The organism is Halarchaeum rubridurum, from assembly GCF_014647115.1.
In the GTDB taxonomy this organism is placed as follows: domain Archaea; phylum Halobacteriota; class Halobacteria; order Halobacteriales; family Halobacteriaceae; genus Halarchaeum; species Halarchaeum rubridurum.
The window spans coordinates 1-49,958 of record NZ_BMOO01000003.1 but is presented as its reverse complement, the minus strand read 5'-3'; the positions used below and the strand labels follow the sequence as shown (position 1 = coordinate 49,958).

Here is a 49,958-nt window from a genome sequence, read left to right as displayed (position 1 = left end):
CGGCCGTGCCACCGAAGGGCAGAGCGCAATCTCTGACCTTCGTCTCTGCCCGGATACGGCTGTATCGGCTGACGACTAACCTCCTTCCTTCCTCCGATGACCCCGCCCTGGGCGAGGATCTTGCAGACAGCATACACATAATGCCACCAGATGATCGTGTTACTGCCCGTCTCGGCTCTACTCAGTTCGAGTTTGCGTACCCTGTCCTTGACGGGAGTCAAGACGTCAAGACCGCGACGCTCGACGTCCTCCCGACCGACGAAGGTACCAGCGAGACAACGGCCGAAACGCAGGTTCTCTCGCACTCGCCGCGAACGTTCACACTTCGCGGGGACTGCTACGAGGACGAGGTTGAACAGCTCTACGACCTCCTCGGCGAAGAGACAGTTCTCCGGCATCCAAAGTGGAGTGGGCGCGTCCTGGTAGAGTCCGTTGATGACTCGCGTGGGAGCGGGGTGGATGAGGACGGCCGCTGGTACACGTTCCGTGTCGACCTGCAAGAAGCATGAGTCGACCGATCTACGGCGCAGCTGACGTCGGCGGTGAGACGGCACCGATCGTGCTCGGCGGCGAGTCCCTCCCCGGGACGCAGTCGCCGTACGGGCTCACACTGACGCAGGATCGCTGGAACACGAGCGCTGAACTCGAAGTCTCCCTCCTCCAAGACACGAAGCCCGAGACCGGATCCCGAATCACGTGCTCGGTCACCGGCGAGCGGATCTTCACCGGGACGATCTCCTCGGCGGAGTCCCGATCCGGCTGGTATCACGTGATCGCACATGATCCGATCTACGAGCTGAAACGGACAACGCTCACCCAGTCGTTCCAGCAGGCGACGCTCGTCGATATCGCGGCGCGTGCGCTTGAGGAAGCCGGCGTCGACGACGTCTCAATCAGTCTTCCCGTGGAGCGGACGTCCGTCGAGTTCACGGGGACGCGTTGCGACCGCGTTCTCGAGAAGGTCGCCACGTGGGGCGGTGGCGTCTGGTACGTCGCCGCGGACGGCACCGTCCACGTCACGACGACCATCGCCGAGATGTCGACAGCGCACGACGAGTCGGCGGTCGTCGACGCGGCGCCGGGCGACCGGTCGATGCCCTACCAGTCCGTGCGCGTGACCGGCGCGTCCCCAGCGTCGCAGAAGGGCGCGGACGCGATGTGCCTCATCTCCTCCGAGTCACTCGTCGCGACCGCTGGCGACGGCACGCCTCGCTTCGACTACCACGATGATGGAATCAGAACACAAGCGATGGCCGAGAACGCAGCACAGTCGATCCTTGAAGAGCTCAAGCGGCAGCGCGCGACCGGGTCGATCACGCTCCCGGGGCGCGCGTCGATCCGACCGTTCGACACGCTCAGTGTGCCGGATGCAATCGACACGCAGACGTACCTCGTCTCGGGGATCACGCATCGGCTCACCAGCCAGGATGGCTTCCGTACGACCGTCACGTGTGGCGGCGTCCTCGCCGAGGGATCGTCGTGACTGACGACGTCCTCGGGGCGCTGGAGCCGAACGAACGCGGCCGCTTGCTCGGCGAACTCCGGGAAGCGCTGAACATCCCACGCGTCGGCCGCGTCCGGAAGGTCTGGACGCATACAGACGAGGCGGATACGTCGAACCACGAGGTGAACGTCGCGGTGCCACCCGGCGGCGACGTCGACGGCGAGCACCGACAGATCCCGATCCAGCAGCCGGCGACCGGCGCCGTCGCGGTCCCGAGCGTCAACGATCTCGTACTCGTCATGGGCTCCGATACGGGTCCGGTGGCGATGCCTGCCGTCTACGGCGACGCTGACGCGGATCGCGCCCCCCTCGGCGAAGAGGGTGACGTCCGCATCCGCCGCGGCGAGCTCTACGCGGAGGTCGCTGGAGACGGATCGTGGGCGCGGCTCGCGAAGAAGCCGGGCGACCTCGACGACCCATCCGCGCGCGTCGAACTCGACGCTGGCGGCGCCGTCCGGATCGAGACGGACGGCGATGTCACGATCTCTGCGGGCGGCCAGGTCGTCATCGACGAGGGTGGAACTGCGGCGCCGGTCGCCCGTCAGAACCATACGCACGACGTCACGCTCTCGGATAGCTCCACGACGACGTCGACGACGCCGAACGAGTCCGGGACGCAGACGGAGGTCGAGTGATGGACGCCGCTGACGCGCTCGGGACGGGGCTCGCGTTCGAGTCCGACTGGGACTTCGAGCTCGTCGCCGGCAGCATCGGCACCGTCTCCGGGATCGACTGCCTCGGCCGTGACCTCGCGTTCGCCCTGGAACGCGACCTCGAAATCGGCCAGCTCGGTACGGTCGACGCGCGCAAGGACGTCGAGATCGACGTCCGCGACCTCGTTTCGGGCGAGGACCGTGTCCAGTCCATTGACCAGCTGGACGTCCGCGAGCCCGCCCCCGACACCGTCGAGATCGACGTCGCGCTCACCGCCACGACCGGCGAGCGCGGCCAGTACGTCTTCACGCAGTAGGTGACACTAGATGCCACAAGCCCCACAGACCCAGCAGCAGGTGTACGAGGCCGTCCGCGACCGTATCCGTGAGTCGGACGCGGACATCACGAACTTCTCCCCGAACTCGCCGGAGCGCGCGCTCACCGACGACGGCTTCGCCGGTGCGTTCCGCGCCCTCGAGCACGCGAAACTCGCCGTCCAGCTCTCCGGCTGGATCGCGTACGCCGGCGGCCCCATCACCGAGGACGACCTCACCGACCTCGGGATCGACCCGGACGTCGTCGACCTCGACCTCCTGAACTCGCTGATGGAGGACGCGGACCTGGACGCGCTCGCCGCTCGCAACTCGGTGACGCGCGACCCCGGGACGTACGCGACGGGCACCATCCAGATCACGACCGCGAGTGAGACGACGACTGTCGACGCGGGCTTCCGCGTCACAACTGACCCGCCGGACGCACTCGCGTTCGAAACGACCGCGGACGTCACGCCCGACGCCGGCGCGACGACCGTCACGGCGCCGATCCAAGCGCTCGCGCGTGGCGCCGACCACAACGTCGGATCGGGGACGATCCAGACGATGCCGAGCCCGCCGCCGGGGGTCGAAGGCGTCACGAACCCGACCGCGACCACGGGCGGGGAGAACCCCGAAACGAACGCGGAGTTCCGCGAGCGCGCCCAGGCGGCCATCGTTCAGAACTCCGGCGGCGGCACGACCGGCGGCATCGAGGGCGGGCTCGCCTCCCGCTTCGACGGCGTTGACCTCGGTGACGTCATCGTCGACGAGCACCGGAACGCATCCCCACCGAACGCCGACGTGATCGTGAACGGGGGGCCGTCGGATAGTGAGGTCCAGGCCGCAATCGACGAGCTCCGGCCAAGTGCGGTTGAGCACACGCTCGTGCGACCGACGCTCGTCACTATCGACGTCGACGTCGACCTCGCTGGGACAGGCGTCGACACGGACGCCGTCGAGGCCGCGGTCACGCAGTACCTCGCCGGACTCGGTCTCGGCGAGGACGTCATCCGCGACAAGCTGATCCAGAACGTGATGAACGCGGACGGCGATATCGATTCGATTGACTCGCTCACCGTCTCCGACTCGAGTGGGACGGTCTCGGATGACCGCGCGGTCGCCGACCAGGCAATCGCCGAGCCCGGGACGGTCACGGCGGTGGTCTAAGTGGTCGACGTCCAGGACGGCGACCTCCCGGGGCGTCTCCCGAGTCCGTTCCTCCTCTCTGGGGAGTCGGACTTCGCGGCCTGGATCACCGCCCACCAGGACGAGCTGGAACGGTACGCCGGCGACCTTGAGGCGGTCGCGAAGAGCCTCAAGATCACGCAGGCGGACGGCCGGGCGCTCGACGAGCTCGGGAAGGGCTTCGGCCAGCTGGGCCGCCGCCGAGGCCGCGACGACGGCCCCTATCGGAGCTATCTCCTCAGTCTCGTGGGTGCGTTCAACGGCCGTGGGACGCCGCCCGGCCTCCGCCTCGCTATCGCGGCCGGCGTCCTCGCCGACCAGGACGACGTCGCGCTCATCGAGGACTTCCAGAGCCTCGAGTACGAAGTCGTCCTCCGCGACTGGCAGGCGCATCGAACAGGCACCGTCCACGCGCTCGCCGACCTCGCGGACCCGAGTGTCGTCGCGCGACGCGACCCGATCCACTACGACCTCCCGACCGCCGCCGTCCAGTACAGCGCCGAGGCAGCCGTCGCGCGTGGCGGAACTGGACTCCCGGATGCAGTGACACACTACGCCGTCGACGATACGGAACCGACGACGGTCGACAGCAGCGGGACGTTCGGCACCAACGCGTTCGACGGCGACTCCTCCTTCAGCTAACCACCCACTCACACACTCATGACCACGATTCCAGACGTCGGTCTCGAAGCGCGCGGCGACCTCGTCCGTAACGCGGTCGCGTACGTCGCGCTCGGGACCGGCCAGAACGAAGCGACAGACGCAACGGCACTTGCGAGCCCGGCCTATGGCGCAGCGGCGTCGAACGCGAACGTCGAGCTCGTCGAGACAACCGACACCGGCGGCTTCGAGGTCGTCATCCGCGTGAAGGGCGGCACCGAAGTCGCGGGCGGCACCGCGATCAGCGAGATGGCCGTCTACGACGGCGACCCCGAGGCTGGCGGGACGCTCCTCACCATCGACGAGTTCGAGCCGGTGACCGTCGAGGCCGGCCACACCGAGGAGTTCACCATCCCGCACGACCCCTCGCGGTGATTCTGAATGGCTGACTACACCCTGATTCAGTCCGGGGACGCGAACGCGGCGGAGAACGTCGGCGCGCTCGCCGGAACGCTCCCCGTCCCTCGCCTCGTCTCCGGGCTCGCGCTCTCCGGCTACGACAGCGCGGGTCCGACCGTGGACATCGCGGCGGGGAAGACGGCGCACGTCCTTGATGCGGCGACCGCGGAGTGGACGGAGGACGACGGCACGCAGCGGAGCGCCGGCCGTGATCACGTCCTCGTCGTCGCGCATCTCGACGCGCGGACGGACGTCGCGCTCACGGACGGTGCGACGAACCATCTCTTCGTCGACGCGAACTGGAGTGAGGACGACCAGCCCGAGCTCGTCGTGAACACGACCGGCGACCCGCCGGCCGCCTCAGCGCTGAAGGTCGCCGAGGTCGACACGGCCGCGGACTCGATAAGCGGCCAGTGGGCGCTCGTCGCCGGCGACGGCACGCTCACCTACCCGGACGAGGCCGCCGCGGACGCGGCGAGCACCAGCCTCCCGTCCGGCACGGTTGTCTACGACCGCGCCGGCGGCCAGCACTTCTACGTCACAGACTAATGGGACTCAAGAAACTCGTCGGCGGGTTCGACTACGTACAGTCCGACCCTCCGACCAACCCCCGAGCAGGTGAATCATGGTTCGACCAATCCGCGGACGAAGGCGTCCGCACAAAGCTCTACGCGGACGTCGGAAGCGGCCTCGAGTGGGTCGCTATCCCGTCGCTCGCGCAGGACGACATCCTCTCCGACGGCCACCCCTTCCCGGGGGCGAACGTTGATGCGAGCGTGTCGTCGCGCTCCAGTCACGACGACCCCGACCCGCAGGGGCATCTTGACGCGGACGTCTCCACACGGGCAGTTCCGGACGACTCGCCAGACCCGTCGGAGTGGACGGCGACGCGAGCGCAGCGTCTCGATAAGGCGATCTCGGCGCTCAACGACCTCGCAGAAAGCGACATCCTCTCCGACGGGCAGGCGTTCCCGGGAGGGAACGTCGACGCGGCCGTCTCGTCGCGCGCCGTCCCCGAGGACTCGGTCGACTGGTCGAGCAAGACACCGCTCGTCGCAGACTCCTCGGCCACCATCAGCGGATCGGGATTCGCGCTCGGTCTCTCCGTGAGCGGCACAACCACAGATGCTGCGGGATACCTCGACTGCGGACTCACAATAGATGGGAGTTACGCGCAATATTTCAGAGACGACATCCCAGCAAACACTCATTCGTCGAGTTCGGCCTCTTTCTGCGTGAGATTTGATGGCGAGCTTGACCCTTACGTGGGGGCGAGCAACATGTCGACTCACAAATACAGTCTGTTCTACGTCCTTGACTAATGAGCCGAAAATACCGCAGGAATGGCGACTGGATTGATGAAGTCATCACGACAGACGTGCAAACCGCGACAATCCACCAGTCGACACCCTTCCGAGTCCTCCATCTCACGACATCGGACGACGGCCAGCTCCCGAACGACGGGAGCGCGACCGAGACGCTCCAGGTCGCGGTCGTGGACGGCCTCCAGGTCGCGCGGGGGACCGACCCCAGCGACGCGGACGTCCTCGATGCCGGCGGCGAGGCGACCGTCACCGTCGACGGCGTGGCGCAGTCCGTCTCCCTCACGGGTGGGACGGGGTCGCTCGACGTGACGACGACCGCGTCGGCGGGCTCGACCATCCGCGTCCAGGCAACCGACCTGGCGGAGCATCCGGCCGAGCAAAGCGACGTCGTCGAAATCGAGGTGGTCAGTGCATGACTCCTGGACAGGGAGGTAGTGGGCCGGGGAACAGCGGGGGCGGCCCGCCGAAGGACGTCCCCGCGCCACCGCACGCTGGTGGGCCGCCGGGGCACGTCGAGCGCGACGGCGACCGCGTCCACGTCGGTCCTGTCGACTCCGATGCGGACTACGTCGCGGACGCCCAGGCGCTCGTTGACGAGGGCGCGCTCGACGGGAAGCCCGGGCTGAAAGTCCTCTACTACCTCCTCCTCGCGATCCTCGACCGTCTCTGAACGGACGGAGCGCTTCGTGGCCGCGCTCTCACGCTGCACGCTTATCAGAGTGGAGTGTGATGGCCAGCTATGGTCGACAGACGAGCGATCTTGAAGAAGATCGCGCCGGTCGTCGGAGCCGCGATAGTCATCGGAGTGCTCTTCCCGAACTCGGGAAGCCTGATCGTGAATCTCGCCACCATCGCCAGCGTTCCACTTCCGGGTGTCGTCGGGAACCTTCCTGACTTCGCCGCCCTCACCCGCCAGCCCGGTTTAACCGGCTTGGCCGGGGTTTTCATCACGTCCTTCGCCGCCGTCGTGACGCTCGGCTGGAGCGTCAAGGCGTTCTACGCACGGGTTCTCGCGTAGGCCGCCGGGGTCTTCTGGAGCGAAAAACCGGCACCGGTCGTGTGGCACCCAGTGCTGGACGCGCTTCCGGGCGGCGGTTATGTAGAGGCTATCGCCGCCTTGCCGCGTAGTTTTATCACCGACGGTGACAGATTGCGGGTATGTCGACTCGTGCTGCGTCCCTCTCCGCGGCGGCGTTGAAGAAGCGCCTCCAAGGGATGGACGACTGGGATTTCGAGCACTTCGTCGCGGACCTCTGGAGCCGGCAGGGGTGGACGACGGAGGTCGAGCAGCAGTCCGCCGACGCCGGCGTCGACGTCCGCGCGACCAAGGAGACGCCCTTCCAGCAGAAGGCGTTGATTCAGGCGAAACGCTACGGCGAGAACACGACCGTCGGCGGGCCGGACATCCAGCAGTACGCGAGCCTGAAACACCAGGAGGACGGCGTCGACCAGGTCGTGATCGTCACGACCGGCGCCGTGACGTCACAGGCCGAAGCGCGCGCCAGCGACCTGAACGTGAAGCTCGTCGATGGCGATGATCTCGTCCAGCTCGTCGACGACCTCGACGCCTACGACCTCGTTGAGCAGTACGCCGACCTCGGCGGCGGGGAGATCGACACCGAGGCAGGTGGGTCGGGGGAGTCCGCCGGTGAGCGGTCGGCGTCCGAGGAGGCACGACGCCGAATCCAGCAGGCCGATCATCCGTCTGACGTCGGCGTCAACTACCCCAAAATCATTGCGGTCTGTGGCGCTGTCGGGTTCATGGGCGCGCTCCTTGGGTCTCTATTTCCTGAAGGCAGCCTCCCCTACCAGATATTCTACGGGGTGGGCACGGTATTCATACTCATCGCGGTCGCAGGCGTCTATCTCGACATGCGGACGCTCCGCATCATGGGTGTCTGGCGGCCGAGCAAGTGGTACTTATACGGCAGTCTGATCATCCTCGGCCTCCCGGTCTACCTCTACCACCGGCGCAGACACGTCCCGCAGAAGACGCCCGCCGGCGAATAGAGACTCGTATGCGTTCTACTTACTCCCGATCTCTGCGTGAGAGCCGTCCAGCCAGAGTGCACGGTTGACGTCGAGGTCGTGGACGTCGCGGGCGTACTCGCCGGCGGCCGCGAGGAGCGCGCAGACCTTCTCGACGTCGGCGAGTTTGACCTCGGTCGTGTCGAAGAGGTCGATCTTCTTCGTCGCTTTCGCGTTCCGCCCATCCGGAAGGATGGGTGACACGCGCGAGAACGACGCGCTGCCGTCGTCGACGTCGATAACCACCCAGTAGCGATGCCTGCCGCCGTAGTGTTTCGTCTTCAGCCGCGCGACGTCGCGGTCGTCGTCACGCACGACGTCCTCGCCCGTGACTCGCGTGTCGAACTCCTCAGACATCGCCACCATCGTCCTCGCGAGGGTCGTCCACGAGTTCGTAGAGTCCGACGCCGAGCAGGTTCGCGGCGTGGTCGTGTTCTTCGAGCCGGGCGAGGCGTTGCTGGACGTACCCGCGGGAGTAGTCGCCGACGTTGTCCTCCTCGAGGCGGCGCTGGGCGTATACCGGCGTGATGCGCCCCTCGTCGAGGTAGTCGAGTAGTTCGCGGTCGAGGTCGCGGAGGTCTGCGTCGGTGAGCATGCCTCCGGGTTCGGTTGTGAGGCTCACAAGGCTATTGATGCGCGCCCGCGTTGTAAGCCTTACTACGGAAGCCCCCGAAGTGAGCTTACGACGTAAGTTTTATAGACACGGGAAGTATACTGTAGAGTAGGCACCGAGGAACGCTACTTCAGAAGTGAAGTGGCCCGGCGTACCAGCGCCGGACCTCGGGTCTGCACCACGCAAACCCATGCACACAACACCACGCAGACCGGATAACGATTCCGACGCGACGGTACAGCAGCTGGATCGCACCCTCTACGATGTCCCCGCGACGTGGGCAGAGTGGGGCAGCCACGAACCCGTCCGCGACGGCGAGACGCGGTTCCACGCGATCAAGCTCTGCCACACCTACGCCTTCGTCACCAAGCGCGTCAGCGGCTCGCGTGCCAACGCCGACGAACGCAACCAGATCCACGTCCTCTACGAAGACCCCGAGACGGGCGATCGCGTCGAGCGCGTCTACGACGCGAGCCTCATCGAGGCGCACGCCGAGACGATCCACATCTGGAGCCAGCACGCCGAGGCCCCGGACGGCCGGATGGACTATCCCGGCCTCCCCGTCATGGCCGACGGGTTCGGCGAGGGGTTCCTCGTCGTCCCGCGCATCGTCCGCCGCGGCGGCCCCGAATCGTTCGCCGCCTCGGTCGCCGTGCGCGACGACGAACCGCGGCTCAGCGAGGGTGGGAACTGATGCAGTCCTACGACGTCCTCCACGTCCCCGAAGACGACGCGGTCGTCTACCAGCAGCGCGACACCGAGGAGGCCGATGCGTGATGCGCGGTCAGGACATCCACCCGCGGGCGGCACGCCGCATCCGCAGCGACCACACGTCGACGGCACCCAGCGAGTTCCGACATCGCGTCCTCGCCGACGGCGTCCACGACGACGTCCTGGAAGACTCGCAGCTCGCCACCCTGGAGGACGCCATCGCGTCCCTCGAGGACGTCCGCGACGAACGCCGGGAGACGCTGCGCGGCGCTGGAGATCAGGGACGCACGGCCGGCGAGCCCCTCCCCGATCTCCACCGACAGGCCCGCGACCGCGTCAGAGAACTCTGCGCGGCCCGCGCCGGCGTCGTCCTCGCGGACGGCGATACCTGGGTCGCGGAGGGCTTCGAGGACGCCGCGGACGTCGCGGCCGCGACGCGCGAGGCCGCCGCGTGGCTCCGCGCCCACCCGGACGTCCGCGAGCGCGTCTTCGAAGACGATCCGCTCAGCACGCTCGCCACGGACGGCGGCCGGCCGCAGCTCCACGTCGGCGACCACGTCCAGGACCGCGACGACGAAGGCGAGACCCCGGCAACGATGCTTGCCGCTCGCGTCCCCGTAGGGGACGCGAGCGGTCACGAGATCGACGCGGACGGCACGACCGTCGCGGACGTCAACCCCGACTACCCCGCGGACGACGACGTCGTCGAAGTCGTCTTCCCGAGTCGGAGCGACACCGACCTCACGCCGCAGAATCGCTACGCCTACCCCCGCGGCCGGCTTGAGCGCACTGCGGCGATCCACGAGGAGGCCGAGGACTGATGGCGATTTCGAACACAGAACTCGCCCGCGCCGTCTACGGGAAGCGCGACCTCCGTGCCGCCCAGGACGCGATGGTCGCCGTCGAACCGGACGGCGACGGCTTCTGGACGGTCTACAACTCCGAGGGCGTCGCGCGGACGGTCGATCCCGACGCCGCGGTCTGTGACTGCGAGGACATGCAGTACAACGACCCGCCTGAGGGCTGCGCGCACGTTCGGCGCGTCGAGATGATTCGCGGCGCCCGCCGCGTCCCGGACGTCCGCCTCGACGTCGTCCTCCGGAAGAAGCTCGACGAGGAGGCAGGGTGATGGAGGCGAAGAAGACCGACCGACGCGTCCAAGACCTCGCCTTCGAAGCTGGCGAGGACTTCTCCGCGGGCGTGATGCGCCGCGTGGTCGTGGACGCCGTCCTGGAGGACGACCAGCTCGGGGCGCTCGTCGACGTCGCGGTCCGCGCGGAAGCCGCCGCCGACCTCCGCGAACTCCGCGCCGGCGACGACGCCCCGGGGCTCGCGGAACTCTGGAACGCATGGCAGACTGTCGACGGCCTCGTCGGCGTCCGCCTCGAGGAGACGGTCGCCGACGCCTGCCGGCGCGTTCTTGAGGACGCCGGCGAGTGGGTCCGCGAAGGCCACTGGACCCGCGCGGAGGCACGCGAGGGGCGTTTCGAAGCGCGCGAGTGGCTCCAACGCCACCCCGAGCAGCTCGACGCCGACTCGGTGGAGGCGCGGCGATGAAGGTCGTCCGCGAGGACCTCGACGGCACGCCGATCCAGCGCCTCGTCGTCACTGAGCCCGGCACAACCGAGCACTTCATCGACGAAGTCGTCGGCTACCTCTGCCCCCACTGCTTCCAGGCTGACGAGACGCTCACCCAGATATGGCACCAAGCAGACTGCCGGCTCGCCGGCGAGCACGGCCGCCAATTCTACGACGACCTCGAGCCCGTCGTCGACGAGACGACCCCGACGCCCGAGCTCTCCCCGACGCACACGATCACCATCGTCGAGTACGGCGAGACCGAAGGGAAGTCATCGGAGACGGGGGAGGTCGGCCTCCACGAGGGCGAGACGGTCGCGTTCTTCTGCTCGTGCGGCAACCTCGACGAGGACGTCTTCGAAATCGTCCACGACGAGTCCTGCCAGCTCGCCGGCTGGCACCGGTCCGCCGCGCGACGCGCGGACTAACCCCTCCGCGGAACCCCCCTGTTTCCACTCGACCCCCGCGGCCCCCCAGATTGCAGGTGTTCCTGGGGTGGGTTTCGGAACTACAGCCCATTCTTTTATACCCTGGACTTGTCGGTGCGAGGTGACATGATCACGGCGCCGCACGTCTTCGAAGACGGCCACCTCCCACGGTCGCTCGAACACCGCGAAGGCGCCATGACCACCCTCGCACAAGCCTTCCAGCCAGCCACAAACGGCGACCGCGCCGAAGACGTCCTCATCCACGGCCCGAGCGGCGTCGGCAAAACCGCGCTCGCGCGCTGCGCCCTCCGCCGTCTCGACGAGCACGCCGACGTCGATAGCGCAGTCGTCGACACCATGGGCGCGACCGCTGGAGACATCCTCCGCACGATCCTCCACCAACACCATGCTGGCGTCCACCTTGCCGGGAACGAACCCCTCCCCGACCTCGTCGAAATCCTCCAGGTCGCAGCCGACCGCCCCTGCATCGTCGTCCTCGACGAGGCCGACGATCTCCACGAAACCAACATCCTCGACCACCTCCGCGGGATCGGCCTCGTGTCCGTCGTCGTCATCGTCCACGACCCCGACGAGTGGCTCGCACGCGCCCCCGACGGCTACGACCACGCCGCCATGACCCATCTCGGACTCGACCGGTACGGCACGACCGAACTCGCGGACATCCTTGAAGCGCGGGCGCGCGTCGGCCTCCGCTTTGGTGCCGTGACCTCCGACCAGCTCCACACGATTGCGGACGAAGTCGCAGGTGTTGCCCGCGACGGAATCCAGAGCCTGCGCGCCGCGGCCGAACTCGCACAGGAGCGCGACCACCCCCATATTCACGACCTGGACGTCGCGGATTGCTACGCGCGCGCACGGACGGCGATCCGCCGCAGCAACCTCGCGTCGCTGCCGACCCACCACCAGGTGCTCTACGCCGTGCTCTATCAGTTCGGCGACGAGTGGGTTCGGGGTGGCCGGCTCCATGATCGCTACGAGCGCGCCGACGACCGGCTCTACTCCGGCCTTCCGGTCCAGCCGATCAGCCGGCGGGATCGCCGGTACAAAATCCAGAAGCTTGAGGCGTACGACCTCGTCGAACGCGAGGGTAAACGGCGGGGTACCGAGTATCGTGTCGTCGACCGCGACGTCGAGCCGCCGCTCGTGGTTACTACTGAGCCGGAGGTCTGACCCCTTCTCGGATACCGAGGATGATCAAGAAGTCAACGATCAGGTACTGGAGGAAGTAGGTCCGGTAGTCTCCCTTCGCGTCGTGAAACGTCAGGTACGTCAACATAGTCGCAGCTTCAGCCCCCAGCTGGAAGAACGCGAAGGGAAGCTGTAGTGCCCCGAGGTGAGACGTGTAGGCTCCGATCACAACCCACGCCCCGAAGTACCTCCCCATCCCGTAGATGAAGTATACCACTGCGAGGAGTACAGCGACGAGGGTGACGCTCCGATAGAACGCGTAGATCGCCTGGAAGGTCCGCGACCGGCCTTGCCCATCGCGGTGGATCAGGGCTCGTGTGTGGACGTATAGCGTCTTAAGGTCGCCATCCTCAACGTCCGTTCGATCATCGGGGAGGTCCATGTAGTCGAATTGCTCCTGTGCAGCTGTGTAGTACGCATCGAGCGTCTCTTCGGATATTTCAGATGGACTACGGGTCCTGATGAGACGGTCAAATTCAGCCCGGTGGCTTGGCTCCCCGAGGTGGGGGTCCAGGCTCTCAGCGGCGCTGTGGATTGCCCGGCCGAGGATGTAGCCCACGACGATGAGTACGAGTAGAGTTTCGAATGTACCAAGGGGCATTTCGCTTGGGGCGAATGGGAACATCCCGATCAAAAATGCGACGCCCGGGAGGAGCATACTGAAGAAGTCATAGAGATCAAACGTGCTGGTTGCAGAGGAGAGCACACCATCGCCACCAATCGACATACCCCACACATATCTGCCCCGACTTATAATACTATCACCTGTGTTACGATAGCCTGATATACCCGTCACACAATGTGTGACGCATGAGCCGCCACGAAAGGTCAACCCGATCTTTCTCGATCAACGTCGGTGCTGGCGGCATCGTGATCGCGGCGATAGTCCTACTGCTCTACGTAATGGCGAACCCGTCCTTCCGCGATAACGTCCCGATCGCACTCGCCCCCTTCGCGTTTGGCGCGGCTTGTGGCGTCGCAGCTTATCTGGCGTGCGAGATCGTGCGCAGATAGCCCGCGTTTTTCGGAACTACAACCCCCACTTTTTACATAGGCGGTCGTCGGTCCGGGTGCGATGGCTACGAAGCAGCACTCTCGGCGGGAGGCGAGTCGTGTTCGCGAGATCGCGATGCGCGTGGACCTGCATCGCCTCGGCTACGAAGTTCGCGAGGAGGAGCGCGGCGTCGACGTCACCGTGATCGCGGATGGTGAGCGTGGGCGGCGGATCAAGCTCGTGCATGGGGGCGACCAGTGGTTCTCGCGCGGCGGTGAGCGGCTCGTGAAGAAGGAGATGGAGCCGCCGGCGTGGCTCGAGGACGTCTTCCAGCATGTCGAGGAGGAACTCCGGCGTGGCGTTACTGTCACTCGGCCGTGACTCGGCTACTCGGCGTCGGTGTCGGGGTCGGGGAGCTCCCTGGCGTCGAACTCCTCGTCAAGGAAGGCGACTCCACGCTCCGTGATGCCGAAGAGCCCCCGGTCGATCTTGCGGAGAAGCCCGGCCTTCGCGAGTTTCCGGCACCGGCGCCCGGCGTACTTTCGGGTGATGTCGATGCGCGGCGTCGTGCCTTCGCGGGAGAGTGCCTGGGGGGTCATGTTCCCCTCCTCACGGATGACTTCGAGGATGCGCTCGTCGGCCTTCGTCATCCAGTCGGCGCTCTGCCGCATCTTGCTACCCGATGGGTGTGTCGCGCTCATAGAACCACCGATGTGCCATATAAGGGGGCTGTAGGGTAATAGTAGTACCCCCTACCACCCCTGTAGAGGGGTTAGAGGCTCCCACAGGTACCCGTTGGGTGGGCAAGAACTAAGGTAGCGGCTGACTATTGATTTGGTGGAAGCCAGGTCCCGCTCCGCGGTAAGGAGTGCCCGGGGTGTTAGAGGCACCCCGGACGTGGCTTCCTACTCCCACACAGGGGTATTTCAGAAGCCATGCGAGACAACATCGACGGGCCTCTTAAGAATAGGGCCCATACGACGCGGAAGCCTGCGGCTACCGAGGCCGCGCGTATCGACGCGGAGACCCACCACGAAGAGCGCGAGCTGTCTGACTCAGCGAGCGCAGCGAGTAAGGATCGGACAGGGCCGGGGAGCCCTACTGGGTCGGACGCGGGCCAGCCGGTTAAGGAAGCGGACGCGCGGCCGGCGACGATTTACGTGCCGACCGGGTCGGTGAAGAAGCGCGAACACTGGGACGAGGATTGCCCGGCGTTCAAGTCGACGTCGACACCGGCGGCGCGCGACGCCGCGACCGTCCCCGAGGGCTACTACGAGTTCTGCAAGCGCTGCACGCCCGCCGCCGACGAAGGGGGTGACGCGTGATGGCGCTCATCTGCCAGTCGTGCGGCCGCGAGTTCCCGGACTTCCCCGACGACGCCGTCGAAGACGACCGTCTCGACGAGGTCGTGATGCACAAGTTCGACCCCGACGGCATCGCCGTCAGTCAGACGGACTACTACTGCGACCTCGAGTGTGCCGCTGAAGCCCTCGAAGGGGGTGACGTCTGATGGCGGCGGCCGACACGCCGTCGACGCGGCCCGACGAAGTGCACGTGAACACGGCGCGGCACGCGACAAAGACCGAGCACTGGGACCGGAGCTGCCAAGCGCTCGCGCGTGTTGAGAACGTCGCGACGAAGCCCGCCACGACGATCCCCCAGGGGTACTACCCGAAATGCCAGCTCTGCACCGACGAAGGGGGTGACGCGTGATGGTCGAAATCAGCGTCTCGGGTCTCGGCCACGGCGACTATGAGATCGACATCGTCGTCTCCGGCCCTGACGAGGATGCAGACAAGATTCTGGTCGACCTGCAGGATCGCGCGCTCAAACTCACCGAAGCGCTCGAAGACGACATCCACCCAGACGACGCGGACGGCTACATCGCGACCGTCGACTGGGATAGCGTTATCGACGAGGGGGGTGACGCGTGATGGCGGCCGCCTCGACGCCGTCGTCGCGGCCGGAGACGCTCCACGTTGCGACGAAGCGCTCGACGAACACCGAACACTGGGACCCGGAGTGCCCGGCCGCCCAACAGGCGAAGAACCTCGCCGAGAAGCCCACGAGCGCGATCCCCGACGGACACTACCAGAAGTGCGGACGCTGCACCGACAAACCCACGGAGACCCCAGAAGGGAACGCGGGGCGCGCCGGCCCGAAACGCGCCCTCAAGGCGTTCCTCGCCGATGACGGCGAGACCTGCCAGCACGACGACCCCTGGTGTCGCGGCGAGCGCGACCTCCGCGCCGGCCGCCTCCCCTGCCAAGCATGCGCGGACGCCGCCAGCGACGGCCTCTGGCAGACCTTCCTCGCACGACACGACGCCCGCGACGACTACCGAGGTGAGGCACTATGACCGGCTACGTCGCTGTCTGCCAGCAGTGCGGCGAGCTCACCGACGGCGCAGCCGACCTCGAGGAGGCTGGCGACGTCGCTGAAGCGCACGACGAGTTCGGCTGTGACGTCGACATCTATCACGGCGAGATCGAGATCGACAGTGGATTCATGTGCATCTCCTGCTCTGTGCTGCGATGGGGAGACCCGGCAGACGAGTGTCCGGCATGCGGCGAGAGGGGGGTCAGCCGCGTCTTCTTCGGAGGTGGCGCGTGATGCCGTCTGGCGAGTGGCCGGGAGAGGACACGTGGCTCTGCGACGGGTGCAGCGAGCCACAGCCACGCGACCGCGTGTGGCCCTGCCAAACCTCCTCTGGGAGACAGTGTCTCTGTGAGGCGTGCCGGGAGGCGCGCGACGTCGACCCCATCGTGCTCCCTGACAGTGGCCGGAGGTGGAGTGCATGAGCGATACTGAACAGTCTCCGTTTGAACCGCTTGAGACAGAGATACAGAACGACCGGGTGAGGTGCCCCGGTTGCGGGGACGCAATACGATGCCGCGACGCCGTTATGTCGTTGGACAAGGCTGACCGGACTGACGACGGGGTTGTCGTCAATATCTCCCGAGAATATCCGTGTTCTGAGGACTGCGCCCTCTCAGTCATCACGGGTGAAGTCTCTGCGGACACCGACCGAGGTGGTGAAGGTGAGTGACGACATCGAACCCGTAGAAGAAGCGAAGGAGTACCTCGAATCGGCCGAACGCGACTGGGGCTACCTCAGCGGTGAGGAGCGGCACGGAACGGTCGTGCAGGCACTTGACGCGCTCGAACGCGCCACCGACCCATCCGTCTGTGACCTCTGTGGCCGCGAAGTCACGCTGATGGGGGACGGACTGTGCGGCATCTGCCAACCAGACGATAGCGAAGTCTCTGCGGACGCTGAACGCGATGGGGGTGGGGAGTAGATGGCGATCACGAACGCTGAAACCCACCGATACTCGCGTGAAGATGCACTGCGCAGCCGCCAGTTCCAACTTCTCTTAGAGGGCGCGCGCGAGCTGCCCGACAGCCACGCACAGGACACACGGTTCGTAATTCTCGTCGCCGGCCGCCTCGGACTTCGCGCCGGCGAGATCGCGCACATCCAACGCGACTGGGTCGACTTCCGACGGCAGATGATCGAAATCCCCGTCCACGAACCCTGCCAGAAAGGCATGGATGGTGGCGTCTGCGGATACTGTCGCGCGCAGAGCGCGCAGGCCGCGGACGCAAACGACGACCTCAGTCAAGCCGACGCGGAAGCCCGAATGTGGAGTCCGAAGACCGTCGCATCCGCCCGCGAAGTCCCCTTCGGACATAACCCTCGCGCGACACTCGCCATCGAGCGGTTCTTCAACCGGCACGACGAGTGGCCGTTCTCCCGCGCGGTCGTCAACCGCCGCGTCACCGCCGCAGCCGAACACGCCGCCGAAGTTGATGCCGACCACTGCTACCCACACGCACTCCGAGCAACCGCCGCAACCACACTGGCAGATAACGGCCTCGACATCATCCCGCTCAAAGCCTTCATGGGCTGGAGCAAGCTCGAAACCGCGAAACACTACCTCTCGAAATCAGGGAAGAACACCGCACGAGCACTTGAACGGGTGCATGCACTATGACCGGCCGACACACCCAGGGAGGGAGCCGGTGATGGCCGCCAGCCCGAACGCCTACCGGCAGGCCGACGCGCAAGCCATCGTGCCACACGCCGAGCAGCGGCTGCGAGCTCGCGCCCACCCACCCTACGACGAAGATAACCTCCGCGCCATCTGGCGCGAAGCGACGCCTGTCGACTACCCGCCCGCCGAGAACCAGACATACGCCCGCTACCACCCTGGTGCGGGCGTCGTCCTCCTCGCCGACTACGGCTTCATCCGCACCGTCATCGACATCCAGGACCGCCCGCAGACCACCCGCGACTACGTCCACAACCAGGTGACCCAGCAGTGAGCATAGACCACCAGCGAGGCCTGATCGATGACGCAGAGCCCGACGACCCGGACGACGTCATCGAGGAGCACCGCGAGCTCTTCGAGCGACTCGCCAACACCGATCTCCGAGTCTCGAAGTACGCCCAGAACGCGCTCAATCGCACCGAAGACGGCGGTGGTCGTGATGCGTGAGCTACTCCCCGAGGAGCGCGCGCTTCAACGCCGGATGCTCGCGGAGGAGGCGGCGCGCCTCCTGCAGGTCGTCGAGCTCCCGACCATCGGCGTCCGCGGCGTCCGCGAACATGTCGTCCTCAAGCTCGTCGACACGCGCTGCGGCATCATGATCGAGGGCGGCGTTACACCACACGCAGAAGTCCTCGTGGCGCGGCGTCTCCCGGTCGCAGCGATGGCAGACGATCGGTCCGAACTCGTCGTCGCCCTCCCCGTCGACGTCGCGCCCCATCGCCTTCGCGAACGCCACCTCAGTGGACTCGTCACCGAACCGGGCGAGATACCGCGCGGTCTGCTCCGATCCGCGCTTCCGCCCCTGCCGATCCTCGATGCGCGGCGTCTCAAACCCGACCTGGAGGAGCCAGCGCGTGTTCGACTTCCGGAAGTTCGTCGGCGTCACCTCCTTCGAGATGCCGACACGGCCCGCGACCTCGCGGAAGATCTTCAAGAGCATCTGGTAGGAGACGCGCTCGGCCGTGCCGAGCTTCGTCCACAGGTAGGCGTCATCCTCACGTCCAGGATGCGCCTGCAGCCACCGCTGGAGGTAGCTGACGGACTCGATGAGGTGGACGGAGCGCTCACCCTGCTTCCCGTCGACGTGCAGGCCGACCGCGTGGTCGCCGTCGAAGACGTCGCCGACACGCAGATCATAGAGCTCCCCACCACGGAGGCCTGCCTCGAACTGGACGGCGATGAGCGCGGCGTCCCGCGGATTCTGCGCAGCCTCGATCATCGGCTGGACGTCCTGCTCGCGGTCGAGCAGGTCGCGCTCCGACGGGACGGGGTCGAAATCATTCGACGTCCCAGTCGGAACCCACGCCAAAGGGCCGGGGACCTCATCGCCGGCCGTCGCGCGACGGCCGACCGTCCGGAGCGCCGTCCGATAGTCCTGGTTCGTGTGTTCGTTCTCGTAGGTGCGGTGAATCCAGCGGACGGCTTCCTTCGCAGCCGCTTCGTCCTCGACGACGTCAACGAGGTCGACGCCCGGCTCCTCGCTGAGGCGGACACCGTGACGGAGCGTCTTCAGGTGGCGGTGGTCGCCACACTTCGAGGGAACGAGGAAGGTCTCGTCGCTGAACTCGAGGAGGAGTTCGCGGTCGGCCGGACAGCCACCCCGCTCGCCGTCTTCGAGCTGGCTTCGGAGGCGGTCGATCTGGTCTCGTGGGTCCGAGGGCATGGAGCGCCTAGCGACACACCCGATTGGCTGTTAAACATTTGGTTCAAATCCCTCCCTTGGCTCTCGGTTTTTCCACGTTTCACGGGCGAGGTCGCGGCCGAATCCGGAGTGGCGTTTATGCCCGCGAGCGACCAAGAGTGAGGTATGATTCCACCCATCGCGGACCGGTTCGTCGCGGGCGAGTCGCCGGCGACCGCGCTCGCGCACGCCGCCGACCTCGACGACGGCGGCGTGAACGCGATCCTGAACCTCCTCGGCGAGCACTACCACGACCGGCGCGAGGCGGACGCGGACGCGGACGCCTACGTCTCGTTGCTCGCGGACGTCGCCACGACGGACCTCGACGCCCGTATCTCCGTGAAGCCGAGCCAGATCGGCTTGGGCGTCGGCGACGACGTCTTCGCGGAGAACCTCGCGCGGATCGTCGACGCCGCGGCGGAGCGGGGCGTCTTCTGCTGGGTGGACATGGAGGACCACACGACGACGGATGCGACGCTGGACGCCGTCGTCGGCACCGCGGACGCGCACCCGGGCGGGGTCGGCGTCGCGCTCCAGGCGAACCTCCGGCGAACTTCGGCGGACCTCGAACGCTTCGCGGACGTGCCCGCGGCGGTGCGCCTCGTGAAGGGCGCGTACGACGAGCCGGAGTCGGTGGCGTACACGGAGAAGGCGGCCGTGAACGAGCAGTACCGGGCGGGACTCGACTACCTCTTCGCGCACTACGACGACGGCGAGATCGCGGTCGGGAGCCACGACCCGGCGATGATCGACCACGCGAAGACGCTCGCCGCCGAGCACGACACGGCCTTCGAGTTCCAGATGCTGATGGGCGTCCGCGAGGACACGCAGTTCGCGCTCGCCGCGGAGTACGAGGTCGCGCAGTACGTCCCCTACGGCGGGAAGTGGCTCCAGTACTTCTACCGGCGCGTCGCGGAGCGCCGCGAGAACCTCGTGTTCGCCGCGCGCGCCGTCCTCTCCTGAGCGGGCCCGCCTCGCTTACTCGTCCCCGTCCCCGTTCCCGTCCACGTCCCCGTCCACGTCTTCGTCCTCGTCGCCGGTCGAGAGCGTCGCGGAGAGGCCTTGAGCCATCTCGATCTCCGTCGCATTGTTGAGCGTCCACGCGGTGCGTTCGGTGACGGCCTCGATGGCCTCGCGGGCGGACGCGGGGCCGTGGCCGGACTTCTTCACGCCGCCGAAGGGGAGGTGGACCTCCGCGCCGATGCAGGGGAGGTTGCCGTAGGCGAGGCCGACCTCGGCGTGGTCGCGGTAGTAGTTTATCTGGCGGTAGTCCTCGCTGATTATCGCGCCGGCGAGGCCGTAGTCGACGGCGTTGTGTATCTCGACGGCGTCCGCGACGTCACCGGCGTAGGGGATGAGCGCGACGTGCGGGCCGAAGACTTCCTCGTGGAGACAGCGCAGTTCGGGGTCGTACTCGGTCTCGTAGACGAAGGGGCCGACCCAGAAGCCGTCCTCGTGGCCCTCGGGGACCTCGTCGGCGTCGAGGTCGGCGCGGTCGACGAGGACGTCCACGCCCTCCTCGCGGGCGAGTTCGTTGTACTCGCGGAACTTTGCGACCTGGTCGGCGTCGGCGAGCGGCCCCATGAACGTCTCCTCGTCGAGGGGGTCGCCGACCGCGACGTCCGCCGCGAGGTCGACGAAACGCGCCTCGAACGCATCGTAGACGTCCTCGTGGACGATGAGGCGTTCGGCGGAGACGCAGCGCTGGCCGGTCGTCTTGAACGCGCTCATGACGGCGGCGTGGACGGCGATGTCGAGGTCTGCCTTTTCGGTGACGACGATGGCGTTCTTCCCGCCCATCTCCAGGGCGACGTCGCGGCCCGGGACGCCGCCGAGTTTCTCCGCGATGGAGTGCCCGACCTCGGCGCTCCCCGTGAAGAGGACGGTGTCGACGGCGTCGTTCTCGACGATGGCGTTCCCGGCGTCGCCGTAGCCCTGCACCATGTTGAACACGCCGTCTGGGATGCCGGTGTCGTCGAACATCTCGGCGATTATCTGCGCGCAGTAGGGGGTCTGCTCGGCGGGCTTCCACACGACGGTGTTGCCCTCGACGAGCGCGAGCGCCATGTGCCAGAAGGGGATGGCGACGGGGAAGTTCCACGGCGTGATACAGCCCACGACGCCGCGGGGTTTGCGGCGCATGTAGGCGTCCTTCGCGGCGATCTCGCTCGGGACGACGTCGCCGTGCGGGTGGCGGGCGTTCCCGGCCGCCCACTCCACCATGTGCCACGCCTCGGTGACGTCCGCCCTCCCCTCGCTTATCTCCTTGCCGCACTCCCGCGAGACGACTTCGCCGAGTTCGTCGTGGCGCTCGCGCAGTTCGTGGTATATCTCCCAGAGGTACTCCGCGCGGTCGATGTAGGAGAGCGCGCGCCACTCGGCCCGGGCGGCCTCCGCGGCCGCGACGGCGTCCGCGACGTCCGTGGGCGTTCCACGGGCGAACTCGCCGAGGGACTCGCGCGTCGCCGGCGAGCGGCTCTCGAAGGTCTCGGCTCCCGCTCTCGCTCCGGTGCGCCAGTCGCCGTCGACGTAGTGGCCGTACGGTGCCATACTGTCCCGTGGTCGGGCGCGAAGAAAAGCCCATCCCCGATGTCGAGTCAGTCGGCGTCCGCCGCGCCGGCCGCGCCGGCGACGCGGCTCGTGTCCGCGAGCCACCCGAGCGCGAAGACGACGACGCCGCCGAGGACGACGAGGCAGCCCGCGACGCCGAAGGTGAGGAGGTAGTCGGTGCGGGCGGCGAGCCAGCCACCGACGAGGCCGCCGACGCCGCCGGCACCTGAGGAGAGCGCGGTGTAGAGGCCGAGGGCCGCGCCGCGTCGGCCGGGGGCGGCGTAGCGCGCGACGAGCGTGTTCGCGGTGACGGCGACGACGGCCCACGAGAGGCCGACGACGACGTTCAGCGCGGCGACGCCGAGGAGGCTGGAGAGGGAAGGGGCGCCGAGGACGGCGGCCGCGGCGGCGACCGCGGGGAAGGCGAGCGCGCGGAAGCCGAGCGCGCCCGTCTGGAGGCGACGGAGGTCGTAGCGGTCGGCGAGCGCGCCCGCGCCGGCGTAGAACGCGGCCGAGGAGAGGCTGGAGACGACGTAGAGGGCGTAGACGGCGTCGTCGCCGAAGCCGACGCCCGCGAGGAAGTCCGGGAGGGGCGCGCTGAAGACGCTGAAGCCCGCGAAGAAGACGGAGACGGCGAGGAGGTAGACGGCGAGGGGGCGACGGACGCCGCGGAGGAGCGCGCGGGGGTTCGACGTCCGCGCGAGCGAGACGAGCCGCCCGGGGAGGAGCGGGCTGAGCGCCCCGCGAGCGGTTCCGAGGAGGCGCGGGCGGCGCGCGAGCTTCCCGGCGCTCGGCGCGGCGTCGCTCGCGGGGAGCCAGCGCGCGGCCGCCAGCGTCGCGCCGGCGAGGAGGGCGACGCAGACGAGGAAGAGCGAGCGCTGGACGGGCAGGGTGAGCGGCCCGACGCTGAGGCCGCCCGGGAGGGCGAGCGACGACGACGCGAGCGGGCCGAGCGCGCCGCCGGCGAGGCGCGTCCAGAGCGCGCCGAGGACGAGGCCGCCCGCCCAGCCGTACCCCTGGTAGCGGTTGAGGCGCGCGATGCGGCCGTTCCACTCGCGTTCGGGCGCATCGGCCAACACGAGCGTCGTGAACACCGGCGTGGCGCTGGCGACGCAGAGCCAGAGGGCGGCGTCGACGAGAATCACGGCCGCGACGGTGTCGAGAAACGGGAGGACCGCCGTGGCGAGCGCGATGCCGGCGAGGCCGGCGAGCGCGAACGGCCGGTGGCGGCCGGTCCGGTCGACGAGCGCACCGACGCCGAGCGCGCCCGGCACCATGGCGACGGAGGTGGCGAACCAACAGACGCCGAGGTCGAAGGCGGTGCCGCCGAGGCCGACGATGAAGAGCGGGACGAGGAGCGAGAGCGCGCCGACGGCGACGTTCGCACCCGCCCACGCGTAGAGCCAGCGGTCGTTCGCGGTGTCGCGCACGCAACGGCCTGGGAGCGTCGGCGGCAAAAGCGAATCGCCCTCGGACGGCCGGTACGCAGAAGGGGCGCGCCCGCCTCTCCCTACTCGATGCCCGGCGACGCCCCCCACGCCGATGTGGCACCGATGTGCACCGACTGCGACGCCCGCGGCGCGCGCGGGAACCACAAGGGCGACGACGTCCTCCGTTGTCCGGAGTGCGACGACATCCTCTATCGGCCGCTCGCGCCCGCCTGAGGCGGGGCGACGGAAGACGTAAACGGACGGGTCGACTACCGACGCCCGTGGCACAACCGCTCCGGTTCAGGTGTTCGACCGAAACGTGGAACGCGGGGCGGGTCCGCGACGAACTGCTGGCGGACCTCGACGCGAACATCGGCGCGACGGCGACGTCGCCGTGGTACCGCGCGCCCTCCGGGTACGCGGCGCGGCGCTTCGAGATGGACAACGGCGACGTCGCGCTCTTCGCCTACGCCGAAAACGGGGGCGGCGCGTACTGGCTCGGGAACACGGAGACGCCGAGCGCGCTCTGGCGAACCGAAAAGGAGGGGTTCGGCGAGGCCCCCCACGACGTCTCGCGGTGGGCGCAGCGCGAGCTCCTCGCGGGGCTCCACGACGAGGCCCCGTGGCTCGAACCCTACACCTACCTCTCGTGGTTCTTCCTCCCGGTCTTCTGCTCGAAGGACGGCCGCGAGACCTCGCGGACCTTCTTCCGCGAGCACGCCGCGGGGTTCCCGGACGCGAACCGTGACGACGCGCTGGCGTTCTACGACGACTTCCTGAAGAGCGGCATCCTTGAGGAGTACCGACACGTGATGGCGGGGAAACTCGGCACCTCCGAGTACCTCGACCTGACGCGGACCGCGGCGGCGATGGGCGAGTTCGACGCCGCGTGGCTCCTCCACGAGGCGGGCTACGACGTCACCCCGGAGATCGAGGTGGCGACCGGCCACTCACTCGACTTCCGCGCGGAGCGACCCGGGGAGTCGGCCGCCCACCTCGTCGAGGTGACGCGCCCCCTCCCGGTGAACGAGCGCTCGGCGGGGACGCCGGCGGCCGCGATCCGCGACACCGTGGCGACGAAGACGGACGGGCAGCTGGCGAAACACGGCGGCGGCGCGACGCTCCTCGTGGACTGTTCGAGCTTCCCCGACGACGACTGGCGGGCGCTCCTCGCGGAGGAGCCGGACGTCCAGCACCGCCCGGCGGCGGTCTTCCGCGTGCGCCCGAGCGGCCGCGTCGAGGGGTACACGAAGGGCGCGCTCCCCCTCGACCTCGGTCTCTGAGCGACGCGGCACCCCAGCTCGTCCCGGTTCATCCCGACACTCAAATGCGAGCGGGCCCCAGTACGCCTGAATGAGCGACGCCGACGCCGAGGACGCGGGGGCCGCGTGGCGCGAGCGCTTCGGCTTCGACGAGCCGTACGAGAATCAGGCGGACGCCATCGAGGCCGCGCTCGACGTCGGGCGCGATGGCGGCTATCTCGCCATGGAGGGCGCGTGCGGGACGGGGAAGACGATGGCGGCGCTGACCGCGGCCGCGACGCTCTGCGATGCGGGCGTCTACGAGAACGTCCTCGTCGTCACGCCCGTCAAACAGCAGCTCCGGCAGTTCGTCGACGACCTCCGGACGATGAACGCGGACAGCGACGACCCCCTCAGGAGCGTGGCGCTCGTCGGCAAGCGCGACCTCTGCCCGTACGGCCGCGAGGACGTCTTCCCCGCGGACACGAGCACCCACGAGCGCTGCGAGGACCTCCGCGAGACGACCGCCGGGCTGGTGGAGGCGGGCGACGACGGGGCGCGCTCCGACGGCGTGGAGATAGACGACCTGACCGCGATACGGACGGACGAGGACGTCGACGAGGCGTGGTGGGACCCCGTGAAAGCCCGCGAGCTCGCGGCGAGCGCGCGCCCCGGCCGGGAGTCCATCGACCGGTCGACGCTGGAGACCGCGGGCGCGAGTTCGCCCTACGTCCCCGTCCAGCCGAGCGCGGGGGCGGAGTTCGACGAGGACGAACCCCTGTTCTGTCCGTTCGAGGCGGACTGGTACGGTCGCAACCGCGGCTCTCCGATCGACTTCTCCGCGGGCGAGGAGCACGTCGTCACCTCCCGCGACCTCCTGCCGGCGGCCGTCGAGGCCGGGACGTGTCCCCACCGCGTCCAGAGCGTCCTGCTGGACGAGGCGGACGTGATCGTCGGGAACTACAACCACCTCTTCGACCCGCAGAGCCGGCCGCTCATCGAGGGCGTCGTCGGCGAGGAGACGTTCGTGATCGTCGACGAGGCCCACCGAATCGAGGAGCGCGTGCGCGACCTGCTCTCGGAGCGCGTCGGCCGGCAGACGCTCCGGCGGGCGCGCAACGACCTGAGCGAACTCGTCGCGCGGGCGAATCAGAGCGAGGAGGCGAAATCGGAGGTCGCGGCGCACCTCGCGGACTTCGACGTGACGGTCGGGGACGTGAAGCGCGCGCGGGACTTCTACGACGACGTCGCGGCGTGGCTGACGGGCGAGGTGAGAGAGCGCCTCGCCGACGAGTTCGACGGCGAGCGCGACTGGCCGGCGCACGACGTCGAACTCCCCTTGCGCGACCCGGACGTCGCCGAACCCGACGACCTGACGCGGTGGGCGGAGCGCGAGGGGTACGCGGGCGACTGCTGGCGGCGGCTCCGGGCGGTCGGGACGGCGGTCGAGGACGTCCTCGACGAGGAGGACCGCTCGACGGTCTGTGCGGCCGTCGGGTCCGTCTTCACGAACTGGTGGGAGCGCGACCACGCGACGTACTTCCGGGAGATAGAACTGGAGCACGCGCCGAAGGAAGCGCCGAGCGGCGAGCCGTGGGAGGCGACGTACACCGCGGGGCTCGTGACGTACAACTGCATGCCTGGCGGGGCGGTGCGCGACGTCTTCGCGGGGCTCGGCGGGGGCGTGTTGATGTCGGCGACGCTCGAACCGCTCGACGTCTTTCGGGAGGTCGTCGGGCTCGACGCGCTCGCGGACGACCCGGACGACCCGCGGCCGGTCGCGGAGCGCTCCTACGACCTGCCGTTCCCCGAGGAGAACCGGGCGTCGTGGACGGTCGCCGCGGAGGCGTTCACGGCGCGCAACCGGGGGACGCCGACGAGCGAGAACGCGAACGCGACCCGCGAGGAGTACCGCTACGTCCTGCGGACGCTCGCACGGAGCCACGGGAACGTCCTCGTCTGCATGCCGAACTACCGCGAGGCGGCGTGGGCGGGCGACTACCTCGCCGAGGCGGTCGAGAAGGAGGTACTGGTCGATTCGAGTTCGAGCGACGAGGAGACGGAGCGGCTGAAGCGCGCGTTCTTCCGCGGCCCGGGGAAGGTGCTCGTCACCTCGACGCGGGGGACGCTGACGGAAGGCGTGGACTACGACGGGGAGAAACTCCACTGCTGTGCGGTGGTCGGCGTCCCGCTCGTGAACGTCGCGTCGCCCCGAATCCGCGCGGTGAAGCGGGCGTACGCGGACGCGTTCGGGGAGGAGAACGCCTTCGAGTACGCGCTGACGGTGCCGGCGGTCCGGCGGGCGCGACAGGCCATCGGACGCGTCGTCCGCGGGCGCGACGAGCGCGGCGTCCGGGCCTTCGTCGACGAGCGCTACACGGCGGACGCGCCCCGGTCGGTCCACGGCTATCTCGGTGCGGAGGAGCGCGAGGAGTTCGTTCGGATGACGCCGGAGTTCATCGGGCCGAAGCTGGACGAATTCTGGGAGTAACGACCGTGATAGACCCGTGGACGGGAGTGACAATCGTTGCCGAAGAAGCGTAGCCTTTTACCTCATCGACGCATTACGTGTGTGTATGAGTCTCACCATTCGGTCTCCGAAAGAACGCTCCTGCGTGCGATGCGGACGAACGGAAGCCTGGAACGAGGACGTCGATGCGTGGCGCGTACCCGAGGGTGACGAGGGAGAAGTATCCTGTATCCACGATTGGGACGTAACGGGCGAGTTCAGGCCGGTCGAGCGGTAACGTACGTCTCGCCGTCGCGATCGACGACGCCGCGTTCTTCGAGGGTCTTTAGCACACTGAACAGCGTAATCCGTTGGAGGTCGAGGCCGTCGCGGAGCTCGTCGAGGGTCGCACCCTCGTGGAACTGCAAGAAGAGATAGACGAGCTTTCCCCGCGCCGATTCGACCGTTTCGGGAACTCCCTTCGGCATCTGTCGCGCTTGCATCTCGTTAGACGTAGTGAGGGGTACGACGACCATAAACCCTGGCTACGACAGCCGTCGAAAACGGTCGGGGGAGCAGGGGATTCACGGTACGCGGTGACGAACGCCGGGTATGACCGACCGCCGCCACGACCGACTGGCGCGCCACCCCACGCCCGGGCCTCGGAACGCCCTCCGACACTGGCCGGAGGCGAAGGGGTTCGCCCGCATCGCGTTCAACTACGCCTGCATCGTGCTCGCGCGTCACTCGCCGAGCCTCCGGCTGAAGGTCGTCCTCTACCGGCTCCTCGGGATGACGGTCGGCGACGGCGTCTCCTTCGGCCTGGAGGCGACGCCCGACGTCTTCTTCCCCGAGCTCCTCACCGTCGAGGACGACGCCATCGTCGGCTACGACGCCACGCTGCTCTGCCACGAGTTCCTCCAGGACGAGTACCGGACGGGTGAGGTGGTCGTCGGCGAACGGGCGATGGTCGGTGCGGGTGCGGTCGTCCTCCCGGGTGTCACGGTCGGCCGCGGCGCGCAGGTCGCGGCGAACTCGCTCGTCGTCGAGGACGTTCCCCCCGGGACGACGGTCGCGGGCGTCCCGGCGGAACCACTATCGCGGGACGGCGACGCGAGCGGTGGCGGTGGCGAAGGGACGGGCGCGGCGGACACGGCGGACGCGGCGGACACGGTGGACGATGGTGCCGACGGGACGGCCGAGGAACGGGAGTGAGAGAGCCGGAACGGAACTAGCGCTCTTTTACGACGCCGTACTCGAAGACGTGGGCGTTCGGGACGACGTGTTCGGTGCCGTCGTCCTCGATGTAGGTCACGAAGACGTCGAGTTCTTGGACGATGCCGCTCGTCTCGCCGATGCGGACGCGGTCGCCGATGCCGTAGGGCTGATTCAGAAGGACGTAGACGCCCGCGGCGGCCGAGGTGAGGAGGTCCTTCGTCGCCACGGCGACGAAGACGATGAGCGCGAGCGCGGCCGCGGCGAAGACGAGCACGAGCGGGAGGGTGGCGACGCCGAGTTGGCCGAGCGCGACGAGCACCGCGACGAAGACGATGCCGTACTTGACGACGAGCGGGATGACGCCGATCTCGGGCACCTTCACGCCCCGCAGGCGCTCGGAGACGACGACCTCGGCCTTGTCGCCGACGAGGACGCCGAAGACGAGGACGGCGAGCGCGAACACGACGGCGGGGAGGTAGCCGACGAGGCGGTACCAGAGCGCGCGGAGGTCCACGAGGTCCATGACGGCGAGCGCGAGGACGACCGCGACGGCGTAGATGACGAGCGAGGAGAAGCGCGCGAGGAGCGCGGCGATGGACGTATCGAAGCGCCGCGCGGTCCGCTCGACGCTCGTCCCCTCGACGGCCTCGGGGACGCCGGCCGCGCGGAGGAGGCGGGCGTTCAGCCGCCCGACGAGGTAGCCCGCGACGAGGCCGACGACGAGCACGCCGAGCGCGAGGAGGTAGTCGACGTCCCGCATCACGAGCGTCTGGACGTCCATCAATACGCCTCCGGGTCGAGTTCGAGGACGAGCTCACCGCCCTTGAACGCGCGGACGAGCCCGTCGCTCTCGCTCAGCACCACGGCGATGGCGCTCGAATCGCGCGTGATGCTCGCCGCCGCCATGTGCCGCGTCCCGAGCCCCTTCGGGATGTCGACGCCCTCGGCGGAGCCCTCCAGGTAGCGGTACGCGGAGACGATCTTCCCGGAGTCGCTGATGACGAACGCGCCGTCGAGCCGCGAGAACTCCTTGAGCATCACGTTCACGATCGGGTCGCCGACGTGGACGTGGCTCTTCTCGAAGGGGTTGTAGGAGAGCGGCCGGGACTTGTTCATCACCTTCCCGGCGTCGCCGACGACGAACAGCGCACCGACTGGCTTACCCTTCTGACCCTTCTGCCCGAGTTCGATCACGACGTCGAGGACGTCGCGGATGACCGCCGGGTCGGCCCGCGAGTTCACGAAGAGGTCGTAGACGCCCGAATGGCGTTCGGCGTCGACGCGCACCCGCGAGACCGTATCGACGCCGTCGTCGAACACCGAGGTCACGCACGCGACGTCGTCGCCATCCGCGACGTACTCGCTGTCGAGCGCCCCCTCGATGCCGAAGCGCACGCGTTCGGTGACCTCGGCGAACTCCAGCGGGAGTTCGACGAAGGCATCCGCGCCGACCGTGTTCTCCGCGCCCACCACGATCAGGTCGACGTCACCCTCGTCGGTGGCGTCCCGCGCGCGCTCGTAATACGACCCGCTGGGGGAGAACGCCACCAGCGCGTCGACGTCCGTCACGAGCTCGCCGAGAAGACCCTTCAGCGCAGACATTAGTGCTACGGACTCGTGGACCCACAAAAAGGGTTGTGACCCGTCTGACGTCCGTCCGCCGGGACGCGAAGAACTACGTCGTGCCCCGCCGATGGGTCGGGCATGCCCGCGATTCCCGAGGCGTACCACGACCTCTTCGAGAAGCCGACCATCGCGCACGTCACCACGATGAACCCCGACGGCACGCCACACGCGACGCCCGTCTGGGTCGACTACGACGCCGAGGACGACCGCCTCCTCGTCAACACCGAACGCCACCGCCGCAAGGCCCGCAACGCCGAACGCGACCCGACGATTGCCGCGAGCATGACCGACCCCGACGACGACTATCGGTTCCTCTCCGTCACCGGCGAGGTCGCGGCGGTCACGACCGACGGCGCGCGCGAACACATCGACGCCCTCGCCCACCGTTACACCGGTGACGACTACGCCGTCCCCATCCAGAGCGAGCGCGTCCTCCTGCGGATTCGGGCCGACGACGTCGTTACCGGCCAGTAAGGCGGGAACACGTTTCTCGGCGTGTGCGCCGGTGTCGTGGCGGTCCGTTCAGGTAACTCTCGCCCTCGCTTCGCTCGGACAGAAAATGCACGGGACCGGATTCGAACCGGCGGACCCCTTCGGGATAGCGTCCTAAGCGCTACGCCGTTGGCCAGGCTTGGCTACCCGTGCGCGTACGGACGATGGGCCGAGTTCCCTAAGAGCGTGTCGCCTTCGCCGTGCGCTTATGTCGCTTCACCCCCTCGGGAGCGATATGTATCGCGCGGGCGACGCGTTCGAGAACGCCGAGTGGGTGGCGGAGCTCGACCGCGTCGCGGACAGACTCGACCTCGACGCGGAGGCGCGTTCGAGCGCGGAGGACCTCTTCCTCACGGGGGTCCCGGAGGAGGAGCGGTCGAAGCGGGCGGCGCTCGCGGCGGCGATCTACGCGGGGTCGCTCGTCGCGGGCGACCAGCGCTCGCAGACGGCAGTCGCGGAGGCCGCGGACGTCTCGCGGCAATCCGTGCAGGGCCGATGGAAGGAGTTGCTGGCGGACGCGGGGCTCGAACCGCCGTCGTGGTAGGGCCGACTACTCGCGCGGGGTCGCGTCGGGTGTCACGTTCCCGTGTTCGTCGATTTCGCCCTTGACGATTCGCGTGGAGGAGATGACGCCGCCGTCGTCGGCGGCGACACGCGGGACGACCTCGATGCGGAGGGAGTCGTAGCCGCGCTCGCGGCGTATCTCGTTGACGCGCTCGGCCCCCTTCTCGGTCTCGGGGGAGACGACGAGCGCGTCGAACTGGGGTTCGACGGCGATGCCGGTGGGTTCTGAGAGCTCGCGGACCTCGTAGTCACGGCCGTACTCGTCGGCGAACCGTTCGAGTTCGTCGGCGAGGGCGCGTTTTCGCTCCGCGAACGGGCGGACGTGGCGCTCCTCCTGACGGGTCTGGGGTGCGAGGTCGTCGCTCGTCAGGCCGACGGTGACGTCCCCGAGTTCGAACGCACGCTCGAAGAGCGCGCGGTGACCGTCGTGGATGGGGTCGAACGTCCCGCCCAGCGCAACGTTCATACACCGGGCGAGGATTCCATCATGTTTAGCAGTTTGGTTCTCAGGCGTTCCGGTCGTCGCTATCCGCCTCGCCCGCGGCCGCATCGCTCGCATCGCTCGCGTCGCTCGCGTCCGCCTCGCCGTCGGCGTCCGACCCTTCGCCGGCAGCCTCGGCGTCATCGTCGTCGCCGTCGACCTCGATGCGGACCGGTTGGTCGTCGTCCTCGCGGCCGAGCGTGAATATCGTGTTCAGTTCGTCCTGAACGCCGCCGACGACGCCGCCGACGAGGTCGCTCGGCGCGATGGCGGTGTACTCGTAGGGGTTGTTGCCGGCCCCCTCGCTCTCGCGTTTACGGCGCTCGACGGTGTCCTCGTCGGCGAGTTCGGCGAGCGCCTCGCGCACCGTGCTCGGGTAGAGGCCGGTCCCCTCGGCGACCTCCTCGCTCGTGCTCCACGGGTGCTGTCGGAGGTAGACGTAGATACGCGCGCGGGTCTCGGTGTCGAGCATCCACGAGAGGATGTCGACGACGCGGTCGTCGAACCCCGAGCGCGCGCGGTCCGCGCTCTCGCCGAGCCGGTCACGCGCGCTTCGCTCCCCCTCGTCCTCGGGTGTGTCGGCTGTGTCCTCGGACATGTGTCGGTCTCGGGAGAACGGAAGCTCCGGGCGCGTAAAAACCTCCTGCTCGTCCTGGTCCTCGCGCTCGCTCTCAGAGTCGGATGGCGTCGTAGAGCGCGCGTGCGCCCTCGGTCTCGCGGACGCGGCGCTGGAACGCCGCGCCGCTCTCCGCCTCGTAGACGTCGCTGATGCCCGTGACGCCGAGGCGCTCGACCTCGTGCTCGACGACTTCGCCGAGCGTCACCGTGTCCTCGCCGCTGCGGGCGATGAAGGAGGCGTCGTGACCGTGGCGCGTCGCGCGCCACTTGTTCTCGTCGAGGAGCTCGCGCCGGTGGCCGTAGCCGGCTTCGCCGTCCGCGTAGCGCTCCGCGAGGTCGAGGACGAGCGCGTGGACGTAGCGGACGAACGCCTCGACGACCGCGGGGTCGTGCTGGGCGTCGGGCGCGCGGACCTCGACCGTCCCGTGCCCCGAGTGGGGGCGGACGTCCCACCAAATCTCGCCGCGGTCCTCCATCGAGCCGTGCTCGACCATCCGCTCCTCGAAGGCGTCGAACTCGGCGTAGGAGTCGAACGCGGTCGGCATTCCCGTGTTCGGGAGGTTCTCGAAGACCTTCGCGCGGGCGGAGGCGAGGCCGGTGTCGTGGCCGTCCCAGTAGGGCGAGTTCGCGGAGAGCGCGAGCATCACGGGGAGGTACCACCGTATCTCGTTCGCTATCCACATCGCCTTGTCGGCGTCGTCGACCCCGACGTGGACGTGGAGGCCCGCGGTCGTGTTCCGATGTTGGGGATACTGGATGCGCTCGAGTTGCGAGCGGTAGCGTGGTTTCTCCGCGTGCTCGTGTTCGCGCCAGCGTGCGCCCGGGTGGAGACCGGCGGCGGCGACGCCGTAGCCGTGTTCGGCCGCGTAGGAGACGAGCGCGTCCCGGACGTCGCGGATCGCCGCGCCGGCGTCGGCCGGCCCGTCGAGTTTCGGCGTCTGGGTCTCGACGACGAACTTGAACAGTTCGTGGTCGATACGGTCGGCGAGGAGCGCCGGCGGGTCGGCCTCGTACACGAGCGTGTCGCTGCCCGCCGTCGGGCGACCGTCGGCGTCGACGAGGAAGAACTCCTCCTCGACGCCGAGCGTCCCGAGCTCACTGAACGCGTCCGGCGAACCCGTCGTCATTCACCCGGCTTTCGAGGGGGCCGAGTTTATAAGTACCGAAGGCGGCCCTCAGCGGGGGATCGCCACGACCGCGAGGTGGTCGTCGTGGTACGGTTCGAGGCGCTCGCGCGCCACCACCTCGTAGGCCTCCCGAAGGTCGTCGAGCGCGTCCGCGAAGACGTCCTCGGGGTCCGCGGTGACGTCCTCGCTCCGGGCCTTGACCGCGAGGACGAGTCGCCCGTCGTCCGCGAGGAACCGCGCGTTCTCGACCGCGACGCGGGCCTGCCCCCGCGTGGCGACGTCCTGCACGAGCACGTCGACGCCCGACTCGACGACGTGCGCGTACGTCTCGGGTTTGCGGGCGTCCTTCAGGAGGGGGAAGAGAGTCGGGCGGTCCTCGGCGACGTCGAGCAGGTCGCGCGCGGAGCGCGGCGCGAACTCGACGGCGTACGTCGGCCCGGCGGCGTCCGCGACGTGACTCACCGTCGTTCCGTTCGCCGCGCCGAGGTAGAGCACGGAGGCGTCCGCGGCGAGGCCGGTGTCGAGGCCCTTCTCGATTGTCGCGCCGAGCTTCGAGCGATGCGGGTCCCAGCGCCGCCACCCGTCCGCCGTGGGTTCGCCGTAGACCGGCTCGCCGCGCGTGGCGAGCGCGGGCCCGTCGCCGAAGTCCCGGCGCGCGACGCCCGCCGGGAGGTCGAGTTCGTCGTCGCTCATTCGTCTTCCCCCGTTTCGTCGCCGTGGCGCGCGCGGATGGTCTCGATGCGCTCGTCGAGGTCGGCCTCGACCTCCGGGCGGTAGTCGCCGGCGTAGTGGTCGATCCGCGCGCCGATGGTGAGCTTCCCGGCGAGCGCGCGCGCCGCCGACCCGCGCTCGTCCGGGTGGGTGCCCCGAACGTACTCGTGCGTGTAGATGACGCCGTGCTTCGGCGAGGGCGCGTTCCCCCGGAGGTGCGCGAACAGCGCGTCCTCCGCGCCGAGCACCTGGACCGTCCCGGAGGGCATCTTGGCGAGCGACGCCAGCCCGCCGGCGAGGTCGATCAGGCGCGCCGCGAGTATCGGGCCCGCCATCGACGCGAGGTTCGGCGCGACGGTCGGCACCGTCCGTTCGAGGAACTCCCGCTCGGCGTCGCGCTCCGCGGCGAGGTCGACGACGCGCTCCGCCAGCGAGACGATTCGCTCCTCGGCCGCCGTCTCCGGGTCGCGCGCCGCGAGCTCGCGGGCGTACGGAACGCCCGTCCCCGGGTCGTCGTCGGTCGTGCCGCCCCACTCCGCGACGCGCTCCGCGAGCTCGTTCGTCGTCGCCGCGAGGTCGTCCATCGCGCGGATCGCGTGGACCACCTGTCTGTCGTCCGCGGACTCGGCCTCGCGGACGGCGCGGCGCGTCGCCGCCACCGTGGCCTCGTGGAGTTCCGCGTAGTAGTCGTCGGCGTGGGCCGCGAAGCCGGCCTCGACGGCCCGCGCGGGCCAGTCGGCGGGCGTCTCGGTGCCGCCCTCGCGGATCGCCGCGGCCGCGGCGTCGGTGTCGCCGGGCTCGACGCCGGCGAACCAGCCCGCGTCACCCGCGGGCGTCTGGTCGGTCATGCGCCGGGCTATGCCGCCCGGTCGTATAGGCGTTCCCGAACGCGGGGCGACGAGGGAGCGGCGCGACGTGGTCGGAGTTACCGGTGGGTGACTTTCCGGACGCGACCGCGAGCACCGGACTTCAGCTTCACGTCCGCGCCCGTCGGGTCGGCCTCACCTATCACCGCACCTATCTCGCCGAGTATCGGCTCTTCGTCCTCGCTCTGCTCGATTTCGACGGTCATCCCGGTCTCCAGTTCGTGGGGGCTCGGGTACTCCGGCATACGCGGCCGTGAACGGGCGTCGACCCAAAGGCGTGGCGGCCGACTTTTTGTATCGCCGCGCCGTCGCCCGAACCATGAGCGACGCGGCGACGGACGGCGACGACGACGGCGCGGACGTCTCCGACCTGATGGACGACCTCGAAGAACTGGAGGCGCACGTCGAGAGCGAAGCGGGTCGGGAGGCCGTCGCCGAGGCGATGGCGACCGCGAGCGAACTCGGCCATCGCGGCACGTTCGGGCGCGTCATCCGCGGCTTCGACCGCACGGACGCCGCCGAGGCCGCCCTCGGGAGCGTGCTGTTCGCCATGCCGATGGTCGTCGAGGGCGGAACGCGCGACGTCGGCGTCTACATCGCCTCACACGTCGGCGGGCTCGCCGGCACCCTCGCCGCCACCGTGGCGATGGTGTACGGCATCCTCTACGTCGCCGACATCCAGGACGTCCGCGTCAAGGACCCCATCCTCGGCTTCCTCCCGCGACGCCTCGCCGGCGTCGTCACGATCTCGCTCGGCATCACGGCGCTCATCTTCACCGGCTGGGGACAGGTCGACTGGGGCGACCCGTGGGTGGCCGCGTGCGTCATCGCCGTCGCGTGGGCGCCCACGGCCATCGGTGCCGCGCTCGGGGACATCCTCCCCGGGTCGTAACGGGAGACGAAACCGCGTCGCCGCTCGCGTCTCCAGTCCGCTCAGCGCAGACCGTGTTCAGTCGTCGGCGGGCGCTTCGGCGCTCCCCTCGGCCTCGCCGGTGGCCTCGGGCAGCGCGCCTTCGAGGTACTCGTCGGCGTCGAGGGCGGCCTTCGAGCCCATCCCGGCGGCCGTGACGGCCTGCTGGTAGTGGAAGTCGACGACGTCGCCCGCGCCGAAGATGCCCTCGACGTCCGTCGCGGTCTGGCCGGCGCCGTGGCCGCCCCGCGTGCGGAGGTAGCCCTCGTCGTCGAGTTCGACCTCCGTCTCTTCGAGGTAGGACGTGTTCGGCGTGTGACCGATGGCGACGAAGAACGCGCCGACGTCGAGCGTGCGCTCCTCGGTCTGGCCGTCGTCGAGTTTCGCCGTCGGGTGGCCCTCGGGGTGGTAGACGAGGTCGACGCTGTCGACGCCGTCCTGCGGGCTCCCGTGGACCTCGGTGGCCTCGGTGTTCCAGAGGACCTCGATGTCGCCGGACTCGACGTGCTCCTGCACGCGGTCCTCCCAGTAGTCCTCGGCGCGCAGCTCGTCGCGGCGGTGGACGAGGTAGACGGTCTCCGCGAACTTCGTGAGGAAGACGGCCTCCTCGGCCGCGGCGTCGCCGCCGCCGACGACGACCATGTCCTCGCCGCGGAAGAACGCGCCGTCACACGTCGCACACGTCGAGACGCCGTAGCCCATCAGCTCGTCCTCGCCGGGGATGCCGAGCGTCCGCGCGGACGCACCGGAGGCGGCGATGACGGCGTCCGCCGTGTAGACGTCGCCGTTTTCGAGGGTGACGCGGAACGGACGGACGTCGTCGTCGACGGAGGCGACGATGCCGTGTTCGAGTTCCGCCCCGAAGCGCTTGGCCTGCTCCTTCATGTCGTTGACGAGCTCCGAGCCGTTGATTCCCTCGGGGAAGCCGGGGTAGTTGTCGACCTCGCTCGTGAGGGTGAGCTGGCCGCCGGGCTCGTCGCCCTCGAAGAGGAGGGGGTCGTTGTCCGAGCGCGCCGCGTAGATGCCGGCGGTGAGCGCCGCGATGCCCGTCCCGGTGATGATGAGGGGGCGGTGCTCAACGACGTCGTCGTCGCTCTCGTCGGCGATACCGAGCTTCTCGTCGAGCTCGCCCGTCGCGTCGAGCGCGGAGGTGTCGTCCCAGCCGCCGATGAGTTCGTCGTCGATGAAGACCTCGGGGGCGGTCTCGCGGCCGTTCGCGCGCTCTTTCATCTCCGCGAAGCGCTCCTCGTCGCCCGTGACGTTGTACGTCACGTAGTCGACGCCCTTCGCGTCGAAGAGGTCCTTGGCCTTCTCGCAATAGGGGCAATCCGTCTTCGTGTAAATCTCTACGCGGGGATCGTCGCTCATACGCCCTAGAACGGGATTCGGGGGCTTGTAGGTTGCGCCACCCGGGAGGCTGGCCGGTGTCGCGTGCGCACGTGCGAAACGGAGGGAGTCGCGGTGAACCGGGACGACGACGACGACATCCTTACGCCGAGCGGGCGACCCAGTAGGGGTATGCCCGCCGACCTCGCCGAGAAGACGGATCGCTACGAGGCGCTGCTCGCCGACGCCCTCGCGGCGGCCGAGCCGGTCGCACCGGAGGGGACGCCGCTCGCCGACGCCACCGCGGAGTACGAGGAGATGGCCCGCTCGTACCTGGAGGACGGACGCCACTTCCGCGAGCACGACGACCCCGTGAACGCCCTCGCGGCGTTCAGCTACGGCCACGCGTGGCTGGACGCCGGCGCGCGCATCGGCCTCTTCGACGTCCCGACGGAGGGACACCTGTTCACGGAGTGAGAGGAGACCGCCGTTCCGGTGGCCACCAGCCTTAGGCAAGGCCCGCCGGTATCACGTAAGTGCATGAAGCACGACGAGTTCGTCGGCGACGTCCAGCATCGACTCGAACTCGCCTCGCGCGGCGAGGCCATCCGTGCGACGCGGGCCGTCCTCGAAACGCTCGGGGAGCGCCTCCAGGCGGACGAAGCCGCCGACCTCGCCGGGCCGCTCCCGATGGAGATCGACCGCTTCCTCCACGCGGCCGACTCCGGCCAGCTCTTCGACTTCGACGAGTACGTCGCGCGCGTCTCACAGCGCGCCCGGGTCGAGCCCGCCGAGGCGGCCTTCTACGCGAAGGTCGTCGTCGACGTCGTCGAGGACGCCGTCCCGGACACGGAGCTCGACGACGTCACCGCGCAGCTCCCCGCCGGCTACGACGAACTCTTCGAACTCCTCGGGGATGACTCGTACTACTGAGGCGTCCGCCAGTACCTTTTTTTCGCCGGCCCGCGCAGTCCCCGGGTATGCCGAACGAAGCCTACGTCCAACTGCTGTGCCCCGACTGCACGAAGCACTGGGAGGAGTCGCCGACCGACCTCCCGGCACCCGATGAGAACTTCGACTGTCCGGACTGCGCGGCGACCTACCGGACGAGCGAGTTCATGCGCACCGAGCGCGACCTGGAGAACCTGAAGCGCCTGCAGTCCTGACGTCTCAGACGGTCGTTCGCGCACCGCAGGCGTCACACTGCAGGTGCGTGGTGTCGCCCTCCTCGACGAGGTTCGTGTCCGGGAGCCCGCACTCCGGACAGCGGACGTACCGCTCGACGTAGTCGTCGAGCGCCTCCGCGATTCGGTCGGCGTCGAACTCGCCGGTGAGTCGCGCGCGGCCGTTCTCGTCGATCTGCGCGGCCGTCCCGAGGTCGTTCTGGATGAACTGGAGGACATGGCGCTGCTCGCGGTCGAGCCGGTCGAGCGTCGCCGGGAAGTTCTCGTAGACCGTGAAGTTACCCTCGGTGCGGACGTTCGGGTCCGGCACGTCGAAACGCGACTCGTCGGCGTCGATCTCGGATTTCTCCGCCATCGCCCGGTCGAGTTGCTCGTCGTATCCCATGAGAGGACGGAAACGCCGGCGGCCTAAAAGCGTTTCAGCCCGACCACCCGACCGACGGCTCTCGCGTTCTGCGGCCCGAAAACCCGTGTGATAACAGTTATCAAGATAATACTATAACCCTCCGGGCGATAGGATGTGTTGTCATGAAGAAACAGGAGCTCATCCACCTTCACGGGCTTCTCGCAGAGGTAGGCAACTACTACGCGAAGTGTGAGGGCGAGACCTCCCTGGACCTCGACGACTACGAAGAACTGGGCATTCGACCGACATCGATTCACAAGTCGAAGACCGACCACAAGGCGGCTGTTTTCGCGCTGGCCGGCGACATCACGACCGCGATGGACTCCGAGGAGAGCACGGAGAAAGTCGCGGCCCAGGCCGACTGAAACCCGACGACGAGCCGGGTCCGTATCACACATCGCGTAGCGACGGCTGTTCTCGCGGACGGAAACCGACACGCTTTGGCCGCCGGGCCGCCGAGCGAACGCAATGCGAACCGGTTCGGTACCGCTCGCCGACCTCGCCGGTGGCTTCGACCTGCAGGCGACGCTGGAGAGCGGGCAGACCTACCTCTGGACCCGCGAGGACGGCGCGACGTACGACGCGGACGGCGCGCGCGGCGGCGACGCGTGGTACAGCACCGTCGTCGACGGCGAGGTGCTCCGCGTCCGCCAGCGCGACGGCCTGCTGGAGTGGGAGAGCACGACGGACGCCGAGTCGCTCCTGTTCGACCTCCTCGCACTCGACGACGACCTCCACGCGATTCGCGCGGGCGCGAGCGACGACGACCTGATACGGGCGGCCTACGAGCGCTACTGGGGGCTGCGAATCGTTCGGGACCCGTTCTTCGGCTGTCTCGTCTCCTTCATCTGCTCGGCGCAGATGCGCGTCGGCCGTATCTTCGCCATGCAGGAGGCGCTCCGCGAGACGTACGGCGAGCCGGTCGCGTTCGACGGCCGGACGTACCACGCCTTCCCGACCCCGGCGGCGCTCGCCGACGCGAGCGAGGGCGACCTCCGCGATCTGAGCCTCGGCTATCGGGCACCCTACGTCGCCCGGACGGCCGAGATGGTGGCGTCGGGCGAGCTGACGGAATCGGACGTCCGCGGGGCGGACCTGGAGGCCACCCGCGAGGCCCTGAAGGGGTACGTCGGCGTCGGCGACAAGGTCGCGGACTGCATCGCGCTCTTCTCGCTCGGCTACCGCGACGCCGTCCCGCTCGACACCTGGATTCGCACGGCCATCGACGAGTATTATCCCAACTGCGCGCGCGGGAACTACGCCGAGACGTCGCGCGCGATACGCGACGCCTTCGGCCCGAACGCCGGCTACACACAGACCTACGTCTTTCACTACCTCCGGAGCGGCGACGACGAGGACGGGAGCTAAGTGGCCGGCGGGCGAGCGCCCGAGCATGAGCGACGACGAGCGGGAGGCTGGCGAACGGGCCGCGACCGACGGCGAGCGAGTGCGCGCGCACGTCCACGTCACCGGGCGCGTCCAGGGCGTCTACTACCGGGCGAGCACCCGCGACACGGCGCGCGAGCGCGGCGTCGACGGCTGGGTGCGGAACCTCGACGACGGTCGCGTCGAGGCGGTCTTCGAGGGGCCCGAGGGCGCCGTCGAGGCGATGGTCGAGTGGTGCCAGACGGGCAGTCCCGCCGCGTCGGTCGAGGACGTGGACGTGACGTACGAGGACCCCGAGGGCGTCGGCGGGTTCGAGATTCGGCGCTGAACTCGCGGACGGGTCGGGCGCCTCGACGGATTGGGCTTAAGTGGGTTCGGGGCGTACGTGGGCGCGAGTGACAGGCGCATCTACCGCTTCCGCCGTCGTGGCGAAACGCGTCGACGACGGGGAGCCCGACACGGAGGAGATACGCGAGCTCGTCCGCGCGGCCGGCTACGAGGTCGCGGGCGAGGTCACGCAGAGTCGCACGGCCGACCCCGCCCTCCAGCTCGGCGAGGGGAAGGTCGGGGAGCTCGCCGCGCTCGTCGCCGAGACGGGCGCGCAGACGGTGGTGTTCGACAACCGTCTCGGCCCCTACCAGACGTTCAACCTCGGCGACCACCTCCCGGACGGCGTGACCGTGATGGACCGCTTCACGCTCATCCTCGAGATTTTCGGCCAGCGCGCGCAGACCCGGAAGGCCCAACTCCAGGTCGAACTCGCCGAACTCCGCTACGAACTGCCGCGCGCGGAGGCGAAGGCGAGCCTGGCGAAGCGCGACGAGCGCCCCGGCTTCATGGGTCTCGGGGAGTACGACGAGTCGCGCGAGCAGGACATCAAGGCCCAGATATCGCGTATCAGAGACGAGCTCGACCGGATAGAGACGACGGAGCGCCAGCGCCGCGACCGCCGCCGCGAGTCCGGCTTCGACCTCGTCGCGCTCGCGGGCTACACGAGCGCGGGGAAGTCGACGCTGATGCGCGCGCTCGCCGAGGACCTCGACCTCGACGAGAACGAGGAGCTCCACCCGGACCTCGACACGACCGCCGAATCCCGCGACGAGCTGTTCACGACGCTCGGGACGACGACGCGCCGGATGGACGTAGAGGAGCGCGACGTCCTCCTCACGGACACGGTCGGATTCATCAGCGACCTCCCGCACTGGCTCGTCGAGTCGTTCAAGTCGACGCTCGACTCGGTGTATCAGGCCGACCTCGTCCTGCTGGTCGTGGACGCGAGCGAGCCCGTCGAGGAGATTCGCGAGAAGCTCGCCACCTCCCACGACACGCTCTCCGAGCGCAACGAGGCCCCCATCGTCACCGTGTTCAACAAGGTCGATCAGGTCCCCGACGAGGAGCTCGCGGAGAAACGCGAGGCGCTCTCCGCGCTCGCGCCGAACCCGGTCGCCGTGAGCGCCATCGAGGAGGTCGGTCTCGACGACCTCCGCGAGCGCGTCACGTACGCCCTCCCGCGCCGCGAGAAGGAACGCCTCGTCCTCCCGATGACGGACGAAACGATGAGCGTCGTCTCGTGGCTCCACGACAACGCCCACGTCGAGGACGTGACGTACGGCGACGACGAGGTCGTCGTCGCCTTCGAGGCGCGCCCGAAGGTCGTCGAGCAGTCCCGCGACAAGGCGAGCACGCTCGCCTCCGCGTAGAGAGGTCGACCGAGGGCGCCGCGAGGCCGCCGCCGAACGCGAAGCCACCGTGCGCGCCGTGTGCTGTACACCGCGCGACGACACGAGCGGGTCCACGCGACGACTCGGGGGCACGCCGGAAGGCGGGAAGCCTACAACGCCGCCGGGTGTAGCGCTCCGCCATGTGGACGCCACTCCCGGAGCGGGTCGCCGCCCCGTACCTCGACGTCGAGCTCTCGCGGGTCCTCCTCCTCTGTGCGAACGCCGTCGGCGTGCTCGTCGGGCTGAACTTCTACCTCGAACAGATGACGGCCACCCCCGTGCTCGCGTGGCCGCTGCTCATTGATAGCCCGCTCTCGCTGTGCTGGCTGGCCGCGAGCCTCCTCACCCTCTGGGGGCTCGGCCGGCGTTACTACCCCTCCTCGCCGTTCCTCGACGTCCTGAACACGCTCGCGTTCGCGTCGATGGTGAAGTACGGCCTCTGGACGGCGTTCACGCTCAACTACTTCTTCGGCGCGTACTACCCGGACGTCTGGAGCTACTGGGGCATCCTCTTCACGCACCTCGTGATGGTCGCAGAAGCGTTCCTCCTCCCGTATTACGGTCGAACGAGCCGGTTCGCGCTCGTCGTCACCGCGTGCTGGTTCGCCGCGAACGACGTCGCGGACTACGTTTTCGGCCTCCACCCGCACCTCCAGAGCGCGACGACCGGCCCGCTCCCGTGGGTGACGCCGCTGCTCTCCCTCGGCGCGCTCGCGCTCGCGTGGTACTGCCTCGACGGCGGCCGCGACGACCCGACGACGCTCTGAGCTAGACGTCGATGCTGGGAATCGCGCCGCCGTCGACCCGGTACGTGGAGCCCGTGACGTAGGAGGCGACGTCGCTCGCGAGGAAGGCGACGACGCCCGCGACCTCTTCGGGGTCGGCGAAGCGCTCCACGTCGATCATCGGCTTCTCCTCCTCGAGGAAGGCCCGGACGGCCTCCTCCTCGGTGATGCCGCGCTCCGCGGCGATGTCCGCCATCATCTCCTCGACGAGCGGCGTCATCGTCGTCCCGGGCGCGATGGCGTTCACGAGCAGGCCGTCGTCCGCGTAGGCGCGCGAGAGGTTCGTCGTGAGGTTCACCATGCCCGCCTTCGCGGCGCTGTACTGGGGCATCTTCGCGTGCGGCATCAGCGCCGCGTCGGAGGCGACGTTGACGATGCGCCCCCAGTCGTCCTCGCGGAGGTAGGGGAGGGCCTCCTGCGTGACCGCCATCGTCGAGAAGAGCGTCGTCTCCATCACCGCGCGCCACTCGTCGCGCGGGACGTCCGCGAGCGGTTCGAAGGGGCCCGTCGTCCCGACGTTGTTCACGAGGATGTCGAGCGTGCCGTACTCCGCGACCGTCTCGTCGACCAGTCGCGCGACGTCGTCGTCGTCGGTCACGTCCGCCCGGACGGGGAGCACCTCGCCGTCGATGTCGGCCGCGGCCGCGTCGAGTTCGTCGGCGTCGCGCGAGCAGATGACGACGCGCGCGCCCTCGTTCGCGAGCTGTGCGGCGATGGCGTTCCCGATGCCCTTGCTGGCGCCGGTGACGAGTGCGACCGTTCCGTCGATTCCGAGGTCCATGCCCGGGCACTGGGTCGGCGGCCCCGTATCGGTTCCGGCGACCACGACGCTCGCCGCCTCCGCTCAGTCGAGCGCGCGCTTCGTCTTCTCGACGACCGCGACGCCCTCGATTGCGGTCCCGGGGTACTGACTCGCCGCCACGGCGTCGCCGTCCCGACCCCCTTCGCGCGCCTCGCGCTTCTCCGCGGCCTTCACCATATCCCAGACGACGTTCAGCCCGGTCGTCACGCCCTCCAGGGCCTCCATCTCGCAGCCCGTCTGCCCGGTCGTCTCGACGGTGACGGTGAGGACGACGCGGTCGTCCCGGACGTCGAAGGCCGTCTCGACGTTCGTTATCGGTATCTGGTGGCACATCGGTATCGTCTCCCAGGTGTGCTTGACGGCCTGCACCGCGCCGACGCGCGCCGTGGCGAGGACGTCGCCCTTGCCGACCTCGTCGTCGCGAATCGCCGTGACGGTCGACTCCTGGAGGTGGATTTCGCCGCGCGCGACCGCCCGGCGCGCCGTCTCGGGTTTGTCGCCGACGTCCACCATCTGGACGTCGCCCGACTCGGTGGTGTGTGTCAGGTCGGCGTCGGCGTCGGAGTCACGGGTGTTACCGTCCGCGTCGTCCTGGGCGTCGGCCTCGGACCCGACATCTTCGTCGCTCATCGCTCCCCCCACAGCGCCGTCGGAATCGCCCCCAAGAGGTCGGAGGCGAGCAGGCCGTACCCCTGCTCGTCGACGACCGCGTCGCCCGCGGCCCCGTTCGCGTACGCGGCGATCGCGGCGGCCTGCGCGGGCTCCTGCGTGGACGCCATCGCGCCCGTGATACCCGCGAGGACGTCGCCCGTCCCGCCGACGGTCATCCCGGGGTTCCCGGTGCGGTTCGCGCGCGTCGTCTCGCCGTCCGAGACCACGTCGTACGCGCCCTTCACGACGAGCGTGACGTCGAGGTCGGCCGCGAACTCGGCGACGAGCGCGGCGCGCTCCTCCCAGTCGTCGACGCGCGGGCCGCCCATCTTCACGAGCTCGCCCTGGTGGGGCGTACAGACGAGAGTCGCGTCCGTCTCGACCTCGGGCACGACCTGGAGCGCGTCGGCGTCGACCACGGCCGTCCCGTCGTAGCCCGCGAGGAAGTCGCGGACGGCGTCGAGGGTGTCCGTCGCGCCCCCGAGGCCCGGCCCGATGACGACGACGTCGCGGTCGGCGGCGGCCGCGAGCAGGTCGTCGACGTGCCGGGGGCGGAGGCGCTCGCCCTCGTAGGACTCGACGATGAGGTCCGCCGCGTACCCCTGCACCTCCCCGGCGATGGCGGCCGGACAGGCGACGTACGCGAGGTCCGCACCGGCCCGCAGGGCCGCCTGCGCGCAGAGCGCCGGCGCGCCCGTGTAGGGGCCCCCACCGATCACCATCACGCGCCCGAAGTCGCCCTTGTGCGCCGTCGGGTCGCGTTCGAGCGACAGCAGGTCGCCGGGGCCGACGAACGTCTCCGCCGCGTCCGGGATGCCGATGTCCGCGACCGTCACGTCGTCCCGACCCACGAGTCCGGGCTTCAGGTCGTGGAAGGTCACCACGCGGTCCGCGTCGACGGCGACGTCCGCCACGTCGCCCGTGTCCGCGTCCATTCCCGAGGGGACGTCGACGGAGACGACCGCCGCGTCGGCCTCGTTCGCGGCGACGATGGCCGAGCGCTCGGGTTCGCGCGGCGCGCCCGTCACGCCCGTCCCGAGCACGCCGTCGAGGACGACGTCCGGGTCGCCGAGGTCGAGCGCCGTCGAGTCGAGGACGCGCTCGGCGTCGACCTCCGCGGCCCGGAGGGCGTCCCAGTTCTCGCGGGCGATGTCGGTCGTGATCGTCTCCGGGCGGCCGAGGAGCGAGACGGAGACGTCGAAGTCGGCGTCGAGGAAGCGCGCGGCGACGAAGGCGTCCCCGCCGTTGTTCCCGCGGCCCGCGACGACTGCCACCGAGTCGCCCGGGGCGGCGACGTCGCGGACCGCGCGGGCGAGGGCGTGCCCGCTCGACTCCATCAACTGCTTCGTCGAGACGTCGAGGGCGGCCGCGTTCCGGTCGACGGCCGCCATCCGTGCTGCGGTGATGGTCACGCCACGTGGTTCGCGCGAGCCGACCCTAAAGGTGGAGGCTCCCGCCGAGAGGTGCGCCGACGGGACGCACGCCCGCCGGGAGGCGGGCGCGCCGGTACGACCCCGCGACGCCGCGTCCTCTCACCGTCGCCGTCTCACGCCCCGCCGTAGTCCGTCGACTTCCGTTTGTCCTCGTCGTGGTAGGGGATGGACTCGACGACGGCGTCGATCTCGATTTCCTCGTGGGGTTCGACGTTCGCCTTCGGCGAGTCGGCCTCGCCCCAGACGACCGTGACCGCCGTTCCGGGTTCGGCGAGGTCCGAATCGACGATTCCGAGCGACATCATCTCCTGGACGTGGTCGCGGTAGCACGGCCACTTCGAGATACCCACGGTCTCGCCGTCCACCTCCACGCGGTCGTACATCGACAGCGCGTACTGCGGGCGCGGGAAGTCCATCGACTTCGTCGTCGGGTCCTCGAAGAGGCCCGCCGTCGCGTCGACGACGTCGTCCCGGTCCCAGATGAGCGAGACCTTCGTGCGCTGGTCGCGCGCCGTCATCTCGCGCACCGCCTCCTTCCCGACGAAGTCGTGGTCGAAGTCGACGAAGGAGCCGTAGCCGATCTCGATGGGGTTCAGGTAGTAGTCGCTCACGTCGTCCGCGCGGAGGCTCCCGCCGACGGAGAAGCCGGCCTCCCACCCCCGGTCGCCGAGCCACTCCCGGTACTCCGCCGTGCTCTCGCTGTAGACGGCGGGGAGCGGCGCGGGCACCCAGCCGTTGACGTTGTTCGTGAAGTAGGCCTTCATCCCGCAGGGGACGAGCCCGTACCCCTCGCCGGCGTCCACGATGGCCTCGCGGACGTCCTCGCGGTACTCCCACGGGCCGAAGAGTTCGAGGCCCGCCTCGCTCAGCATCCCGTGGCGCAGCGCCTCGACGTCGTGGCCCGCGATGGTCACCGTATCGAAGTTGAAGAACGCGACGTCCGGGAGCGGCCCGTCGATGGCCTCCCGCATGATGTCGAGCGCGTTCGGCCCCTGCACCTGATAGCGGAACCGCTGTGGCGGGCCGTCGCGTCGCAGCGCGTTCTCCTCGCGCTCCGCCGTCACGTCGTAGTCGCCCGTCTCGACGTGGTACTCCACCCAGTTCGCCGCCGGCGGCGTCCCCACGAGGTCGAGTTCCCCCTCGTCGAGGTAGAAGAGGATCGCGTCGCCGATGACGTAGCCGTCGGGGTTGCACGCCACGAACTGCTTCGCCTTCCCCGGCGCGAACCCGTCGAAGTCGTTGATTCCGAGGTCCGCGAGGAGCTCCACCGCCTCCGGGCCCTCCAGAATCAAGTCCACCATGTGCTGGGACTGGTCCATCAGCGTCGCGCCGTCCGTCCACGCTCGCTGCTCCTCGCGCCAGTTCGAGAACTCCGAGGGGATGTCGCCACCGAGGTCCAACAAGTCCTCGGGATAGAGGTAGTTACTCCGTACGAGTTCCAGCGCGCTCCCCGCCTCGTCGATGACGTCCGATAGTGAGTCGCTCATGGGAAACACCCACGAAGAAGTGTTTTCTCAGAAAACATTACGTTTGTGTCCGGGTCGATGGGACGTCCCGCGAGCCCGGCGGTCGCGGCGAGCGAGCCGTCCGCGACGTCGCGCACCGTCGGAGAACGCGGCGTCGGCGCGAGCGTCGCGAGAAGGTCTCGGGGAAGCGCGCCCGCCGTACTCGCGGCTTCACCGCTCGTCTCTCCGTCGTTCCTCGCTCACGCTCGGAACGACGCTATTCGCGGGTCGCTATCGCTCCCCGCTCGTCGTACCGTGGTCGCAGAGCGACCACGCTGCTCGCGTGTCGTTCGCCCACGCTCACTCCCGCTCGTCTCTCCGTCGTTCCTCGCTCGCGCTCGGAACGACGCTATTCGTGCGCGGCGTCCCACTCGTCCGGCTTCCGGTAGTTCCCGCAGACGTTACAGACGATGGTCCCCATCGCATCCATCGCGTTGTCTACCGACTCGCAGTTCGTGCAGTACCAGCCGTAGCGCGTCTCCCGGTCCGGCGTCCGGTAGACGACGAGGAACGCCCCCTCGTCGCCGCGTTCGCCCTCGTCCTCCGCGGCGTAGAACGTCCCGTCGTCGGTCTCCACCTCGAACATACACGGTCGTCGGCGCGTCGCGCCCTTAAGTTCCCCCGTCGCAGTGGGGAACGCTTAGGCCGGGGGGAACCCTCGGGGACAGTGATGACAACCGTCGTCGTGCCGGTCCGTTACCCGCTCACCGAACACTCGCGCGCGACGCTCCAGGCCGCCATCGACCTCGCCGCTGACCGCGACGCCAGCCTCACCGTCCTCCACGTCGATCTCTACCAGAACGACCGTCGCGTCACGTGGAGCGACCTCAAGCGCGCCGTCGAGCGCGCCTTCGGCACCGTCGAGCGCACCCGCTACGTCGTCCGGCGCTCCTTCATGGTCGAGGAGACCATCCTCGACGAGGTCGCCGCGGAGGACGCCGACGTCGTCGTCATCGGGAGCGCACAGGTCTCGCGCTGGCGCAAGGCCCTCCGCTCGCTCCTCGGCGAACCCGACGTCGAGTCCTACCTCCGCGAGCAACTCGACTGCGAACTCGTCACCGTTCCCGTCTGAGCGCTACCTTCGCCTCGCCGCTCTCCTCCTCGTCGAAGACGTGCTGGACGTGCGGGTAGGCGAACGCGACGTCCTCGCGGGCCTGCACCTCGTCCCAGATGCGCGTCTGGACGGCGGAGCGGACGGCACCGAGCCGGTAGGGCTGTTTCGCCCAGTAGCGCAGCGTGAGGTTCACGCCGCTGTCGGCGTACTCGTCGATGTAACAGCGCGGCTTCGCGGGGTAGCGCGCGCTCCCGATGCGGATGTCGGGGCCGCCCTCGATGACCTCGTCGCAGGTCGCGGCGGCGCGCTCGATGGCCGAGCGGGCGGTGGCGATGTCGCTCTCGTAGGTCATCTGGACGGTCAGCGAACAGCGGGTGCGTTCGTCCTCCGCGGAGTAGTTCACGATGTTCGCCTCGCGCATCTCGCCGTTCGGCATCACGAGGAAGGTGTTGTCGAGCGTGAACACCTTCGTGTAGCGCAGCGTGATGTCCTCGACGAAACCGCGCTGGCCCGTGTCCGTGAACTCGATCATGTCGCCTATCTCGTAGGGCTGGTCGGCGAGCACGAAGATGCCGTTAAGGATGCTCCCGACGATGGGCGCGAGGACGAGACCGAGCACGGCGGAGAAGACCGTGACGGAGACGACGAGGTTTCCGAGGCCGAGTCCGAGCGACCAGACGGCGACGAGCACGCCCACGCCGAGCGCGCCCGTGCGGATGAGCCGGAGGACGGTGCGCGTCACGGACGGGCGCATGAAGCGCCGGGCGACGCGTCGACCGAGGACGCCCGTGAGGACGCGCCCGAGGTACCAGCCGGCGACGACGGCGAGCACCGCGACGACGGGCCCGAAGTCGTGCATCAGGGTCCCAACGCGCGAGACGAACTCTCGGGCGGTGCTCGGCCACGGCATATCCACCGGATTGGCGGGCGTGGCGAAAAGGGTTGTCCTCGACGCCCCGCGGAAGCGGGTGGTTTTTAGCCCGGTGGACGCGCACGTGCGCCCATGAGCGAGTCCGACCTCCGAACCGTCCTCGAACACGTCGGGGAGGGGTTCGACCTCGGCGAGTACGAGATCGCCGCGTACCTCGTCGTCCTCGAACACGGCGAACTGACGGCGAGCGAAATCGCGGACCGGACGGACGTTCCACAACCACGCGTCTACGACACCGTCCGTAGCCTCGGGGACCGCGGGCTCGTCGAGATTCGCGAGTCGCGCCCGATGACCGTCGTCGCCGTCGACCCCGAGGAGGCCTTCGCGGGGTTGCGGGCCTCGCTCACCGACCTCGTGGACGACCTCGAATCCCTCTACACCGCCCCCGAGCGGGAGACCGAGGCCGTCTCGCTCGTCAAGAGCCGGACCACCATCCTCCGGTACTTCGAGGAGGTCATCACGCGCGCCGAGTACGAACTCGCGCTCTCCTTGACGCCCGCGCTCGTCGGGCGCTTCGAGGACGAACTCGCGGCGGCACGCGAGCGCGGCGTCGACGTCGAGTTGGTCGTCACCCCGGCCGCCGACGCGCCCGACCGCCGGACGTACGACTACGGCCGCATCGCCAGCGCGGCGCGCGCCCGCCGCGGCGTCACGACGCCGCTGCTCGCCGTCGCCGACGGCGACTACTCCATCTACGCCACGCAGGGCGCGGTCGGCTCCAACCCCGACCAGTACGCCGTCATCTTCAATCGCTCCGCGCTCGGCTTCCTCGTCCTCGGCTTCTTCGGCACCGTCCTCTGGACGACCGCCGAGACCGAACTGCTCGCCGACGACGAGACGCCGACCCTCCCGCGGCGCTACGCCTCCATCCGGCGCTGCGTGAAGGACCTCGAAACGCTGGAGGGCGACCTCTACGCGACCGTCGAGGGCCGCGACGTCGAACGCGGGAACACGCGCACCGTCCGTGGGCGAATCGTCAACACGGAGCACGAGGAGACGGAGGAGGTGGCGAGCGTCGACGTCGAGATCGCGGACGGCGACGTCGTCACCGTCGGCGTCGCCGTCGCCGCCGACGAGGACGTCCGGGCCTACGAGATCACGGTCGCGCGCGACGAAGCACCCTGAAAACGCGAAGCGCCGGGACGCGATTCGG

Annotated in this window: 76 protein-coding genes and 1 tRNA gene (1 of these 77 running past the window's edge); 52 read left to right on the top strand and 25 right to left on the bottom strand. The window is 68.9% G+C overall.

The features are described from left to right. The 14 genes from IEX84_RS14885 to IEX84_RS06410 form a co-directional block, all read left to right on the top strand. On the top strand, nt 1-36 hold the final stretch of the coding sequence (locus IEX84_RS14885) for an HNH endonuclease (RefSeq protein WP_188871080.1). The gene continues 1,011 nt to the left of window position 1, outside the view; 36 of the gene's 1,047 nt are visible here — the last part of the coding sequence; its start codon lies off the left edge, out of view; its stop codon occupies nt 34-36. Continuing rightward, on the top strand, nt 6-509 hold the full coding sequence (locus IEX84_RS06470) for a hypothetical protein (RefSeq protein ID WP_188871078.1): 504 nt from the start codon (nt 6-8) through the stop codon (nt 507-509). Before IEX84_RS14885 ends, IEX84_RS06470 begins: the two co-directional genes overlap by 31 nt. After that, nucleotides 506-1,483 (top strand): contractile injection system protein, VgrG/Pvc8 family, encoded by a 978-nt coding sequence (locus IEX84_RS06465; RefSeq protein WP_188871076.1) that lies wholly within the window; start codon nt 506-508, stop codon nt 1,481-1,483. The genes IEX84_RS06470 and IEX84_RS06465 overlap by 4 nt, the downstream gene beginning before the upstream one ends. Continuing rightward, nucleotides 1,480-2,139, top strand: coding sequence for a hypothetical protein (locus IEX84_RS06460; protein ID WP_188871074.1), 660 nt, complete (start codon nt 1,480-1,482; stop codon nt 2,137-2,139). Before IEX84_RS06465 ends, IEX84_RS06460 begins: the two co-directional genes overlap by 4 nt. Beyond that, entirely contained in the window at nt 2,139-2,474 is a 336-nt protein-coding gene (locus tag IEX84_RS06455; protein WP_188871072.1) for a hypothetical protein, read from the top strand. The genes IEX84_RS06460 and IEX84_RS06455 overlap by 1 nt, the downstream gene beginning before the upstream one ends. A gap of 10 nt (nt 2,475-2,484) precedes the next feature. Then, complete coding sequence (locus IEX84_RS06450; RefSeq protein ID WP_188871070.1) at nt 2,485-3,639, top strand: baseplate J/gp47 family protein; 1,155 nt, start codon at nt 2,485-2,487, stop codon at nt 3,637-3,639. Then, a complete protein-coding gene (locus tag IEX84_RS06445; RefSeq protein WP_188871068.1) occupies nt 3,640-4,299 on the top strand; it encodes a hypothetical protein in 660 nt (219 codons plus the stop codon). 18 nt (nt 4,300-4,317) lie between these two features. Continuing rightward, nucleotides 4,318-4,692 (top strand): hypothetical protein, encoded by a 375-nt coding sequence (locus IEX84_RS06440; RefSeq protein ID WP_188871066.1) that lies wholly within the window; start codon nt 4,318-4,320, stop codon nt 4,690-4,692. Nucleotides 4,693-4,698: 6 nt separating this feature from the next. Continuing rightward, nucleotides 4,699-5,265, top strand: coding sequence for a hypothetical protein (locus IEX84_RS06435; protein WP_188871064.1), 567 nt, complete (start codon nt 4,699-4,701; stop codon nt 5,263-5,265). After that, a complete protein-coding gene (locus IEX84_RS06430) occupies nt 5,265-6,038 on the top strand; it encodes a hypothetical protein (protein WP_188871062.1) in 774 nt (257 codons plus the stop codon). Before IEX84_RS06435 ends, IEX84_RS06430 begins: the two co-directional genes overlap by 1 nt. 56 nt (nt 6,039-6,094) lie before the next feature. Further along, entirely contained in the window at nt 6,095-6,457 is a 363-nt protein-coding gene (locus IEX84_RS06425) for a hypothetical protein (protein WP_188871060.1), read from the top strand. After that, nucleotides 6,454-6,711, top strand: coding sequence for a hypothetical protein (locus tag IEX84_RS06420; RefSeq protein ID WP_188871058.1), 258 nt, complete (start codon nt 6,454-6,456; stop codon nt 6,709-6,711). Before IEX84_RS06425 ends, IEX84_RS06420 begins: the two co-directional genes overlap by 4 nt. Before the next feature lie 69 nt (nt 6,712-6,780). Next, complete coding sequence (locus IEX84_RS06415; RefSeq protein ID WP_188871056.1) at nt 6,781-7,059, top strand: hypothetical protein; 279 nt, start codon at nt 6,781-6,783, stop codon at nt 7,057-7,059. Nucleotides 7,060-7,199: 140 nt separating this feature from the next. Beyond that, a complete protein-coding gene (locus IEX84_RS06410) occupies nt 7,200-8,051 on the top strand; it encodes a restriction endonuclease (RefSeq protein WP_188871054.1) in 852 nt (283 codons plus the stop codon). Between the two features lie 15 nt (nt 8,052-8,066). Here the strand turns inward: IEX84_RS06410 and IEX84_RS06405 are convergent, their stop codons facing one another. Continuing rightward, entirely contained in the window at nt 8,067-8,426 is a 360-nt protein-coding gene (locus IEX84_RS06405; protein ID WP_188871052.1) for a hypothetical protein, read from the bottom strand. Further along, on the bottom strand, nt 8,419-8,664 hold the full coding sequence (locus IEX84_RS06400; protein ID WP_188871050.1) for a hypothetical protein: 246 nt from the start codon (nt 8,662-8,664) through the stop codon (nt 8,419-8,421). The genes IEX84_RS06405 and IEX84_RS06400 overlap by 8 nt, the downstream gene beginning before the upstream one ends. Nucleotides 8,665-8,872: 208 nt before the next feature. Between IEX84_RS06400 and IEX84_RS06395 the strand changes: the two genes are divergently transcribed. The 6 genes from IEX84_RS06395 (at nt 8,873) to IEX84_RS06370 (ending at nt 12,590) form a co-directional block, all read left to right on the top strand. Beyond that, complete coding sequence (locus IEX84_RS06395; RefSeq protein WP_188871048.1) at nt 8,873-9,376, top strand: hypothetical protein; 504 nt, start codon at nt 8,873-8,875, stop codon at nt 9,374-9,376. Between the two features lie 82 nt (nt 9,377-9,458). After that, a complete protein-coding gene (locus tag IEX84_RS06390) occupies nt 9,459-10,214 on the top strand; it encodes a hypothetical protein (RefSeq protein ID WP_188871046.1) in 756 nt (251 codons plus the stop codon). Continuing rightward, nucleotides 10,214-10,522 carry a hypothetical protein gene (locus IEX84_RS06385; RefSeq protein WP_188871043.1) on the top strand — a complete coding sequence of 103 codons (309 nt, stop codon included), beginning with the start codon at nt 10,214-10,216 and terminating at the stop codon, nt 10,520-10,522. Before IEX84_RS06390 ends, IEX84_RS06385 begins: the two co-directional genes overlap by 1 nt. Further along, complete coding sequence (locus tag IEX84_RS06380) at nt 10,522-10,950, top strand: hypothetical protein (RefSeq protein WP_188871041.1); 429 nt, start codon at nt 10,522-10,524, stop codon at nt 10,948-10,950. The genes IEX84_RS06385 and IEX84_RS06380 overlap by 1 nt, the downstream gene beginning before the upstream one ends. Beyond that, a complete protein-coding gene (locus IEX84_RS06375) occupies nt 10,947-11,399 on the top strand; it encodes a hypothetical protein (protein WP_188871039.1) in 453 nt (150 codons plus the stop codon). Before IEX84_RS06380 ends, IEX84_RS06375 begins: the two co-directional genes overlap by 4 nt. A 126-nt stretch (nt 11,400-11,525) precedes the next feature. Further along, the gene (locus tag IEX84_RS06370; RefSeq protein WP_188871037.1) at nt 11,526-12,590 is read left to right on the top strand and encodes a Cdc6/Cdc18 family protein; all 1,065 of its coding nucleotides are present in this window, start codon (nt 11,526-11,528) and stop codon (nt 12,588-12,590) included. Here the strand turns inward: IEX84_RS06370 and IEX84_RS06365 are convergent. Further along, entirely contained in the window at nt 12,571-13,335 is a 765-nt protein-coding gene (locus IEX84_RS06365) for a hypothetical protein (RefSeq protein WP_188871035.1), read from the bottom strand. The two genes, IEX84_RS06370 and IEX84_RS06365, sit on opposite strands and share 20 nt — an antisense overlap. Nucleotides 13,336-13,418: 83 nt before the next feature. Here IEX84_RS06365 and IEX84_RS06360 point away from each other — a divergent pair, with 83 nt between their 5' ends. Together IEX84_RS06360 and IEX84_RS06355 are read left to right on the top strand one after the other, a co-directional pair. Next, nucleotides 13,419-13,622, top strand: coding sequence for a hypothetical protein (locus tag IEX84_RS06360; RefSeq protein ID WP_188871033.1), 204 nt, complete (start codon nt 13,419-13,421; stop codon nt 13,620-13,622). 61 nt (nt 13,623-13,683) lie between these two features. Next, entirely contained in the window at nt 13,684-13,983 is a 300-nt protein-coding gene (locus tag IEX84_RS06355; RefSeq protein WP_188871031.1) for a hypothetical protein, read from the top strand. A gap of 5 nt (nt 13,984-13,988) precedes the next feature. Here the strand turns inward: IEX84_RS06355 and IEX84_RS06350 are convergent, their stop codons facing one another. Then, nucleotides 13,989-14,303: a winged helix-turn-helix domain-containing protein gene (locus tag IEX84_RS06350; protein ID WP_229732327.1), complete on the bottom strand. Its 315-nt coding sequence runs from the start codon at nt 14,301-14,303 to the stop codon at nt 13,989-13,991. A gap of 459 nt (nt 14,304-14,762) precedes the next feature. On the opposite strand from IEX84_RS06350, the gene IEX84_RS06345 reads away from it, so the two are divergent. From IEX84_RS06345 to IEX84_RS06295, 11 genes are all read left to right on the top strand, one after another. Next, nucleotides 14,763-14,927 (top strand): hypothetical protein, encoded by a 165-nt coding sequence (locus IEX84_RS06345; protein ID WP_188871029.1) that lies wholly within the window; start codon nt 14,763-14,765, stop codon nt 14,925-14,927. Beyond that, on the top strand, nt 14,927-15,112 hold the full coding sequence (locus IEX84_RS06340) for a hypothetical protein (RefSeq protein ID WP_188871027.1): 186 nt from the start codon (nt 14,927-14,929) through the stop codon (nt 15,110-15,112). The genes IEX84_RS06345 and IEX84_RS06340 overlap by 1 nt, the downstream gene beginning before the upstream one ends. Further along, nucleotides 15,112-15,315, top strand: a complete 204-nt coding sequence (locus tag IEX84_RS06335) for a hypothetical protein (RefSeq protein ID WP_188871025.1) — start codon at nt 15,112-15,114, stop codon at nt 15,313-15,315. The genes IEX84_RS06340 and IEX84_RS06335 overlap by 1 nt, the downstream gene beginning before the upstream one ends. Continuing rightward, a complete protein-coding gene (locus IEX84_RS06330) occupies nt 15,315-15,536 on the top strand; it encodes a hypothetical protein (RefSeq protein ID WP_188871023.1) in 222 nt (73 codons plus the stop codon). The genes IEX84_RS06335 and IEX84_RS06330 overlap by 1 nt, the downstream gene beginning before the upstream one ends. Continuing rightward, entirely contained in the window at nt 15,536-15,961 is a 426-nt protein-coding gene (locus IEX84_RS06325; RefSeq protein ID WP_188871020.1) for a hypothetical protein, read from the top strand. Before IEX84_RS06330 ends, IEX84_RS06325 begins: the two co-directional genes overlap by 1 nt. Next, entirely contained in the window at nt 15,958-16,215 is a 258-nt protein-coding gene (locus tag IEX84_RS06320) for a hypothetical protein (protein WP_188871019.1), read from the top strand. The genes IEX84_RS06325 and IEX84_RS06320 overlap by 4 nt, the downstream gene beginning before the upstream one ends. 184 nt (nt 16,216-16,399) lie before the next feature. Further along, nucleotides 16,400-16,651: a hypothetical protein gene (locus tag IEX84_RS06315; RefSeq protein WP_188871017.1), complete on the top strand. Its 252-nt coding sequence runs from the start codon at nt 16,400-16,402 to the stop codon at nt 16,649-16,651. Continuing rightward, entirely contained in the window at nt 16,644-16,904 is a 261-nt protein-coding gene (locus tag IEX84_RS06310) for a hypothetical protein (protein WP_188871015.1), read from the top strand. Before IEX84_RS06315 ends, IEX84_RS06310 begins: the two co-directional genes overlap by 8 nt. After that, the gene (locus IEX84_RS06305; RefSeq protein WP_188871013.1) at nt 16,905-17,600 is read left to right on the top strand and encodes a site-specific integrase; all 696 of its coding nucleotides are present in this window, start codon (nt 16,905-16,907) and stop codon (nt 17,598-17,600) included. Nucleotides 17,601-17,631: 31 nt separating this feature from the next. Further along, nucleotides 17,632-17,931: a hypothetical protein gene (locus IEX84_RS06300; protein WP_188871011.1), complete on the top strand. Its 300-nt coding sequence runs from the start codon at nt 17,632-17,634 to the stop codon at nt 17,929-17,931. Further along, on the top strand, nt 17,928-18,104 hold the full coding sequence (locus IEX84_RS06295) for a hypothetical protein (protein WP_188871009.1): 177 nt from the start codon (nt 17,928-17,930) through the stop codon (nt 18,102-18,104). Before IEX84_RS06300 ends, IEX84_RS06295 begins: the two co-directional genes overlap by 4 nt. 1 nt (nt 18,105) lies before the next feature. On the opposite strand, the gene IEX84_RS06290 is transcribed toward IEX84_RS06295, so the two are convergent. Further along, a complete protein-coding gene (locus tag IEX84_RS06290; RefSeq protein WP_188871007.1) occupies nt 18,106-19,320 on the bottom strand; it encodes a tyrosine-type recombinase/integrase in 1,215 nt (404 codons plus the stop codon). A 144-nt stretch (nt 19,321-19,464) separates the two neighbouring features. Here IEX84_RS06290 and IEX84_RS06285 point away from each other — a divergent pair, with 144 nt between their 5' ends. Continuing rightward, nucleotides 19,465-20,301 (top strand): proline dehydrogenase family protein, encoded by an 837-nt coding sequence (locus tag IEX84_RS06285; protein ID WP_188871005.1) that lies wholly within the window; start codon nt 19,465-19,467, stop codon nt 20,299-20,301. 15 nt (nt 20,302-20,316) lie between these two features. Here IEX84_RS06285 and IEX84_RS06280 read toward each other — a convergent pair whose 3' ends face one another. Continuing rightward, a complete protein-coding gene (locus tag IEX84_RS06280) occupies nt 20,317-21,888 on the bottom strand; it encodes an aldehyde dehydrogenase family protein (RefSeq protein ID WP_188871003.1) in 1,572 nt (523 codons plus the stop codon). Nucleotides 21,889-21,935: 47 nt separating this feature from the next. Then, nucleotides 21,936-23,318: an MFS transporter gene (locus tag IEX84_RS06275; protein WP_188871001.1), complete on the bottom strand. Its 1,383-nt coding sequence runs from the start codon at nt 23,316-23,318 to the stop codon at nt 21,936-21,938. 87 nt (nt 23,319-23,405) lie between these two features. On the opposite strand from IEX84_RS06275, the gene IEX84_RS06270 reads away from it, so the two are divergent. The 4 genes from IEX84_RS06270 (at nt 23,406) to IEX84_RS14810 (ending at nt 27,306) form a co-directional block, all read left to right on the top strand. Beyond that, nucleotides 23,406-23,552 carry a hypothetical protein gene (locus IEX84_RS06270; protein WP_188870999.1) on the top strand — a complete coding sequence of 49 codons (147 nt, stop codon included), beginning with the start codon at nt 23,406-23,408 and terminating at the stop codon, nt 23,550-23,552. A 47-nt stretch (nt 23,553-23,599) separates the two neighbouring features. Next, a complete protein-coding gene (locus IEX84_RS06265; protein ID WP_188870997.1) occupies nt 23,600-24,601 on the top strand; it encodes a DUF5784 family protein in 1,002 nt (333 codons plus the stop codon). 70 nt (nt 24,602-24,671) lie between these two features. Beyond that, complete coding sequence (locus IEX84_RS06260) at nt 24,672-27,050, top strand: ATP-dependent DNA helicase (RefSeq protein ID WP_188870996.1); 2,379 nt, start codon at nt 24,672-24,674, stop codon at nt 27,048-27,050. 85 nt (nt 27,051-27,135) lie between these two features. Further along, a complete protein-coding gene (locus IEX84_RS14810) occupies nt 27,136-27,306 on the top strand; it encodes an HEWD family protein (RefSeq protein WP_326836377.1) in 171 nt (56 codons plus the stop codon). On the opposite strand, the gene IEX84_RS06255 is transcribed toward IEX84_RS14810, so the two are convergent. Next, nucleotides 27,287-27,511, bottom strand: a complete 225-nt coding sequence (locus tag IEX84_RS06255; protein ID WP_229732326.1) for a TrmB family transcriptional regulator — start codon at nt 27,509-27,511, stop codon at nt 27,287-27,289. The two genes, IEX84_RS14810 and IEX84_RS06255, sit on opposite strands and share 20 nt — an antisense overlap. A gap of 109 nt (nt 27,512-27,620) precedes the next feature. Between IEX84_RS06255 and IEX84_RS06250 the strand changes: the two genes are divergently transcribed. Continuing rightward, nucleotides 27,621-28,223 carry an acyltransferase gene (locus tag IEX84_RS06250; protein WP_229732325.1) on the top strand — a complete coding sequence of 201 codons (603 nt, stop codon included), beginning with the start codon at nt 27,621-27,623 and terminating at the stop codon, nt 28,221-28,223. 16 nt (nt 28,224-28,239) lie between these two features. On the opposite strand, the gene IEX84_RS06245 is transcribed toward IEX84_RS06250, so the two are convergent. Continuing rightward, nucleotides 28,240-29,007, bottom strand: a complete 768-nt coding sequence (locus IEX84_RS06245) for a mechanosensitive ion channel domain-containing protein (protein ID WP_188870994.1) — start codon at nt 29,005-29,007, stop codon at nt 28,240-28,242. Beyond that, nucleotides 29,007-29,828, bottom strand: coding sequence for a diadenylate cyclase DacZ (gene dacZ / locus IEX84_RS06240; RefSeq protein ID WP_188870992.1), 822 nt, complete (start codon nt 29,826-29,828; stop codon nt 29,007-29,009). The genes IEX84_RS06245 and dacZ overlap by 1 nt, the downstream gene beginning before the upstream one ends. 102 nt (nt 29,829-29,930) lie before the next feature. On the opposite strand from dacZ, the gene IEX84_RS06235 reads away from it, so the two are divergent. Then, nucleotides 29,931-30,326, top strand: a complete 396-nt coding sequence (locus tag IEX84_RS06235; protein ID WP_188870989.1) for a pyridoxamine 5'-phosphate oxidase family protein — start codon at nt 29,931-29,933, stop codon at nt 30,324-30,326. Between the two features lie 86 nt (nt 30,327-30,412). On the opposite strand, the gene IEX84_RS06230 is transcribed toward IEX84_RS06235, so the two are convergent. After that, a tRNA-Leu gene (locus IEX84_RS06230) sits at nt 30,413-30,497 on the bottom strand. 82 nt (nt 30,498-30,579) lie between these two features. Here IEX84_RS06230 and IEX84_RS06225 point away from each other — a divergent pair. Next, nucleotides 30,580-30,888 (top strand): transcription initiation factor IIB family protein, encoded by a 309-nt coding sequence (locus tag IEX84_RS06225; protein WP_188870987.1) that lies wholly within the window; start codon nt 30,580-30,582, stop codon nt 30,886-30,888. Nucleotides 30,889-30,894: 6 nt separating this feature from the next. Here the strand turns inward: IEX84_RS06225 and IEX84_RS06220 are convergent, their stop codons facing one another. The 6 genes from IEX84_RS06220 to IEX84_RS06195 form a co-directional block, all read right to left on the bottom strand. After that, nucleotides 30,895-31,374, bottom strand: a complete 480-nt coding sequence (locus IEX84_RS06220) for a phosphopantetheine adenylyltransferase (RefSeq protein WP_188870986.1) — start codon at nt 31,372-31,374, stop codon at nt 30,895-30,897. A gap of 40 nt (nt 31,375-31,414) precedes the next feature. Continuing rightward, nucleotides 31,415-31,987 carry a winged helix-turn-helix domain-containing protein gene (locus tag IEX84_RS06215; protein ID WP_188870984.1) on the bottom strand — a complete coding sequence of 191 codons (573 nt, stop codon included), beginning with the start codon at nt 31,985-31,987 and terminating at the stop codon, nt 31,415-31,417. Nucleotides 31,988-32,060: 73 nt separating this feature from the next. Next, on the bottom strand, nt 32,061-33,134 hold the full coding sequence (locus IEX84_RS06210; RefSeq protein WP_188870982.1) for a glutamate--cysteine ligase: 1,074 nt from the start codon (nt 33,132-33,134) through the stop codon (nt 32,061-32,063). A 48-nt stretch (nt 33,135-33,182) separates the two neighbouring features. Next, nucleotides 33,183-33,827 carry a fibrillarin-like rRNA/tRNA 2'-O-methyltransferase gene (locus IEX84_RS06205; RefSeq protein WP_188870980.1) on the bottom strand — a complete coding sequence of 215 codons (645 nt, stop codon included), beginning with the start codon at nt 33,825-33,827 and terminating at the stop codon, nt 33,183-33,185. Next, on the bottom strand, nt 33,824-34,693 hold the full coding sequence (locus IEX84_RS06200) for an NOP5/NOP56 family protein (protein ID WP_188870978.1): 870 nt from the start codon (nt 34,691-34,693) through the stop codon (nt 33,824-33,826). The genes IEX84_RS06205 and IEX84_RS06200 overlap by 4 nt, the downstream gene beginning before the upstream one ends. Nucleotides 34,694-34,770: 77 nt before the next feature. Further along, nucleotides 34,771-34,956, bottom strand: coding sequence for a hypothetical protein (locus tag IEX84_RS06195; protein ID WP_188870976.1), 186 nt, complete (start codon nt 34,954-34,956; stop codon nt 34,771-34,773). A 74-nt stretch (nt 34,957-35,030) separates the two neighbouring features. Here IEX84_RS06195 and IEX84_RS06190 point away from each other — a divergent pair, with 74 nt between their 5' ends. Then, the gene (locus IEX84_RS06190; protein ID WP_188870974.1) at nt 35,031-35,603 is read left to right on the top strand and encodes a DUF2391 domain-containing protein; all 573 of its coding nucleotides are present in this window, start codon (nt 35,031-35,033) and stop codon (nt 35,601-35,603) included. 57 nt (nt 35,604-35,660) lie between these two features. Here IEX84_RS06190 and IEX84_RS06185 read toward each other — a convergent pair whose 3' ends face one another. Then, nucleotides 35,661-36,989 carry an FAD-dependent oxidoreductase gene (locus IEX84_RS06185; RefSeq protein WP_188870972.1) on the bottom strand — a complete coding sequence of 443 codons (1,329 nt, stop codon included), beginning with the start codon at nt 36,987-36,989 and terminating at the stop codon, nt 35,661-35,663. A gap of 150 nt (nt 36,990-37,139) precedes the next feature. On the opposite strand from IEX84_RS06185, the gene IEX84_RS06180 reads away from it, so the two are divergent. The 3 genes from IEX84_RS06180 (at nt 37,140) to IEX84_RS06170 (ending at nt 38,113) form a co-directional block, all read left to right on the top strand. Next, the gene (locus IEX84_RS06180) at nt 37,140-37,424 is read left to right on the top strand and encodes a DUF357 domain-containing protein (RefSeq protein WP_188870970.1); all 285 of its coding nucleotides are present in this window, start codon (nt 37,140-37,142) and stop codon (nt 37,422-37,424) included. Between the two features lie 63 nt (nt 37,425-37,487). Next, complete coding sequence (locus IEX84_RS06175) at nt 37,488-37,880, top strand: DUF2267 domain-containing protein (protein ID WP_188870967.1); 393 nt, start codon at nt 37,488-37,490, stop codon at nt 37,878-37,880. A 47-nt stretch (nt 37,881-37,927) separates the two neighbouring features. Beyond that, nucleotides 37,928-38,113, top strand: coding sequence for a DUF7836 family putative zinc-binding protein (locus tag IEX84_RS06170; protein ID WP_188870965.1), 186 nt, complete (start codon nt 37,928-37,930; stop codon nt 38,111-38,113). A gap of 4 nt (nt 38,114-38,117) precedes the next feature. Here IEX84_RS06170 and IEX84_RS06165 read toward each other — a convergent pair whose 3' ends face one another. Beyond that, nucleotides 38,118-38,516, bottom strand: a complete 399-nt coding sequence (locus IEX84_RS06165) for a translation initiation factor IF-2 subunit beta (RefSeq protein ID WP_188870963.1) — start codon at nt 38,514-38,516, stop codon at nt 38,118-38,120. 143 nt (nt 38,517-38,659) lie between these two features. Between IEX84_RS06165 and IEX84_RS06160 the strand changes: the two genes are divergently transcribed. The 5 genes from IEX84_RS06160 (at nt 38,660) to IEX84_RS06140 (ending at nt 42,411) form a co-directional block, all read left to right on the top strand. Then, entirely contained in the window at nt 38,660-38,902 is a 243-nt protein-coding gene (locus tag IEX84_RS06160) for a UPF0058 family protein (protein WP_188870961.1), read from the top strand. 103 nt (nt 38,903-39,005) lie between these two features. Beyond that, nucleotides 39,006-39,905, top strand: coding sequence for a DNA-3-methyladenine glycosylase family protein (locus tag IEX84_RS06155; protein ID WP_188870959.1), 900 nt, complete (start codon nt 39,006-39,008; stop codon nt 39,903-39,905). A gap of 25 nt (nt 39,906-39,930) precedes the next feature. Further along, nucleotides 39,931-40,251, top strand: coding sequence for an acylphosphatase (locus IEX84_RS06150; protein ID WP_188870957.1), 321 nt, complete (start codon nt 39,931-39,933; stop codon nt 40,249-40,251). A 67-nt stretch (nt 40,252-40,318) separates the two neighbouring features. Then, complete coding sequence (gene hflX / locus IEX84_RS06145) at nt 40,319-41,623, top strand: GTPase HflX (RefSeq protein WP_188870955.1); 1,305 nt, start codon at nt 40,319-40,321, stop codon at nt 41,621-41,623. Nucleotides 41,624-41,784: 161 nt separating this feature from the next. After that, on the top strand, nt 41,785-42,411 hold the full coding sequence (locus IEX84_RS06140; protein WP_188870953.1) for a DUF1405 domain-containing protein: 627 nt from the start codon (nt 41,785-41,787) through the stop codon (nt 42,409-42,411). Between the two features lies 1 nt (nt 42,412). On the opposite strand, the gene IEX84_RS06135 is transcribed toward IEX84_RS06140, so the two are convergent. From IEX84_RS06135 to IEX84_RS06115, 5 genes are all read right to left on the bottom strand, one after another. Next, entirely contained in the window at nt 42,413-43,210 is a 798-nt protein-coding gene (locus tag IEX84_RS06135; RefSeq protein WP_188870951.1) for an SDR family NAD(P)-dependent oxidoreductase, read from the bottom strand. 63 nt (nt 43,211-43,273) lie between these two features. After that, nucleotides 43,274-43,861: a cyclic pyranopterin monophosphate synthase MoaC gene (moaC, locus tag IEX84_RS06130; protein WP_188870949.1), complete on the bottom strand. Its 588-nt coding sequence runs from the start codon at nt 43,859-43,861 to the stop codon at nt 43,274-43,276. After that, nucleotides 43,858-45,294 (bottom strand): NAD(P)H-hydrate dehydratase, encoded by a 1,437-nt coding sequence (locus IEX84_RS06125; RefSeq protein WP_268237634.1) that lies wholly within the window; start codon nt 45,292-45,294, stop codon nt 43,858-43,860. The genes moaC and IEX84_RS06125 overlap by 4 nt, the downstream gene beginning before the upstream one ends. A gap of 134 nt (nt 45,295-45,428) precedes the next feature. Beyond that, on the bottom strand, nt 45,429-46,802 hold the full coding sequence (locus tag IEX84_RS06120) for an aminomethyl transferase family protein (RefSeq protein WP_188870947.1): 1,374 nt from the start codon (nt 46,800-46,802) through the stop codon (nt 45,429-45,431). Nucleotides 46,803-47,169: 367 nt separating this feature from the next. Then, complete coding sequence (locus IEX84_RS06115) at nt 47,170-47,406, bottom strand: DUF5816 domain-containing protein (RefSeq protein ID WP_188870945.1); 237 nt, start codon at nt 47,404-47,406, stop codon at nt 47,170-47,172. Between the two features lie 84 nt (nt 47,407-47,490). On the opposite strand from IEX84_RS06115, the gene IEX84_RS06110 reads away from it, so the two are divergent. Then, nucleotides 47,491-47,892, top strand: coding sequence for a universal stress protein (locus IEX84_RS06110; protein ID WP_188870943.1), 402 nt, complete (start codon nt 47,491-47,493; stop codon nt 47,890-47,892). Here IEX84_RS06110 and IEX84_RS06105 read toward each other — a convergent pair. Further along, complete coding sequence (locus tag IEX84_RS06105) at nt 47,876-48,784, bottom strand: mechanosensitive ion channel family protein (RefSeq protein ID WP_188870941.1); 909 nt, start codon at nt 48,782-48,784, stop codon at nt 47,876-47,878. The genes IEX84_RS06110 and IEX84_RS06105 overlap by 17 nt on opposite strands. 93 nt (nt 48,785-48,877) lie before the next feature. On the opposite strand from IEX84_RS06105, the gene trmB reads away from it, so the two are divergent. Next, on the top strand, nt 48,878-49,930 hold the full coding sequence (trmB, locus tag IEX84_RS06100; protein WP_188870939.1) for an HTH-type sugar sensing transcriptional regulator TrmB: 1,053 nt from the start codon (nt 48,878-48,880) through the stop codon (nt 49,928-49,930). Nucleotides 49,931-49,958: the final 28 nt, after the last annotated feature.

What these genes read in the sequence shown, in the direction of transcription:
- IEX84_RS06465 (WP_188871076.1), top strand. Translation starts at nt 506, where the DNA reads ATGAGTCGACCGATCTACGGCGCAGCTGACGTCGGCGGTGAGACGGCA.
- IEX84_RS06455 (WP_188871072.1), top strand. Translation starts at nt 2,139, where the DNA reads ATGGACGCCGCTGACGCGCTCGGGACGGGGCTCGCGTTCGAGTCCGAC.
- IEX84_RS06450 (WP_188871070.1), top strand. Translation starts at nt 2,485, where the DNA reads ATGCCACAAGCCCCACAGACCCAGCAGCAGGTGTACGAGGCCGTCCGC.
- IEX84_RS06440 (WP_188871066.1), top strand. Translation starts at nt 4,318, where the DNA reads ATGACCACGATTCCAGACGTCGGTCTCGAAGCGCGCGGCGACCTCGTC.
- IEX84_RS06435 (WP_188871064.1), top strand. Translation starts at nt 4,699, where the DNA reads ATGGCTGACTACACCCTGATTCAGTCCGGGGACGCGAACGCGGCGGAG.
- IEX84_RS06430 (WP_188871062.1), top strand. Translation starts at nt 5,265, where the DNA reads ATGGGACTCAAGAAACTCGTCGGCGGGTTCGACTACGTACAGTCCGAC.
- IEX84_RS06420 (WP_188871058.1), top strand. Translation starts at nt 6,454, where the DNA reads ATGACTCCTGGACAGGGAGGTAGTGGGCCGGGGAACAGCGGGGGCGGC.
- IEX84_RS06415 (WP_188871056.1), top strand. Translation starts at nt 6,781, where the DNA reads ATGGTCGACAGACGAGCGATCTTGAAGAAGATCGCGCCGGTCGTCGGA.
- IEX84_RS06410 (WP_188871054.1), top strand. Translation starts at nt 7,200, where the DNA reads ATGTCGACTCGTGCTGCGTCCCTCTCCGCGGCGGCGTTGAAGAAGCGC.
- IEX84_RS06405 (WP_188871052.1), bottom strand. Translation starts at nt 8,426, where the DNA reads ATGTCTGAGGAGTTCGACACGCGAGTCACGGGCGAGGACGTCGTGCGT.
- IEX84_RS06400 (WP_188871050.1), bottom strand. Translation starts at nt 8,664, where the DNA reads ATGCTCACCGACGCAGACCTCCGCGACCTCGACCGCGAACTACTCGAC.
- IEX84_RS06395 (WP_188871048.1), top strand. Translation starts at nt 8,873, where the DNA reads ATGCACACAACACCACGCAGACCGGATAACGATTCCGACGCGACGGTA.
- IEX84_RS06390 (WP_188871046.1), top strand. Translation starts at nt 9,459, where the DNA reads ATGCGCGGTCAGGACATCCACCCGCGGGCGGCACGCCGCATCCGCAGC.
- IEX84_RS06385 (WP_188871043.1), top strand. Translation starts at nt 10,214, where the DNA reads ATGGCGATTTCGAACACAGAACTCGCCCGCGCCGTCTACGGGAAGCGC.
- IEX84_RS06380 (WP_188871041.1), top strand. Translation starts at nt 10,522, where the DNA reads ATGGAGGCGAAGAAGACCGACCGACGCGTCCAAGACCTCGCCTTCGAA.
- IEX84_RS06375 (WP_188871039.1), top strand. Translation starts at nt 10,947, where the DNA reads ATGAAGGTCGTCCGCGAGGACCTCGACGGCACGCCGATCCAGCGCCTC.
- IEX84_RS06370 (WP_188871037.1), top strand. Translation starts at nt 11,526, where the DNA reads ATGATCACGGCGCCGCACGTCTTCGAAGACGGCCACCTCCCACGGTCG.
- IEX84_RS06365 (WP_188871035.1), bottom strand. Translation starts at nt 13,335, where the DNA reads ATGTCGATTGGTGGCGATGGTGTGCTCTCCTCTGCAACCAGCACGTTT.
- IEX84_RS06360 (WP_188871033.1), top strand. Translation starts at nt 13,419, where the DNA reads ATGAGCCGCCACGAAAGGTCAACCCGATCTTTCTCGATCAACGTCGGT.
- IEX84_RS06355 (WP_188871031.1), top strand. Translation starts at nt 13,684, where the DNA reads ATGGCTACGAAGCAGCACTCTCGGCGGGAGGCGAGTCGTGTTCGCGAG.
- IEX84_RS06350 (WP_229732327.1), bottom strand. Translation starts at nt 14,303, where the DNA reads ATGAGCGCGACACACCCATCGGGTAGCAAGATGCGGCAGAGCGCCGAC.
- IEX84_RS06340 (WP_188871027.1), top strand. Translation starts at nt 14,927, where the DNA reads ATGGCGCTCATCTGCCAGTCGTGCGGCCGCGAGTTCCCGGACTTCCCC.
- IEX84_RS06335 (WP_188871025.1), top strand. Translation starts at nt 15,112, where the DNA reads ATGGCGGCGGCCGACACGCCGTCGACGCGGCCCGACGAAGTGCACGTG.
- IEX84_RS06330 (WP_188871023.1), top strand. Translation starts at nt 15,315, where the DNA reads ATGGTCGAAATCAGCGTCTCGGGTCTCGGCCACGGCGACTATGAGATC.
- IEX84_RS06325 (WP_188871020.1), top strand. Translation starts at nt 15,536, where the DNA reads ATGGCGGCCGCCTCGACGCCGTCGTCGCGGCCGGAGACGCTCCACGTT.
- IEX84_RS06320 (WP_188871019.1), top strand. Translation starts at nt 15,958, where the DNA reads ATGACCGGCTACGTCGCTGTCTGCCAGCAGTGCGGCGAGCTCACCGAC.
- IEX84_RS06315 (WP_188871017.1), top strand. Translation starts at nt 16,400, where the DNA reads ATGAGCGATACTGAACAGTCTCCGTTTGAACCGCTTGAGACAGAGATA.
- IEX84_RS06305 (WP_188871013.1), top strand. Translation starts at nt 16,905, where the DNA reads ATGGCGATCACGAACGCTGAAACCCACCGATACTCGCGTGAAGATGCA.
- IEX84_RS06300 (WP_188871011.1), top strand. Translation starts at nt 17,632, where the DNA reads ATGGCCGCCAGCCCGAACGCCTACCGGCAGGCCGACGCGCAAGCCATC.
- IEX84_RS06290 (WP_188871007.1), bottom strand. Translation starts at nt 19,320, where the DNA reads ATGCCCTCGGACCCACGAGACCAGATCGACCGCCTCCGAAGCCAGCTC.
- IEX84_RS06285 (WP_188871005.1), top strand. Translation starts at nt 19,465, where the DNA reads ATGATTCCACCCATCGCGGACCGGTTCGTCGCGGGCGAGTCGCCGGCG.
- IEX84_RS06280 (WP_188871003.1), bottom strand. Translation starts at nt 21,888, where the DNA reads ATGGCACCGTACGGCCACTACGTCGACGGCGACTGGCGCACCGGAGCG.
- IEX84_RS06270 (WP_188870999.1), top strand. Translation starts at nt 23,406, where the DNA reads ATGCCCGGCGACGCCCCCCACGCCGATGTGGCACCGATGTGCACCGAC.
- IEX84_RS06260 (WP_188870996.1), top strand. Translation starts at nt 24,672, where the DNA reads ATGAGCGACGCCGACGCCGAGGACGCGGGGGCCGCGTGGCGCGAGCGC.
- IEX84_RS14810 (WP_326836377.1), top strand. Translation starts at nt 27,136, where the DNA reads ATGAGTCTCACCATTCGGTCTCCGAAAGAACGCTCCTGCGTGCGATGC.
- IEX84_RS06255 (WP_229732326.1), bottom strand. Translation starts at nt 27,511, where the DNA reads ATGCAAGCGCGACAGATGCCGAAGGGAGTTCCCGAAACGGTCGAATCG.
- IEX84_RS06250 (WP_229732325.1), top strand. Translation starts at nt 27,621, where the DNA reads ATGACCGACCGCCGCCACGACCGACTGGCGCGCCACCCCACGCCCGGG.
- IEX84_RS06245 (WP_188870994.1), bottom strand. Translation starts at nt 29,007, where the DNA reads ATGGACGTCCAGACGCTCGTGATGCGGGACGTCGACTACCTCCTCGCG.
- dacZ (WP_188870992.1), bottom strand. Translation starts at nt 29,828, where the DNA reads ATGTCTGCGCTGAAGGGTCTTCTCGGCGAGCTCGTGACGGACGTCGAC.
- IEX84_RS06235 (WP_188870989.1), top strand. Translation starts at nt 29,931, where the DNA reads ATGCCCGCGATTCCCGAGGCGTACCACGACCTCTTCGAGAAGCCGACC.
- IEX84_RS06225 (WP_188870987.1), top strand. Translation starts at nt 30,580, where the DNA reads ATGTATCGCGCGGGCGACGCGTTCGAGAACGCCGAGTGGGTGGCGGAG.
- IEX84_RS06220 (WP_188870986.1), bottom strand. Translation starts at nt 31,374, where the DNA reads ATGAACGTTGCGCTGGGCGGGACGTTCGACCCCATCCACGACGGTCAC.
- IEX84_RS06215 (WP_188870984.1), bottom strand. Translation starts at nt 31,987, where the DNA reads ATGTCCGAGGACACAGCCGACACACCCGAGGACGAGGGGGAGCGAAGC.
- IEX84_RS06210 (WP_188870982.1), bottom strand. Translation starts at nt 33,134, where the DNA reads ATGACGACGGGTTCGCCGGACGCGTTCAGTGAGCTCGGGACGCTCGGC.
- IEX84_RS06205 (WP_188870980.1), bottom strand. Translation starts at nt 33,827, where the DNA reads ATGAGCGACGACGAACTCGACCTCCCGGCGGGCGTCGCGCGCCGGGAC.
- IEX84_RS06200 (WP_188870978.1), bottom strand. Translation starts at nt 34,693, where the DNA reads ATGACCGACCAGACGCCCGCGGGTGACGCGGGCTGGTTCGCCGGCGTC.
- IEX84_RS06195 (WP_188870976.1), bottom strand. Translation starts at nt 34,956, where the DNA reads ATGCCGGAGTACCCGAGCCCCCACGAACTGGAGACCGGGATGACCGTC.
- IEX84_RS06190 (WP_188870974.1), top strand. Translation starts at nt 35,031, where the DNA reads ATGAGCGACGCGGCGACGGACGGCGACGACGACGGCGCGGACGTCTCC.
- IEX84_RS06185 (WP_188870972.1), bottom strand. Translation starts at nt 36,989, where the DNA reads ATGAGCGACGATCCCCGCGTAGAGATTTACACGAAGACGGATTGCCCC.
- IEX84_RS06180 (WP_188870970.1), top strand. Translation starts at nt 37,140, where the DNA reads ATGCCCGCCGACCTCGCCGAGAAGACGGATCGCTACGAGGCGCTGCTC.
- IEX84_RS06175 (WP_188870967.1), top strand. Translation starts at nt 37,488, where the DNA reads ATGAAGCACGACGAGTTCGTCGGCGACGTCCAGCATCGACTCGAACTC.
- IEX84_RS06170 (WP_188870965.1), top strand. Translation starts at nt 37,928, where the DNA reads ATGCCGAACGAAGCCTACGTCCAACTGCTGTGCCCCGACTGCACGAAG.
- IEX84_RS06165 (WP_188870963.1), bottom strand. Translation starts at nt 38,516, where the DNA reads ATGGGATACGACGAGCAACTCGACCGGGCGATGGCGGAGAAATCCGAG.
- IEX84_RS06160 (WP_188870961.1), top strand. Translation starts at nt 38,660, where the DNA reads ATGAAGAAACAGGAGCTCATCCACCTTCACGGGCTTCTCGCAGAGGTA.
- IEX84_RS06155 (WP_188870959.1), top strand. Translation starts at nt 39,006, where the DNA reads ATGCGAACCGGTTCGGTACCGCTCGCCGACCTCGCCGGTGGCTTCGAC.
- IEX84_RS06150 (WP_188870957.1), top strand. Translation starts at nt 39,931, where the DNA reads ATGAGCGACGACGAGCGGGAGGCTGGCGAACGGGCCGCGACCGACGGC.
- IEX84_RS06140 (WP_188870953.1), top strand. Translation starts at nt 41,785, where the DNA reads ATGTGGACGCCACTCCCGGAGCGGGTCGCCGCCCCGTACCTCGACGTC.
- IEX84_RS06135 (WP_188870951.1), bottom strand. Translation starts at nt 43,210, where the DNA reads ATGGACCTCGGAATCGACGGAACGGTCGCACTCGTCACCGGCGCCAGC.
- moaC (WP_188870949.1), bottom strand. Translation starts at nt 43,861, where the DNA reads ATGAGCGACGAAGATGTCGGGTCCGAGGCCGACGCCCAGGACGACGCG.
- IEX84_RS06120 (WP_188870947.1), bottom strand. Translation starts at nt 46,802, where the DNA reads ATGAGCGACTCACTATCGGACGTCATCGACGAGGCGGGGAGCGCGCTG.
- IEX84_RS06115 (WP_188870945.1), bottom strand. Translation starts at nt 47,406, where the DNA reads ATGTTCGAGGTGGAGACCGACGACGGGACGTTCTACGCCGCGGAGGAC.
- IEX84_RS06110 (WP_188870943.1), top strand. Translation starts at nt 47,491, where the DNA reads ATGACAACCGTCGTCGTGCCGGTCCGTTACCCGCTCACCGAACACTCG.
- IEX84_RS06105 (WP_188870941.1), bottom strand. Translation starts at nt 48,784, where the DNA reads ATGCCGTGGCCGAGCACCGCCCGAGAGTTCGTCTCGCGCGTTGGGACC.
- trmB (WP_188870939.1), top strand. Translation starts at nt 48,878, where the DNA reads ATGAGCGAGTCCGACCTCCGAACCGTCCTCGAACACGTCGGGGAGGGG.